This is a genomic window from Promicromonospora sp. NPDC090134 (assembly GCF_044746965.1).
GTDB lineage: Bacteria > Actinomycetota > Actinomycetes > Actinomycetales > Cellulomonadaceae > Promicromonospora.
The window spans coordinates 521,308-578,978 of sequence record NZ_JBIVCZ010000003.1; the positions used below are offsets into that span (position 1 = coordinate 521,308).

The 57,671-nt window shown below is 73.0% G+C and carries 50 protein-coding genes (2 of these 50 only partly in view); 12 read left to right on the plus strand and 38 right to left on the minus strand.

Features of this window, described 5'->3' with window-relative positions:
• From ACIPN7_RS12115 to ACIPN7_RS12130, 4 genes are all read right to left on the minus strand, one after another.
• Positions 1-269: the 5' end (the start) of a ParA family protein gene (locus tag ACIPN7_RS12115; protein WP_400541982.1), read on the minus strand. 628 nt of this gene lie to the left of the window's left edge; 269 of the gene's 897 nt are visible here — the first part of the coding sequence; the start codon lies at positions 267-269; its stop codon lies beyond the left edge, outside the window.
• A gap of 110 nt (positions 270-379) precedes the next feature.
• Positions 380-1,273, minus strand: coding sequence for a site-specific tyrosine recombinase XerD (gene xerD, locus ACIPN7_RS12120; RefSeq protein WP_400541985.1), 894 nt, complete (start codon positions 1,271-1,273; stop codon positions 380-382).
• A 214-nt stretch (positions 1,274-1,487) separates the two neighbouring features.
• Entirely contained in the window at positions 1,488-2,273 is a 786-nt protein-coding gene (locus tag ACIPN7_RS12125; RefSeq protein ID WP_400541987.1) for an HpcH/HpaI aldolase/citrate lyase family protein, read from the minus strand.
• 253 nt (positions 2,274-2,526) lie between these two features.
• Positions 2,527-3,504, minus strand: coding sequence for a heme o synthase (locus tag ACIPN7_RS12130; protein WP_400541832.1), 978 nt, complete (start codon positions 3,502-3,504; stop codon positions 2,527-2,529).
• A gap of 333 nt (positions 3,505-3,837) precedes the next feature.
• Between ACIPN7_RS12130 and tkt the strand changes: the two genes are divergently transcribed.
• Genes tkt through pgl form a run of 5 tightly spaced genes read left to right on the plus strand, consistent with a single transcriptional unit; the run spans position 3,838 to position 10,372 of the window.
• Entirely contained in the window at positions 3,838-5,943 is a 2,106-nt protein-coding gene (gene tkt, locus ACIPN7_RS12135; protein ID WP_400541835.1) for a transketolase, read from the plus strand.
• Positions 5,944-5,983: 40 nt separating this feature from the next.
• The gene (tal, locus tag ACIPN7_RS12140) at positions 5,984-7,123 is read left to right on the plus strand and encodes a transaldolase (protein WP_400541838.1); all 1,140 of its coding nucleotides are present in this window, start codon (positions 5,984-5,986) and stop codon (positions 7,121-7,123) included.
• Complete coding sequence (gene zwf, locus ACIPN7_RS12145; protein WP_400541841.1) at positions 7,120-8,682, plus strand: glucose-6-phosphate dehydrogenase; 1,563 nt, start codon at positions 7,120-7,122, stop codon at positions 8,680-8,682. The genes tal and zwf overlap by 4 nt, the downstream gene beginning before the upstream one ends.
• Positions 8,679-9,608, plus strand: coding sequence for a glucose-6-phosphate dehydrogenase assembly protein OpcA (gene opcA, locus ACIPN7_RS12150; protein WP_400541843.1), 930 nt, complete (start codon positions 8,679-8,681; stop codon positions 9,606-9,608). The genes zwf and opcA overlap by 4 nt, the downstream gene beginning before the upstream one ends.
• Positions 9,608-10,372: a 6-phosphogluconolactonase gene (gene pgl, locus ACIPN7_RS12155; RefSeq protein ID WP_400541846.1), complete on the plus strand. Its 765-nt coding sequence runs from the start codon at positions 9,608-9,610 to the stop codon at positions 10,370-10,372. Before opcA ends, pgl begins: the two co-directional genes overlap by 1 nt.
• Before the next feature lie 95 nt (positions 10,373-10,467).
• Here the strand turns inward: pgl and ACIPN7_RS12160 are convergent, their stop codons facing one another.
• The 27 genes from ACIPN7_RS12160 to ACIPN7_RS12290 form a co-directional block, all read right to left on the minus strand.
• Positions 10,468-10,830, minus strand: coding sequence for an RNA polymerase-binding protein RbpA (locus ACIPN7_RS12160; protein WP_397396271.1), 363 nt, complete (start codon positions 10,828-10,830; stop codon positions 10,468-10,470).
• Positions 10,831-10,884: 54 nt separating this feature from the next.
• Positions 10,885-11,127: a preprotein translocase subunit SecG gene (secG, locus tag ACIPN7_RS12165; RefSeq protein ID WP_020014806.1), complete on the minus strand. Its 243-nt coding sequence runs from the start codon at positions 11,125-11,127 to the stop codon at positions 10,885-10,887.
• 254 nt (positions 11,128-11,381) lie between these two features.
• Positions 11,382-12,152, minus strand: a complete 771-nt coding sequence (gene tpiA / locus ACIPN7_RS12170) for a triose-phosphate isomerase (protein WP_400541990.1) — start codon at positions 12,150-12,152, stop codon at positions 11,382-11,384.
• A 56-nt stretch (positions 12,153-12,208) separates the two neighbouring features.
• Positions 12,209-13,408 (minus strand): phosphoglycerate kinase, encoded by a 1,200-nt coding sequence (locus tag ACIPN7_RS12175; protein ID WP_400541850.1) that lies wholly within the window; start codon positions 13,406-13,408, stop codon positions 12,209-12,211.
• A 126-nt stretch (positions 13,409-13,534) separates the two neighbouring features.
• On the minus strand, positions 13,535-14,539 hold the full coding sequence (gene gap / locus ACIPN7_RS12180) for a type I glyceraldehyde-3-phosphate dehydrogenase (RefSeq protein WP_377236638.1): 1,005 nt from the start codon (positions 14,537-14,539) through the stop codon (positions 13,535-13,537).
• Between the two features lie 256 nt (positions 14,540-14,795).
• A complete protein-coding gene (whiA, locus tag ACIPN7_RS12185; RefSeq protein WP_377228504.1) occupies positions 14,796-15,776 on the minus strand; it encodes a DNA-binding protein WhiA in 981 nt (326 codons plus the stop codon).
• Positions 15,777-15,888: 112 nt separating this feature from the next.
• Entirely contained in the window at positions 15,889-16,776 is an 888-nt protein-coding gene (locus ACIPN7_RS12190; protein ID WP_400541855.1) for a DUF1684 domain-containing protein, read from the minus strand.
• Positions 16,777-16,964: 188 nt separating this feature from the next.
• Complete coding sequence (locus ACIPN7_RS12195; RefSeq protein ID WP_400541858.1) at positions 16,965-18,107, minus strand: LLM class flavin-dependent oxidoreductase; 1,143 nt, start codon at positions 18,105-18,107, stop codon at positions 16,965-16,967.
• Complete coding sequence (locus ACIPN7_RS12200) at positions 18,107-19,228, minus strand: LLM class flavin-dependent oxidoreductase (protein WP_400541861.1); 1,122 nt, start codon at positions 19,226-19,228, stop codon at positions 18,107-18,109. Before ACIPN7_RS12200 ends, ACIPN7_RS12195 begins: the two co-directional genes overlap by 1 nt.
• Before the next feature lie 33 nt (positions 19,229-19,261).
• Positions 19,262-20,506 carry an LLM class flavin-dependent oxidoreductase gene (locus tag ACIPN7_RS12205; RefSeq protein ID WP_400541864.1) on the minus strand — a complete coding sequence of 415 codons (1,245 nt, stop codon included), beginning with the start codon at positions 20,504-20,506 and terminating at the stop codon, positions 19,262-19,264.
• A 5-nt stretch (positions 20,507-20,511) separates the two neighbouring features.
• The gene (locus ACIPN7_RS12210) at positions 20,512-21,525 is read right to left on the minus strand and encodes an ABC transporter substrate-binding protein (protein ID WP_400541867.1); all 1,014 of its coding nucleotides are present in this window, start codon (positions 21,523-21,525) and stop codon (positions 20,512-20,514) included.
• Between the two features lie 53 nt (positions 21,526-21,578).
• Entirely contained in the window at positions 21,579-22,343 is a 765-nt protein-coding gene (locus tag ACIPN7_RS12215; RefSeq protein WP_400541870.1) for an amino acid ABC transporter ATP-binding protein, read from the minus strand.
• The gene (locus tag ACIPN7_RS12220) at positions 22,340-23,440 is read right to left on the minus strand and encodes an amino acid ABC transporter permease (protein ID WP_400541873.1); all 1,101 of its coding nucleotides are present in this window, start codon (positions 23,438-23,440) and stop codon (positions 22,340-22,342) included. The genes ACIPN7_RS12215 and ACIPN7_RS12220 overlap by 4 nt, the downstream gene beginning before the upstream one ends.
• Complete coding sequence (locus ACIPN7_RS12225; RefSeq protein ID WP_400541876.1) at positions 23,422-24,057, minus strand: GNAT family N-acetyltransferase; 636 nt, start codon at positions 24,055-24,057, stop codon at positions 23,422-23,424. The genes ACIPN7_RS12220 and ACIPN7_RS12225 overlap by 19 nt, the downstream gene beginning before the upstream one ends.
• Positions 24,054-24,923 (minus strand): DUF1684 domain-containing protein, encoded by an 870-nt coding sequence (locus ACIPN7_RS12230; protein WP_400541879.1) that lies wholly within the window; start codon positions 24,921-24,923, stop codon positions 24,054-24,056. The genes ACIPN7_RS12225 and ACIPN7_RS12230 overlap by 4 nt, the downstream gene beginning before the upstream one ends.
• Entirely contained in the window at positions 24,920-26,626 is a 1,707-nt protein-coding gene (locus ACIPN7_RS12235) for a dipeptide ABC transporter ATP-binding protein (RefSeq protein ID WP_400541882.1), read from the minus strand. The genes ACIPN7_RS12230 and ACIPN7_RS12235 overlap by 4 nt, the downstream gene beginning before the upstream one ends.
• Positions 26,623-27,423, minus strand: a complete 801-nt coding sequence (locus ACIPN7_RS12240) for an ABC transporter permease (RefSeq protein WP_400541885.1) — start codon at positions 27,421-27,423, stop codon at positions 26,623-26,625. Before ACIPN7_RS12240 ends, ACIPN7_RS12235 begins: the two co-directional genes overlap by 4 nt.
• Complete coding sequence (locus tag ACIPN7_RS12245; protein ID WP_400541888.1) at positions 27,420-28,385, minus strand: ABC transporter permease; 966 nt, start codon at positions 28,383-28,385, stop codon at positions 27,420-27,422. The genes ACIPN7_RS12240 and ACIPN7_RS12245 overlap by 4 nt, the downstream gene beginning before the upstream one ends.
• Entirely contained in the window at positions 28,385-30,022 is a 1,638-nt protein-coding gene (locus tag ACIPN7_RS12250; RefSeq protein ID WP_400541891.1) for an ABC transporter substrate-binding protein, read from the minus strand. Before ACIPN7_RS12250 ends, ACIPN7_RS12245 begins: the two co-directional genes overlap by 1 nt.
• Positions 30,023-30,526: 504 nt before the next feature.
• Entirely contained in the window at positions 30,527-31,537 is a 1,011-nt protein-coding gene (yvcK, locus tag ACIPN7_RS12255; protein WP_400541894.1) for a uridine diphosphate-N-acetylglucosamine-binding protein YvcK, read from the minus strand.
• Positions 31,534-32,472 (minus strand): RNase adapter RapZ, encoded by a 939-nt coding sequence (rapZ, locus tag ACIPN7_RS12260; RefSeq protein WP_397396304.1) that lies wholly within the window; start codon positions 32,470-32,472, stop codon positions 31,534-31,536. Before rapZ ends, yvcK begins: the two co-directional genes overlap by 4 nt.
• Before the next feature lie 27 nt (positions 32,473-32,499).
• Entirely contained in the window at positions 32,500-34,500 is a 2,001-nt protein-coding gene (uvrC, locus tag ACIPN7_RS12265) for an excinuclease ABC subunit UvrC (RefSeq protein ID WP_400541898.1), read from the minus strand.
• A 49-nt stretch (positions 34,501-34,549) separates the two neighbouring features.
• Positions 34,550-35,035, minus strand: coding sequence for an OsmC family protein (locus tag ACIPN7_RS12270; protein ID WP_400541901.1), 486 nt, complete (start codon positions 35,033-35,035; stop codon positions 34,550-34,552).
• A gap of 63 nt (positions 35,036-35,098) precedes the next feature.
• Positions 35,099-35,398, minus strand: coding sequence for a hypothetical protein (locus tag ACIPN7_RS12275; RefSeq protein ID WP_400541904.1), 300 nt, complete (start codon positions 35,396-35,398; stop codon positions 35,099-35,101).
• Between the two features lie 29 nt (positions 35,399-35,427).
• Positions 35,428-36,525: a C2 family cysteine protease gene (locus tag ACIPN7_RS12280; RefSeq protein WP_400541907.1), complete on the minus strand. Its 1,098-nt coding sequence runs from the start codon at positions 36,523-36,525 to the stop codon at positions 35,428-35,430.
• Between the two features lie 189 nt (positions 36,526-36,714).
• Positions 36,715-39,672, minus strand: coding sequence for an excinuclease ABC subunit UvrA (uvrA, locus tag ACIPN7_RS12285; protein ID WP_400541910.1), 2,958 nt, complete (start codon positions 39,670-39,672; stop codon positions 36,715-36,717).
• A gap of 81 nt (positions 39,673-39,753) precedes the next feature.
• Complete coding sequence (locus ACIPN7_RS12290) at positions 39,754-42,549, minus strand: tetratricopeptide repeat protein (RefSeq protein WP_400541913.1); 2,796 nt, start codon at positions 42,547-42,549, stop codon at positions 39,754-39,756.
• 204 nt (positions 42,550-42,753) lie between these two features.
• Here ACIPN7_RS12290 and ACIPN7_RS12295 point away from each other — a divergent pair, with 204 nt between their 5' ends.
• Positions 42,754-42,990, plus strand: a complete 237-nt coding sequence (locus ACIPN7_RS12295) for a hypothetical protein (RefSeq protein ID WP_020014780.1) — start codon at positions 42,754-42,756, stop codon at positions 42,988-42,990.
• A 72-nt stretch (positions 42,991-43,062) separates the two neighbouring features.
• Here ACIPN7_RS12295 and sthA read toward each other — a convergent pair whose 3' ends face one another.
• Positions 43,063-44,481: a Si-specific NAD(P)(+) transhydrogenase gene (gene sthA, locus ACIPN7_RS12300; protein ID WP_400541917.1), complete on the minus strand. Its 1,419-nt coding sequence runs from the start codon at positions 44,479-44,481 to the stop codon at positions 43,063-43,065.
• A gap of 88 nt (positions 44,482-44,569) precedes the next feature.
• On the opposite strand from sthA, the gene ACIPN7_RS12305 reads away from it, so the two are divergent.
• Both ACIPN7_RS12305 and ACIPN7_RS12310 read left to right on the plus strand, forming a co-directional pair.
• Positions 44,570-44,851 (plus strand): YciI family protein, encoded by a 282-nt coding sequence (locus ACIPN7_RS12305; RefSeq protein ID WP_400541920.1) that lies wholly within the window; start codon positions 44,570-44,572, stop codon positions 44,849-44,851.
• Positions 44,852-44,988: 137 nt separating this feature from the next.
• Complete coding sequence (locus ACIPN7_RS12310; protein ID WP_400541923.1) at positions 44,989-45,858, plus strand: hypothetical protein; 870 nt, start codon at positions 44,989-44,991, stop codon at positions 45,856-45,858.
• 91 nt (positions 45,859-45,949) lie between these two features.
• Here ACIPN7_RS12310 and ACIPN7_RS12315 read toward each other — a convergent pair whose 3' ends face one another.
• From ACIPN7_RS12315 to coaE, 5 genes are all read right to left on the minus strand, one after another.
• The gene (locus ACIPN7_RS12315) at positions 45,950-46,978 is read right to left on the minus strand and encodes a TerC family protein (RefSeq protein WP_400541926.1); all 1,029 of its coding nucleotides are present in this window, start codon (positions 46,976-46,978) and stop codon (positions 45,950-45,952) included.
• Between the two features lie 256 nt (positions 46,979-47,234).
• Complete coding sequence (locus ACIPN7_RS12320; protein ID WP_400541929.1) at positions 47,235-48,206, minus strand: NAD(P)-dependent alcohol dehydrogenase; 972 nt, start codon at positions 48,204-48,206, stop codon at positions 47,235-47,237.
• A gap of 106 nt (positions 48,207-48,312) precedes the next feature.
• Positions 48,313-50,424 (minus strand): excinuclease ABC subunit UvrB, encoded by a 2,112-nt coding sequence (uvrB, locus tag ACIPN7_RS12325; RefSeq protein ID WP_400541932.1) that lies wholly within the window; start codon positions 50,422-50,424, stop codon positions 48,313-48,315.
• Positions 50,425-50,461: 37 nt separating this feature from the next.
• Complete coding sequence (gene pcp / locus ACIPN7_RS12330) at positions 50,462-51,148, minus strand: pyroglutamyl-peptidase I (RefSeq protein WP_400541935.1); 687 nt, start codon at positions 51,146-51,148, stop codon at positions 50,462-50,464.
• Between the two features lie 27 nt (positions 51,149-51,175).
• Positions 51,176-51,805 (minus strand): dephospho-CoA kinase, encoded by a 630-nt coding sequence (coaE, locus tag ACIPN7_RS12335; RefSeq protein WP_400541938.1) that lies wholly within the window; start codon positions 51,803-51,805, stop codon positions 51,176-51,178.
• 221 nt (positions 51,806-52,026) lie between these two features.
• Between coaE and ACIPN7_RS12340 the strand changes: the two genes are divergently transcribed.
• Together ACIPN7_RS12340 and ACIPN7_RS12345 are read left to right on the plus strand one after the other, a co-directional pair.
• Positions 52,027-52,950, plus strand: coding sequence for an alpha/beta fold hydrolase (locus tag ACIPN7_RS12340; RefSeq protein WP_400541941.1), 924 nt, complete (start codon positions 52,027-52,029; stop codon positions 52,948-52,950).
• A 145-nt stretch (positions 52,951-53,095) separates the two neighbouring features.
• On the plus strand, positions 53,096-54,079 hold the full coding sequence (locus tag ACIPN7_RS12345) for an alpha/beta hydrolase (protein ID WP_400541944.1): 984 nt from the start codon (positions 53,096-53,098) through the stop codon (positions 54,077-54,079).
• A 71-nt stretch (positions 54,080-54,150) separates the two neighbouring features.
• On the opposite strand, the gene ACIPN7_RS12350 is transcribed toward ACIPN7_RS12345, so the two are convergent.
• A complete protein-coding gene (locus ACIPN7_RS12350; protein ID WP_400541946.1) occupies positions 54,151-55,383 on the minus strand; it encodes a cytochrome P450 in 1,233 nt (410 codons plus the stop codon).
• Between the two features lie 218 nt (positions 55,384-55,601).
• Here ACIPN7_RS12350 and ACIPN7_RS12355 point away from each other — a divergent pair, with 218 nt between their 5' ends.
• Together ACIPN7_RS12355 and ACIPN7_RS12360 are read left to right on the plus strand one after the other, a co-directional pair.
• Entirely contained in the window at positions 55,602-57,491 is a 1,890-nt protein-coding gene (locus ACIPN7_RS12355) for an ABC transporter ATP-binding protein (protein ID WP_400541993.1), read from the plus strand.
• Between the two features lie 74 nt (positions 57,492-57,565).
• A protein-coding gene (locus ACIPN7_RS12360) for a cation diffusion facilitator family transporter (protein ID WP_400541949.1) crosses the window boundary here: on the plus strand, positions 57,566-57,671 show its 5' end (the start). 818 nt of this gene lie beyond the right edge of the window; only the first 106 of its 924 coding nucleotides appear in the window; the start codon lies at positions 57,566-57,568; its stop codon lies beyond the right edge, outside the window.

Sequence of the window (57,671 nt, forward strand, 5' to 3'; positions counted from 1 at the left end):
ATGCCCACCGACGCGGCACCCTGCGGGTCGAAGTCGACCAGCAGCACCTTGCGGCCGTACTCGGCCAGGCACGCGCCGAGGTTGATCGTGGTCGTGGTCTTGCCCACGCCGCCCTTCTGGTTGCACATCGCGATGATGCGCGCCGGGCCGTGGCTCGCCAGGGGCGCCGGCACGGGCAGGTCGGGCATGACCCGCCCCACGACGTCGCGCACGATCTCCGAGTCGTTGGGTGCGCCGACGACCGTTTTGCCGAGAAGAATGTCGGTCATCGTGCTCGCTCCCTCCGGGCTGGGTGCCTCGCTCACGCCCGCCACGCTATACCAGAGTGTGGGCACTGCCCGGTCGGAGCCCCGGCGTGGCGTGGTTCGGTGCCGGGCGGTCAGCGGGCCCGCGGGTGCGCGGCGGCGTAGACCTCGCGCAGGGCGTCGGGCGTGACCATCGTGTAGATCTGCGTGGTGGTGACCGACGCGTGCCCGAGCAGCTCCTGGACCACGCGCACGTCGGCCCCGCCGGACAGCAGGTGGGTCGCGAACGAGTGGCGCAGGGTGTGCGGCGAGACGTGCTCCGTGAGCCCGGCCCGGCCGGCCGCGGCCTGGAGCGCGGCCCACGCCGTCTGCCGAGACATCCGCGCGCCGCGCGTGTTGAGGAAGAGGGCGGGGGTGCCGCGCCCCGCGGCGGCCAGCTCGGGACGGGCCCGCACGAGGTACGCCTCCAGGGCGTCGCGCGCGAACGACCCCACGGGCACCACCCGCTCCTTCGAGCCCTTGCCGAGCAGCCGGACGGCGGCGGAGTCCCCCACGCCGTCGACGTCCAGCCCGACGATCTCGGAGATCCGCGCCCCGGTCGCGTACAGCAGCTCCAGCAGGGCCCGGTCGCGAAGGGGCAGCGGCCCGTCGCCCGCGCCGGCGGCGTCGAGCAGCCCGGCGACGTCGTCCACGGACAGGGCGTGCGGCAGCCGCCGCATCTGGGTGGGCGCCCGCACGTCGGCGGACGGATCCTCGACCGCCAGGCCCTCGGCCTGCGCGAACTTGTGCCAGCCGCGTACGGCGGCCAGGGCGCGGGCCGTGGACGACGGCGACAGCGGCCGGCCGCCGTCGGCCCCCTGGCGCACGGCCTCGACGAAGCTCGTGACGTCCAGCTCGGTGACCTCCGCCAGGTCCCTGCCCGCCGCGTCGAGGAACGCCGCGTACCGCACGAGGTCGCGGCGGTAGGCCGCGACGGTGTTGGCCGAGAGGCCCCGCTCCACGCTCAGGTGCGCGAGGTAGTCCCGCAGCGCGCGGTCGAGCCGGCCGCCCTCCGCCGTGGCGGACGGGACGGCCGAGGCGGACGGGGTGGCGGGCTGGTTCTCGCGGGACGGACGGGCCAGTGCGGTGGACACCGGCCCATCATGCCGAGCGTGGCCCGCCCCACGGGCGGGCCACGCCGGGCGGCGGCGACGCGAGGTCGATCCCGCCGGATATATCTGGGGCGATCGATCCCGGTGCCGGTCAGGCTGGGTTGATGCCGAACAGCTCGGCGCGCGAGCGGATCACCTGGGCGCGAGCCAGGCGGGGCTTGTCGCTGCCGTCGCGGATCACGGAGCCGGCGGCCTCGAACTCGGCGAAGAAGTCGACGGCCCAGGCCACGTCGGACGACGTGGGCGCGAAGGACTCGTTGATGACGCCCGACTGCTCGAAGTCCAGGCAGAGCTTCCCGGTCATGCCGAGGCCCACGGCGTCCGCCGACTGCTCGCGCAGCAGCGCGTGCGACGAACCGACCGTGGGGCCGTCCACGGGGCCGGGCAGGCCGCCGATGCGGCTGGCGACCACGAGGCGCGTGCGCGGGTAGGCCATGGCCATGGGCTCGTTGGCGGCGCCGGTGTCGCGGCGGTAGTCGCCGGAGCCGAACGCGAGCCGGAACGCGCCACGAGCCCTCGCGATGTGCACGGCCTCCTCGATGCCGAGGGCCGACTCCACCAGCGGGATCACGGGCACGTCGCCGCCGAGCCGCTGGGCGGTGTCGATGACGTCGTCCGCGCTCTCGGTCTTGGCGAGCATCACGCCGTTGAGGCCCTTCAGGCCGCGCAGGTACGCCACGTCGTCCGCCCAGGACGGCGCCGTGCGGTCGTTGATCCGGACCCAGGCGCAGCCGCCGTTCTTGATCCAGCGGATGACGTTCTCGCGCGCCTCGTCCTTCAGGGAGTCGTCGATCGCGTCCTCGCAGTCGAGGATCACCTGGTCCGCCCGGGAGAGCTGCGCCTTGTCGAAGAGCTCGGTCCGCATCGCGGAGAGCAGGAGCCAGGCGCGCGCGTAGTCGGGGGCGACGCGCGACTTCTCGCGCGCGGCGCGGCGGGGCGCGAGGTCGCTCTCGGGGACGACGGCGGTCGCCGTCGGCAGGCCCGAGGAGTAGCCCGCGGACTGCGCGTCGGGCTGTTCGGCAGGGTCTGTGGTTCGGTCGGCTGGGGTCTCGGTCACGCGCTCAGCCTAGGCGGCGACGTCGGTGCAGGCCGAATCATGACCACCGCTATGCAGAGGTCTGGTCCGGAGCTCAGAAGGGCAGGAAGACGTCCACCGCGACCGCCACGAACAGCAGCGACAGGTACGTGATGGAGCCGTGGAACACCTTCATGGCGCCCAGCTTGCCGCTGGCCTTGCCCTGCGCCCGGCGCAGCATCGCGACCGTGGACCAGAGGAACCAGCCGCCCAGCACGGCGGCCACCACGGTGTACACCCACGACATGCCCGCGAGCGGGGTCAGCGCCAGCGAGCAGGCGATCATCGCGATCGTGTAGCCCACCATCTCGGCCGCGACGCGCTTGTCGTCGCTGACGACCGGGAGCATCGGGACGTTCGCGTTCGCGTAGTCCTTCTTGAACTTGATCGACAGCGGCCAGTAGTGCGGCGGCGTCCAGAAGAAGATGATGCCGAACAGCGCCAGCGCGGCCCAGCTCAGCCCGCCGGTGACCGAGGCCCAGCCGATGAACACCGGCATGCAGCCGGCGATGCCGCCCCACACGATGTTCTGCGGGGTGCGGCGCTTGAGGATCATCGTGTAGCCCACGACGTAGATCGCGATGGCGCCCAGCGTGAGCCACATCGCGGCCCAGTTGATCACCAGCGCGAACCACGTGAGCGAGAGCAGGCCGAGGATCGAGGCGAACACCAGGCCGGCGCGCGGCGTGATCTCCCCCGTGGCCAGCGGACGCTTCTTGGTCCGGTTCATGACCTGGTCGATGTCCCGGTCCCACCACATGTTGAACGCGTTCGCGCTGCCCGCGGCGCCGGCGCCGCCGATCAGGGTGGCGACGATCAGCCAGAAGCTGGGCAGGCCGTCGGCCGCCAGGATCATGGTGGGCACGGTCGTCACGAGCAGCAGCTCGATGACGCGCGGCTTGGTCAGGGCGACGTACGCGCCGGCGCGGCGCATGAACCATCCCCCGGGACGCTGCTCGACGCCGGCCGCGGCCTCGGGGGCGGACGTCTGGGGACGCGCGGTCTGGCCGTTCGTCGGGTGGCTCGTTCTCACGCGCGTCGCAGTTCCGTTCGGGAGAGTCCTGGAGTCGATAACGCACCTGGTAAGCGCTGTTGCCGGTCGGGTGCAGGCCCATGGTACGTCGCGGTGTGACCGGGTCGCGCACCGCGCTCCCGGAGGAGCGTGTGAGATTTGTCCACCGCATCCTGGGACGAACAGTCCGTGGACAGCCCTGCGCAGCGGATTACGCGCGCGTATAGGGTTGTTGACGCCATCGAACGAAGGGCGGCCGGCATCCCGCCGCCGCCGCACGCACGCTGCGCGGCTCTCCAGCGCGTCCGCTCTCCGGACCAGGACGAGGGTCGACGGCGGAGAGAAAGAGGACTCGTGAACGCTTTCGACCCCGTGCTGAAGCCCCTGGAGTGGTCGGAGCTCGACGAGCGAGCGGTCAAGGCCATCAAGGCGCTGGCCGCGGACGCCGTCGAGAAGGTGGGTAACGGACACCCCGGGACCGCGATCTCGCTCGCGCCGGCCGCGTACCTCCTCTTCCAGAAGACCATGCGCCACGACCCGTCCGACCCCGACTGGCAGGGTCGCGACCGGTTCGTGCTGAGCGCCGGCCACTCGTCGCTGACGATCTACCTGCAGCTCTTCCTCGCGGGCTACGGCCTCGAGATGGACGACCTCGCCGCGCTGCGCACCTGGGGCTCCAAGACCCCGGGCCACCCGGAGCTCGGGCACACCGCGGGTGTCGAGATCACGACCGGCCCGCTGGGCCAGGGCCTCGCCTCCGCCGTCGGCATGGCGTTCGCCTCCCGCCGCGAGCGGGGCCTGCTCGACCCGGCCGCCGCCCCCGGCGAGTCGCCGTTCGACCACCACGTGTACGTCATCGCGTCCGACGGCGACCTGCAGGAGGGCGTGACCTCCGAGGCCTCGTCCCTCGCGGGCCACCAGCAGCTCGGCAACCTCATCCTGATCTGGGACGACAACAAGATCTCGATCGAGGACGACACCAACATCGCGTTCACCGAGGACGTGCTGAAGCGCTACGAGGCCTACGGCTGGCACACCCAGCGCGTGGACTGGACCTCGGGCGGCGAGGGCTACGCGGAGGACACCGACGCGCTGGCCGCCGCCATCGACGCCGCCAAGGCCGAGACCGGCAAGCCGTCGATCATCGCGCTGCGCACCATCATCGGCTGGCCGTCGCCCACCAAGCAGAACACGGGCGGCATCCACGGCTCGGCCATGGGCGCCGACGAGGTCAAGGGCCTCAAGTCCGCGCTCGGCCTGGACCCCGAGGCCACGTTCACGATCGACGACGAGGTGCTGGCCTACACGCGCTCCGTCGGCGAGCGCCAGGCCACCGAGCGCCAGGCCTGGGAGACGGCCTTCGCCGCCTGGTCCGAGGCGAACCCGCAGCAGGCCGCGCTCCTGGAGCGCCTGCGCTCGAACGAGCTGCCCGAGGACTGGGCCGACTCCCTGCCGGAGTTCGAGGCGAGCGAGAAGGGCGTCGCGACCCGTGCGGCGTCGGGCAAGGTCCTGACCTCGCTCAAGGACGTGCTGCCCGAGCTGTGGGGCGGCTCGGCCGACCTCGCCGGCTCGAACAACACCACGATGGACGGCGTGCCGTCGTTCGTGCCGACCGAGCACGCGACCAAGAAGTTCCCGGGCGACCCCTACGGCCGCACCCTGCACTTCGGCATCCGTGAGCACGCCATGGGCTCGATCCTGAACGGCATCGTGCTGCACGGCCTGACGCGCCCCTACGGCGGCACGTTCCTGCAGTTCGCCGACTACATGCGTGCCTCGGTGCGCCTGGCGGCGCTCATGAGCATCCCGACCACGTTCGTGTGGACGCACGACTCGATCGGCCTCGGCGAGGACGGTCCGACCCACCAGCCGGTGGAGCACCTCGCGGCGCTGCGGGCCATCCCGAACCTCGACGTCGTCCGCCCGGCCGACGCGAACGAGACCGCCTGGGCCTGGCGCGGCATCCTGGAGAACACGAAGAACCCGGCCGGCCTCGTGCTGACCCGGCAGAACGTGCCCACCTACCCGCGCGGCACCGACGGCTTCGCCGGCGCCGAGGGCACCCTCAAGGGCGGCTACGTGCTCCTGGACACCGAGGGCACGCCCGACGTCGTCCTCGTGGGCACCGGCTCCGAGGTGCAGCTCGCCGTCGAGGCGCGCGAGATCCTCGCGGCCGACGGCGTGCAGGCCCGCGTGGTCTCCATGCCCTCGCGCGAATGGTTCGACAAGCAGGACGAGGCCTACCGCGAGTCGGTCATCCCGTCCGGTGTGAAGGCCCGCGTGTCGGTCGAGGCGGGCGTGGCGCAGGGCTGGCGCGAGGTGGTCGGCGACGCCGGCCGCATCGTCTCGCTCGAGCACTACGGCGCGTCGGCGGACTACAAGACGCTCTACGCCGAGTACGGCATCACCTCCGAGGCGGTCGCCCAGGCCGCCAAGGAGTCGATCGAGGCGGCGTCCTGAACCGCGTCGGAACACCTGGACACGAGAGAGGAAGGGCACGATGACTGACAGCACCAGCGAGAACGTCAGCCCCACCGAGCGGCTGTCCGAGGCGGGTGTCGCCATCTGGCTCGACGACCTGTCCCGTGAGCGCCTGCGCACCGGCAACCTCGCCGAGCTCATGACCAGCAGGAACGTCGTGGGCGTGACCACCAACCCGACGATCTTCGCGGCGGCGCTCGCGCACGGCGACGCCTACGCGGAGACGCTGGCCGAGCTGGCCGGGTCGGACGTGGAGTCGGCCGTGGAGCGCATCACCACGGACGACGTGCGGGACGCGGCGGACCTGCTGCGCCCCGTCTACGACGCCACCGCCGCCGTGGACGGCCGGGTGTCCATCGAGGTGGACCCGCGGCTGGCCCGCGACACGGCGGCGACGGAGACCACGGCCGTCCGGCTGTGGGAGACCGTCGCGCGGCCGAACGTGATGATCAAGATCCCCGCCACCGTCGAGGGCCTGCCGGCCATCACGTCGACCCTGGCGAAGGGCATCAGCGTCAACGTGACGCTGATCTTCTCGATCGAGCGGTACCGGGCGGTCATGGACGCGTTCCTGGCCGGTCTGGAGCAGGCGAGGGCGGCCGGCCACGACCTGTCCGTGATCGGCTCGGTCGCGTCGTTCTTCGTGTCCCGGGTGGACGCCGAGGTCGACAAGCGGCTGAACGCCGTCGGTACGGACGAGGCGCTCGCGCTGCGCGGCCAGGCCGCCATCGCGAACGCCCGCCTGGCCTTCGCCGCCTACGAGGAGGTCTTCTCCGGTGAGCGCTGGGCCGCCCTGGCGGCGGCGGGCGCGCAGCCGCAGCGGCCCCTGTGGGCGTCGACCGGCGTCAAGGACCCCGCCTACCGCGACACGATGTACGTCGACGAGCTGGTCGTCGCGGGCGTCGTCAACACGATTCCGGAGAAGACGCTCGACGCCTTCGCCGACCACGGCATCGTGCTGGCCGACACCGTGACCGGTTCGGGCGAGCAGGCGGCCGCGACCATCGCGGCCGTCGAGGCGCAGGGCATCTCGATGGACGAGGTGACCGCACAGCTGGAGGACGAGGGCGTGACGAAGTTCGAGGTCAGCTGGGACGAGCTCCTGACGACCACCAAGACCGGCCTCGACGGCGCCGGTGCAGGAGGCGGCGAGCGGTGAGGCCGGCCAAGATCGCGCAGGGGGTCAACCCCCTGCGCGACCCACTCGATCTACGGCTGCCCCGCATCGCGGGGCCCAGCGGGCTCGTGATCTTCGGTGTGACGGGTGACCTGGCACGCAAGAAGCTCATGCCCGCCGTCTACGACCTCGCCAACCGCGGCCTCCTGCCGCCGGGCTTCGCCCTGACGGGCTTCGCGCGGCGCGACTGGGAGGACCAGGACTTCGCGCAGGTGGTGCACGACGCCGTCAAGGAGCACGCGCGTACCCCCTTCCGGGAGGCCACGTGGCGCCAGCTCGCCGAGGGCATCCGGTTCGTGCAGGGCTCGTTCGACGACGACGCGGCGTTCGAACGCCTGCGGGAGACCGTCGAGACGCTCGACAAGGAGCGCGGCACGGGCGGCAACCACGCGTTCTACCTGTCGGTGCCGCCGGCGGCGTTCCCCGTGGTGTGCCAGCAGCTCTCGAAGCACGGGCTGTCCCGTCCCGACGACGACGCGGACGGCGACGGCGTGCACGCCTGGCGCCGCGTGGTCATCGAGAAGCCGTTCGGGCACGACCTGGCCAGCGCCAAGGAGCTCGACGCCGTGGTGTCGGAGGTCTTCGACCCGGAGTCGGTGTTCCGCATCGACCACTACCTGGGCAAGGAGACGGTCCAGAACCTGCTGGCGCTGCGCTTCGCGAACACCATGTTCGAGCCCCTGTGGAACTCGAACTACGTGGACCACGTGCAGATCACCATGGCCGAGGACATCGGCATCGGTGGCCGCGCCGGGTACTACGACGGGATCGGCGCCGCGCGCGACGTCATCCAGAACCACCTGATCCAGCTCCTGGCGCTGGTGGCCATGGAGGAGCCCCGCAACTTCGACGCCGCCGAGCTGCGCGCCGAGAAGATCAAGGTGCTCTCGTCGGTGCGCCTGCCGCACGACCTCGGCAAGCACACCGCCCGCGGCCAGTACGAGGCCGGCTGGCAGGGCGGCGAGGAGGTGCCGGGCTTCCTGGAGGAGGACGGCATCGCGAAGGACTCCGCCACGGAGACCTTCGCCGCGATCCGGGTGGACGTCGACAACCGCCGCTGGGCGGGCGTCCCGTTCTACCTGCGGCACGGCAAGCGCCTGGGCCGCCGCGTCACCGAGGTGGCCGTGGTCTTCAAGAAGGCCCCGCACCTCCCGTTCGAGACGTCGCTGACGTCCGAGCTCGGCAACAACGCCCTGGTGATCCGCGTGCAGCCCGACGAGGGTGTGACCATGCGGTTCGGCGCCAAGGTGCCGGGCACGGCCATGCAGGTGCGCGACGTGACGATGGACTTCGGGTACGGGCACTCGTTCACCGAGTCCTCCCCCGAGGCCTACGAGCGGCTCATCCTCGACGTGCTGCTCGGCGACCCGCCGCTGTTCCCGACGCGTGAGGAGGTCGAGCTCTCCTGGAAGATCCTCGACCCGATCACGTCCTACTGGGCACGCAAGGGCCAGCCGGAGCCGTACGCGTCCGGCACCTGGGGTCCGCCGTCGGCCGACGCCATGATGGAGCGCGACGGCAGGACCTGGAGGCGACCGTGATCATCGACATGCCGGACACGACGACCAACGACGTCAACAAGCGCCTGGTGCGCCTGCGCGACGAGGGCGGTGCGGTGGCCCTGGGCCGCGTGCTCACCCTCGTGGTGCTGGCCGACGAGCGCGACGTCGAGGAGTCGGTCGAGGCCGCCAACGACGCGAGCCGTGAGCACCCGTGCCGGGTCATCGTGGTCGCCCCGGCGACGCGCGGTGCGGACGCCCGGCTCGACGCGCAGATCCGGGTGGGCGGTGACGCCGGCGCCTCCGAGGTGGTGGTGCTGCGCGCCTTCGGCCCGCTCCTGGAGCGGACCGACACGCTGGTGATGCCGCTCCTGCTGCCCGACGCGCCGATCGTGGCCTGGTGGCCCCGTGAGGCGCCCGCGGTGCCGTCGCAGGACCCGGTGGGCGCCATGGCGACCCGCCGGATCATCGACAGCACCACGGCCAAGGACCCGGAGGACATGCTCGGCAACCTCGCCGGGACGTACGCCCCCGGGGACACCGACCTCGCGTGGGCACGCGTCACCCTGTGGCGGGCGCTCATCGCGGCCGCCGTGGAGCAGCCGCCCTTCGAGCCCGTGCTGTCCGTGACGGTCGAGGGGCAGAAGCGGCACACGTCGCTCGACCTGCTCGCGGCCTGGCTCGGCGCCCGGCTGAACGTCCCGGCCGAGGTGGTGCGCACCGCCAGCGACGACGCGATCACGCGTGTGGTGCTGGAGCGCAAGAGCGGCCCCATCGTGCTCGACCGCCCGGACGGCCGCACCGTCACGATCACGCAGCCGGGCAAGCCCGCACGCCGGATCGCGCTGCCGATCCGTGCGCTCAACGAGGCCCTGATCGAGGAGCTGCGCCGGCTCGACCCGGACGAGGTCTTCGAGGAGGTCCTCACGCGGGGTCTGGGTCACGTCACCACCCGGACGGCGGCCTGATGACCGAGGCGTCCGGGGTGCGGCTCGTCGTGGTGCACCCCGACAAGGAGGTGCTCGCGCAGGCGACCGCCGCGCGCCTGCTGACGCGCGTCCTGGACGTGCAGTCGGTCCGCTCCCCCGTCCATGTCGTCCTCACGGGCGGCACGGTCGGCATCGCGTCGCTCGCGGCCCTGGCCGCGAGCCCGCTGGTGCCGGCGATCGACTGGTCGGGCGTGCACCTGTGGTGGGGCGACGAGCGGTTCCTGCCGGACGGCGACCCGGACCGCAACGAGACACAGGCCCGGGAGGCCCTGCTCGACGACCTGGTCGCCGAGCACGGGCTCCCCGAGGCCAACGTCCACCCGATGCCGGGGCCGACGTCGGTCGCCACGCCCGAGGAGGGCGCGGCGGCCTACGCGGCGCTGCTCGCCGAGCACGCGGCCGGCGAGGCGGGCGGCGTCCCGGCGTTCGACGTGCTGCTGCTCGGCATGGGCCCGGACGGGCACGTCGCGTCCCTGTTCCCCGGCCACGAGGGACTGACCGCCCAGGGCACGACGACGGGCGTGCACGGCTCGCCCAAGCCTCCGCCGGAGCGGGTCTCGCTGACGTTCGACGCGATCCGGTCCGCCCGCGAGGTGTGGGTCGTGGCGGCGGGCGCCGAGAAGGCGGACCGCGTGGCGGCGGCCCTGGCCGGCGACCCGGCCACGGAGGTGCCCGCCGCGGGCGCCGTCGGGCAGGCACGGACGCTGTGGCTGCTGGACCTGGAGTCCGCGGGCGCGAAGTAGAACCCTGGCGAAACAGAACTGGGCGGGGCACCTGATCAGGTGCCCCGCCCAGTTCTGTTTCGCCAGGGTTCTACTTCGCCGGCTTGAAAAAACTCTTAGCCTGCTACGCGGCCACCACGGCGGACCCGCAGTGCCTCCAGCGCCTCCTCCAGGAGGGCCGCGCCGTCCTCGTCGGACCTGCGTTCCTTCACATAGGCGAGGTGCGTCTTGTACGGCTCGTTCCGCACCGGAGCCGGCGGGTTCACCGGGTCCATCCCCGCGGGGAAGCCGCACCGTGGGCAGTCCCACTGCGTGGGCGCCTCGACGTCCTCGCCCACCGAGAAGCTCGGTGCCGTCTCGTGCCCGTTGGCACACCAGTAAGAAACTCGGATACGCGGGGCGGTGTCGCCCCGCTCCGTCTCCCCGAGGGGGCCGGCGCCTACCCGGCTCCCCCGAATCGCATGACCGCCTGATGCCACGTCTGTCGTCCCCTCTGTGTGTGGCCGTCAGCTGCTAGGCGCTTGGCGACCGGGTCAGCTGACCTTCTGGATGAGTCCGAGCAGGACGATCACCACGGCCCACACGAGGGCGAAGGCGATTGTGATGCGATTGAGGTTCCGCTCGGCCACGCCGGACGAACCGGCGCCCATCGAGATACCGCCACCGAACATGTCGGACAGACCGCCACCCTTGCCCTTGTGGAGCAGGATGAGCATGGTGAGAAAGCCACTGGTCAGGACCAGCAGGACTTCCAGGATGATGCGGAGCGCGTCCACGGTTCACGTCCTCGGTTGTAGATGTGCCAGGGCGATCCCCGGCGGCGGATTCGGTCAAGAATAAGCGAGACGTACCTCACATTGCGAACCCCCTGATCAGGCCTGGGAAAGCCCCGGAAAGGGAGTCGCACCTGGAACGTCACGCCCGTGTGAGGGTACCTCAGGCAGGTTGCGGGAAACGTTCGTCCCGCCCTACGTGTCAGACCCACAGGTCACCCGGGTGACCTGTGGGTCTGACACACGGACGGGCCCCGTTACGCGACGACGTGGGACTGGTAGCGGGCGATCTTCGCGAACTCCTCGGGGTCGAGGCTCGCACCGCCCACCAGTGCGCCGTCGACGTCGGGCTGCGCCATGATCTGCGCGACGTTGCCCGACTTCACGGAGCCGCCGTACAGGACGCGGACGCCGTCGGCGACACCCGCGTCGCACAGCTCGCCCAGCACCCGGCGGATCGCACCGCAGACCTCCTGCGCGTCCTCGGGGGTGGCGACCTCGCCGGTGCCGATGGCCCAGACGGGCTCGTAGGCGATGACGACCTTCGCGACCTGCTCGGCCGGCACGTCGGCCAGGGCGGCCTCGACCTGCGCGAGGGTGTAAGAGACCTGGTTGCCGGCCTTGCGGACCTCCAGGCCCTCACCGACGCACAGGATCGGGGTCAGGCCGTGCGCGAACGCGGCACGCACCTTGTCGTTCACGACGTCGTCGGACTCCGCGTGGTACTCGCGGCGCTCCGAGTGGCCGATCACCACGTAGGTGCAGCCCAGCTTCTTCAGCATCGTGCCGGAGATCTCGCCCGTGTAGGCGCCGGACTCGTGCTTGGAGATGTCCTGGGCGCCGTAGACGATCTCCAGCTTGTCGGCGTCGACGAGCGTCTGCACCGAGCGCAGGTCGGTGAACGGCGGGACGACCGCCACCTCGACCGCCGCGTAGTCGTGCTTGGCGTCCTTCAGGGTCCAGGAGAGCTTCTGGACCGTGCTGATCGCCTGCTGGTGATCCAGGTTCATCTTCCAGTTGCCCGCCATCAGCGGCGTGCGGGTGGTAGCCACGTGCTTCTTCTTTCTCTCAGAGGTACGTCAGGTCAGTCGGCGAGGACGGTCAGGCCGGGGAGCTCCTTGCCCTCCAGCAGCTCCAGGCTCGCGCCGCCACCGGTCGAGATGTGGCTGAACCCGGCCTCGTCGAAGCCCAGCACGCGCACCGCGGCCGCGGAGTCGCCGCCGCCCACGATGGAGAACCCGCTGGCGGCCGTCGCGTCGATGATGCCCTGCGCCACGGCCTTGGTGCCGTCCGCGAACGCCTCGAACTCGAACACGCCCATCGGACCGTTCCACGCGATGGTCCTCGCGTCGGCCAGCTTGCCGGCGAACAGCTTGCCCGACTCCGGGCCGATGTCCAGGCCCATGGTGCCGTCCGGGATCGCGTCGGCCGCGACCACCTGGTGCGGCGCGTCCGCGGCGAACGAGTCCGCCGCGACGATGTCCACCGGCAGCACGATCTCGACGCCGTTGGCCTCCGCCGTGGCGAGGTAGCCCTTGACGGTCTCGATCTGGTCGGCCTCCAGCAGGCTGTTGCCCACCGACTGGCCCTTGGCCGCCAGGAACGTGAAGACCATGCCGCCGCCGATGAGCAGGCGGTCCGCCTTGGTCAGCAGGTTCGCGATGACGCCCAGCTTGTCCGACACCTTGGAGCCACCGAGCACCACGGCGTACGGGCGCTCCGGGTCGCCGGTCGCCTTGGACAGCGACTCGACCTCGTTCAGCACCAGGTCACCGGCCGCGGCGGGCAGCACCTGCGCGACGTCGTACACCGAGGCCTGCTTGCGGTGCACCACGCCGAAGCCGTCCGAGACGAACGCGTCCGCGAGCTGCGCGAGCTCACCGGCGAGCTCGGCGCGCTCGGCGTCGACCTTCGAGGTCTCGCGCGCGTCGAACCGCACGTTCTCCAGGAGGGCGACCTGGCCGTCGGCCAGCGCCTCGACCGTGGCCTTCGCCGACTCGCCCACGAGGTCCTGCGCGAGCGCGACGTCCTGGCCCAGCAGCTCGCCCAGGCGGGCGGCGACGGGCGCCAGGGAGTACTGCGGGTCCGGCGTGCCCTTGGGGCGGCCCAGGTGGGCCAGGACGACGACGCGCGCACCGGCGTCGGTCAGCCGCGTCAGCGTCGGCAGGGCGGCACGGATGCGGCCGTCGTCGGTGATCTTCGTGCCGTCGAGCGGCACGTTGAAGTCGGAGCGGACCAGGACGCGCTTGCCGCGCAGGTCGCCGAGGGAGTCGATGGTCTTCATGAGCACTCCAGGTCGGGGACCGGCCGCCAGGAGGCCGGTCAGGGTTTCCGTCACATGACGACGTCCGCGTGCGCCGGCTGGCCGATGCGCACGCGGACGTCGGAGTTCACGCTGGTGAGAAAGCGGTCAGAGCTTCTCGCCGACGAACACGGTGAGCGAGACGAGGCTGTTCGAGTAGCCCCACTCGTTGTCGTACCAGGAGACGACCTTGACCTGGTTGCCGATCACCTTGGTGAGCTTCGAGTCGTAGATGCTCTGGTGCGGGTTGGTCACGATGTCCGAGGACACGATCTCGTCGTCCACGTACTCCAGGATGCCCTTGAGCGGGCCCTCGGCGGCGGCCTTGACCGCGGCGTTGACCTCCTCGACGGTGACGTCGCGGGGCGCCTCGAACGTGAGGTCCGTGGCCGAGCCGGTGATGACCGGCACGCGCAGCGCGTAGCCGTCCAGCTTGCCCTTGAGCTCCGGCAGCACCAGGGCGACGGCCTTGGCGGCACCCGTGGTGGTCGGCACGATGTTCTGCGCGGCGGCGCGGGCGCGGCGGAGGTCGCTGTGCGGGCCGTCCTGCAGGTTCTGGTCACCCGTGTAGGCGTGGATCGTGGTCATGAGGCCACGCTCGATGCCGATCGAGTCGTTCAGGGCCTTCGCCAGCGGGGCGAGGCAGTTCGTGGTGCACGACGCGTTCGAGATGATGTGGTGCGCCGCGGCGTCGTACTGCTCGTGGTTGACACCCATCACGAAGGTCGCGTCCTCGTTCTTGGCCGGGGCCGAGATGATGACCTTCTTGGCGCCGGCGTCGATGTGCGCCTTCGCCTTGGTGGCGTCCGTGAAGAAGCCCGTGGACTCGATGACGATGTCCGCACCCAGCTCGCCCCAGGGGAGGTCGGCGGGGTTGCGCTCGGCGAGCGCACGGATCTTCTTGCCGTCCACGATGATGTTGTCGTCGTCGAAGTCGACCGACTTGCCGAAGCGGCCGAGCGTCGTGTCGTACTTGAGCAGGTGCGCGAGCGTCTTGTTGTCGGTGAGGTCGTTCACGCCCACGACCTCGATGTCCGCACCCGACTCCACGAGAGCCCGGTAGAAGTTCCTGCCGATACGGCCGAAGCCGTTGATGCCGACGCGGATGGTCACAATGCCCTCCTCAGGGGCGCCGGCCGTCCCGGCGCACACGTTTCCTTGGATCTGACGCCACTGCCGTCGATGCCCGACAGTCAGTGCGTTGCCAGGGTGTTTCCGGGCGCCGCAACCCCGCGACGACCCGAAGGGGAAACGCGATGGTCACGGCGTCGTCACCTGACGATTTCGAGCCTATACCCGAACCGTGCCGAACCGTGACCCGAGCCGGACAGCCTGGAACTCCCGGTTCTGTCCTTTCCCACAAAACAGGTCACAGATCGAGCAGGTCCGCCGACAGCCCCGCCTCGGTGTCCGGGATACCCAGCTCCAGGGCGCGCTTGTCCGCCGTCGACAGCAGCCGGCGGATCCGACCCGCCACCGCGTCCTTGGACAGCTGCGGCTCGGCCAGCCGACCCAGCTCCTCCAGCGACGCCTGCTTGTGCGCCAGACGCAGCTCACCGGCCTGCCGCAGGTGCTCCGGCAGCTCGTCACCCAGGATCTCGAACGCCCGCTGCACACGCGCCCCCGCGGCCACCGCCGCCCGGGCGGACCGGCGCAGGTTCGCGTCGTCGAAGTTCGCCAGCCGGTTCGCCGTGCCGCGCACCTCGCGGCGCTCGCGGCGCTCCTCCCAGACCTTGAGCGTCTCGGGCGCGCCGATCCGCTCCAGCATCCGGCCGATGGAGTCGCCGTCGCGGATCACGACGCGGTCGATGCCGCGCACCTCGCGGGACTTGGCCGCCACGCCCAGGCGGCGGGCCGCGCCGACGAGCGCGAGCGCGGCCTCCGGACCGGGGCTGGTCACCTCGAGCGCCATGGACCGGCCGGGCTCGGTGAGCGAGCCGTGCGCCAGGAACGCGCCGCGCCACACGGCCTCGGCCTCCGGGACGCCGGCGGACACGACCTCGGGCGCCAGGCCGCGCACGGGGCGGCCGCGGGCGTCGAGCAGGCCGGTCTGGCGGGCGAGCGACTCGCCCTCGCGCACCACGCGCACCACGAAACGCGAGCTCTTCCGCAGGCCGCCGGCCTGCACCACGATGAGCTCGCTCGTGTGCCCGTAGAGGTCATGGATGGCGTGCCGCAGCCGGGTCGCCGCCGCCTCGGTGTCGAGCTCCGCCTCGATCACGACCCGCCCGGAGATGATGTGGAGCCCGCCCGAGAACCGCAGCGTCGCGGAGACCTCTGCCTTACGGCACGACGTCTTCGCCACCCGCACCCGCGCGAGCTCCTCCTTGACCTGTCCCGTGAGCGCCATGGCGTCATCCTGCCATGGTCATGTGCGCGGTAACCCGGTGGAATCGCGGAAACTCGGGCGAAATGTCCCGGCGTGTCGCCTCATCGGTCGATCCGCTTGCAGCGAATCGACCTCATCGCGGCGCCTTCTCCCCCGCGGTGACGGCGAACGGCAGGTGGTTGCCCGCCAGCGGCGCGGCGCCCGTGCCGAAGTCCGTGAAGGCGTGCGGCAGGTTCACCGCCCGGTTCAGGTCCAGGCGCAGCGTGCCCGACGGCGCCGCGGCCGGCTCGTCCAGCGCCGTCCCGCCGGTCGTCGTGACCTCGAGCGCCCGCCACGGGGCGACACCGTCGGCCTCGTCGCTGAACACGACGGTGGGCGACGCGAGGGTGCCGGTCAGGGCGAGCGTGGCCGACCGGCCGCCGTGCACGACGTCGACCTCGCCGAGCACCTCGACGTGGTGCACCAGTCCGGGACGGGCCGCCCCGACCGTGACCGGCTCGGGCTCGTCGTACCAGCGCACGGGCACGTCGAGCACCCAGGCGGGGTCGTAGTCGAACGCGGGGACGCCCGCGAAGGCGGCGCGCGTGGCGGCCTGCGGGTCGCGCAGCCGCACGCCGTACCGGCCGGTGCGGACGATCACCTCGACGGCGACCTCGAGCGTGCCGTCCGACCCGGCGGAGGCGGCGCGCCCCTCGGGCAGGAAGGTACCCACGACGCGGCCGCGCCCCTCGCCGACGCCGATCACCGTGGGGCCGTCGGGCTCGACGTCCTCACCCACCAGCACCGCGGCCTCCCCCGGGACGGGCTGCGTGCGCAGCACGCCGTCGGCGACCCACCACTCGCCGGGCAGGCCCGGAAGGCGCGACGGTGTCGCCGTGGGCCACAGCAGCGCCGTCGGGCTCAGCCAGCCGTGCGGCTCGCGCAGCTCACGCTCCCGGTCCGCACGCCAGGCGGCGTGCTCACGAACGGCCTCCTCGGCGACGTTCGTACCGGACGTGGCGGCCTGCAGAGCCTCGGTCATGTCATGTCCTCCCGGTCGGGGTGCCGGCGTACGCCGGCGAGGGCCCCTACCGCACAAGACGAACAGGAGGCCGCACTGGTTGTCCCGCACCGCGGGTGAATCCGCGGCGCGCGATGTCCGACCGACCCGATAGACATCAGATCGGTCGGAGATCCCGAGCACGAAATTACGTCGCTCCTCCAGGAGTGTCAACGAAGCACACCGCGCCCGCCACCGGCCAGTACGTCCGGCGCGGCCGACGCCGTGAAGCCGGCCGCGCGCCGTTCGTCGCGCGGGCCCCACAGGTCGGTGGTCACCTCCGCCCGGACCAGCGGGGCCACCTCGGCGGCGAACCGGCGCAGCACGTCCTCCTGCCGGGCCGGCTCCAGCAGGTGGTTCACGGACACGGACTGCAGCACGTGCCCGAACGAGCCGTGGTAGTCCAGGATCTTCTCGGCCACCCGCTCGGGCGAGCCCACCAGCGCGGGCCCGCGCTCGACGGCGTCCTGCAGCGTGCGGAAGCTGGTCACCTTGCCGACCGCGCCCGGCGCGTGCCTGCGCGCGTCCTGCTGGCGCACCTGGCCCTCGTAGACGGGCCGGTACTGCTCCACGGCCTCCTCGGTGGTGTCCGCCAGGAACAGCCCGCCCGAGCCGGCGCCGACGAACCCGTACGCCGGGTCGTGCCCCGCGGCCGCGTACCGCTCGCGGTACCGGTCGATGAGCACCGCGTAGTTCTCGCGGGGCTGCAGCGCGTTCGCGCTGACGATCGGGTCGCCGTGCTCGGCCGCCAGGTCAACGGCGAGCTGCGACGTCGCCGAGCCGTGCCAGATGCGGAACGGCCCCGCGAACGGCCGCGGCAGCGTGGTCGCGTGCTCCAGCCGATGCCGGTGCCTGCCCTCCCACGTGACGTCCTCGGTGGACAGCAGCAGCCGCAGCAGCTCGTAGTTCTCCCGCAGGTACTCGTACTGCTTGGCGAGGTCCAGGCCGAGCAGCGGGTACTGGAGGTCCTCGTTGCCCTTGCCGATGACGATCTCCAGCCGGCCGCGGCTGAGCTGGTCGACCGTCGAGAGGTCCTCGGCGAGCCGGATCGGGTCGTGCAGGGACAGGACCGTGACGCCCGTGGACAGCAGGATGCGGGAGGTGCGGGCAGCGATGGCGCCGAGCAGCACCGTCGGGGCCGAGGACAGCACCGGTCCCGCGTGCCGCTCCCCCACCGCGAAGGAGTCGAACCCGAGCTCCTCGGCGAGCACCGCGGTGTCCACGATCCGGTTCAGCCGGTCGGCGGGCGGCACCTCCCGGCCCGTCACGGGGTGCGGCGGGTTGAACCCGATGTCCAGGACCTGGAAGCGCATCAGGCAGCCGTGCTCTCGGCGGCCGCGGCCGCCCGGTCGCGCTCGGCCACTCCCTCCTGGACCAGCGGGATGACGTACCGGCCGAAGTCGATCGCGTCGTCCAGCAGGTCGTAGCCGCGGGCCGAGACGACCCGCACACCCAGGTCGTAGTACGCCAGCAGTGCCTCGGCCACCTGCTCGGGCGTGCCGACCAGCGCGTTGGAGTTCCCGGCGCCGCCGGTCGCCTTCGCGGTGGCGGTCCACAGCGCGGTGTCGAACCGCTCGCCCTGTGCGGCGATCTCCAGCAGTCGCCGGGAGCCCGCGTTCTCCGGCTTGTCGATGGGGTGCCGCCGGCTCAGCACGCCGCCCTGGGCGGCCTTGCGCGCCTCGATGCGGTCCAGCACGCGGTGCGCCTTCTCCCAGGCCAGCTCCTCGGTGGGCGCGATGATCGGCCGGAAGGCGGCGTGGATGCGCGGCGGCGTGGCCCGCCCCGCCGCCGCGGCCTCGGCGTGCACCCGGGCGATCTGCTCGGCGGTGCGGTCCAGCGGCTCGCCCCACACCGCGTAGATGTCGGCCTCGGCGGCGCCCACCGGGTAGGCGGCCTCGGACGAGCCGCCGAACGAGATGGTGGGCACGTGGCCCTCGACCGGCTTGATGTCCAGCACGAAGTCGTCGAGGTCGTAGAACTCGCCGTGGTGGTCGAACGGCTCGGCGCTGGTCCACGCCCGCTTCACGATCTGGATGTACTCGCGGGTGCGGGCGTACCGCTGGTCCTTGGTGAGGGTGTCGCCCTCGCGGCCCTGCTCGTGGTCGTTGCCGCCCGAGATGAAGTGCACGGACAGCCGCCCGCCCGAGAGCTGGTCCAGGGTCGCGAACGTCTTTGCCGCGTACGTCGGGTAGGAGACGTTCGGCCGGTGCGCCAGCAGCAGCTCGATGTCCGGCACGTGCGCCGCGACGTGCGCGGCGAGCGCCGCCGGCTCGGGGCCGGAGGAACCGTAGGCGAACAGGATGCGGGTCCAGCCGTTGTCCGCGTGGGCGCGGGCGAGGCGGACCAGGTACCCGGGGTCGAAGGGCTGGGTGGTGCGGGCGGTGGTCTCGGAGGCGTCGCTGGTCGCGGCGATGCCGAGGAACTCGACGGGCATGGGGGTTCTCCTTCGTTCGGTGGGGGTACGGCGTCAGACGCCGCTGGCCACGCGTCCGGTGTCGGGGGCGGCGGCCCGGTCGGCGCTACCCCAGGCGTGGGCCAGCAGCTCGAAGGAGCGGCGCGTCTCGGCGGGGTCGTGGGTGGCGGTGGTCACCAGCAGCTCGTCGGCGCCCGTGACGCGCACGAGCGTCTCCAGGCGTTCGACGACGGTCTCGGGGTCGCCCACGATCCGCGTGTCGACCCGGTCGGCCACGAGGGCGCGCTCGGCGTCGGGCCGGTCGGTCCAGGCGGTGGCGGCGGACGGCGACGGGTAGGCGATGGCGCCGCGCTCGCCGCGGCGGATGGACAGCACCCAGTCGGCGAACGGCTCGGCGAGCACGCGCGCGCGGTCCAGGGTCTGCGCCACGAGCACGTCGGCCGACACCATGACGTACGGCTGCTCCAGCACTCCGGGCCGGAACGCCTCCCGGTAGGCCGCGACGGTGTCCAGCACCGTGGCGGGGCTGACGTGGAAGTTGGCCGCGAGCGGCAGACCGAGCTCGCCCGCCACCCGCGCGCTCTCGCCCCTGCTGGACGCGAGGAGCCAGAGGTCGAACTGCGCCCCCTCGACCGGCGGGCTCGTGTACGCGCCACCGTTCCGGTCCCGGTAGGTGCCGCGTCGCACGTCGAGCACGAGCTCGACCTCCTCGCGGAAGTCGGCGGGCTTGCGCTGCACGCCGATCACCTCCTGCTGGGCGAGGATCCGCTCGCGCAGCGCGGGGTCGTTGAACCCGTTCGGCGGCGCGGGCGGCACGTAGAGGCCGTCCACGAGCCGCGGGACGGCGGGGGCGGGCGGCCGGGGCGGCGGGACGGCGTCGGCCACCTTCCCGCCGTCCGACGGCGCGCCACCGCCCGGGCGCGCCGACGGCGGCACCGTGAACGAACGGCCCAGTCCCAGGTCGACCCGCCCGGGGTGCAGGGCCGCGATGGTGCCGAACTGCTCGGCGGCGATCAGGGGCGACGTCGTGGACAGCAGCACCGCCCCGGAGCCGACGCGGATCCGCGAGGTGCGGGCCGCGACGGCGGCCGCGAGGACCGCTGGCGACGCCGAGGCGACGCCCGGCGCGAGGTGGTGCTCGGCGTACCAGACGCGCCGGTAGCCCAGGGTGTCGAGGTCGGTCGCGAGCGCCACGGACCGCTGGATCGCCTCGACGCCCGTGGAGCCGTCGGCGACGAGGGCGAGGTCCAGCACGGACAGGGGCACCCGGGTGGTGCGGTCGGTGGTCGGTTCGGTCATGCGGCTCACTCCTCGGTCTTGGGCAGGCCGGGCGGGTTGGTCTCGGCGCGGTCCACGGCCTCGACCTCGAGGCCCCAGCGCTCCAGCACCTGCTGGTAGGACCCGTCCTCGATGGCGTGGTTCAGGGCGGCGGTGATCGCCTCGGCGGCGCCTGCGCCCTTCTTGGTGGCGACGGCGATCTGGGCCGTGTCGGGCCAGCCGCCGTTCAGGGTGCCGACCACCTTGAAGTCCTGCGGGGAGACCCCGGCCTGGTAGGCGAGCACGGCGTTGGGCCCGACGTAGGCCTCGACGCGGCCCGACTGGAGGGCGAGCAGCACGTCGGAGAGCTGCTCGTAGTACTCGGGACCCTGGATGGGTTCCAGGCCGTCGGCCTGGTTGAGGCGGTCCCACTCGAGCAGGATCTTCTCCTGGTTGGTCCCGGAGCCGACGCCGACGACCTTGCCCGCGATGTCCTCGCGCTTCTCGATCGTCAGGTCGGAGTCGGCGGCCGTGAGCCAGCCGAGCTCGTCGACGCGGTAGCTGGAGAAGTCGATGGTCTCCTTGCGCTCCTCGGTCACGGTGATGTTGGAGATGACGGCGTCGACGTCGCCCGACTGGAGGGCGAGCGGCCAGTCGGCCCAGGCCTTCACCTCGAGCTGCACGTCCTTGCCGAGGGCGTCGGCGACGAGCTGCGCGATGTCGGTCTCGTGGCCGATCGGCGTCTTGTCGTCGTCGGCGAGGAAGACCAGGGGCGGGGAGCCGCTGGCGCTGACGGCGACGGTGATCTCGTCCTTGCCGGCCCACTCGTCGGGCAGCAGCGCGACAGCCTCGGCGGACTCGGTGGTGCGGACCCGGTCCTGGTCGGGGCTGGTGCTGACCTGCAGGCCGGCCGACTCGGGCGCGTTCCCGGCGAGGCCGGCGGCCTCCTCGGTGTCGGGGCGCTCGGTGCTGGCGGCCGAGCAGGCGGCGGTGAGGGCGAGCAGCGGTACGGCGGCCAGGGCGAGCAGGCGGGTGCGGACGGCTCGTCGGGAGACGGTCACGGTGGTTCCTCTCGGGGAAGCTTTCGGGGCGGGGGTCGGGATCGGGCGCGGGGTCACAGGACCTTCTCCAGGAAGGCCCTGGTCCGGTCGCTGGTGGGGTGGTCGAGCACGTCGGCGGGCGGTCCCTGCTCGACCACGACGCCGTCGTCCATGAAGACGACGGCGTCCGCGATCTCGCGGGCGAAGCCCACCTCGTGGGTGACGACGACGAGCGTGGTGCCGGTGCCGGCGAGCTCCTTGATCACGCCGAGCACCTCGCCGACGAGCTCGGGGTCCAGGGCCGACGTCGGCTCGTCGAAGAGCACGACCGCGGGCCGCAGGGCCAGGGCGCGGGCGATGGCCACCCGCTGCTGCTGGCCGCCGGAGAGCTGCCGGGGCCGGGCGTCGGCCCGGTCGGCGAGCCCGACGCGGGCCAGCAGCTCGCGCGCCTCCGCCTCGGCCTCGGCGCGCGGCCGGCCCTGGGCGTGGATCGGCGCCTCGACGACGTTCTCCAGCACCGTGAGGTGCGGGAACAGGTTGAAGTTCTGGAACACGAACCCGATCCGGGTGCGCCGGCGCAGGATCTCGCGCTCGGTGAGCTCCCGGAGGGTGTTGCCGTGCCGGGCGTACCCGATGAGCTCGCCGTCCAGGGACACGAACCCGCGGTCCACCTTCTCCAGGTGGTTGATGGCGCGCAGCAGGGTCGACTTGCCCGACCCGGACGGGCCGATGATTGCGGCGACCTCGCCCGGCCGGACGGTCAGGTCCACGCCGCGCAGGGCCTCCAGCAGGCCGTACGACTTGTGCACGCCCCGGATCTCCAGCAGCCCGCCGGTCATGCGGCACCTTCCTTCGGTCCGCGCGGCGCGACCCGGCGCCCCACCCGGACGCGCGCCGCGAAGGCGGGCGGGACACCGTCGGGCACGGGGGCGCCGGTCAGGCGCGACCAGCCGACCTGGACCTCCCACCGCACCCGCTGGACGGGCGTGGGCGGCAGGGTGCGCAGGGCGCCCTTGGCGTAGTGCCGCTCCACGTAGTACTGGACGACCGTGATGAGCGTGGTCAGGGCGAGGTACCAGATCGCGGCGACGATGAGCAGCGGCACCACGCGGCCGTTGCGGCCGTAGATGACGCTCACGATGTAGAACAGCTCGCCGTACGCGAGCACGTACACGATCGAGGTGCCCTTGAGCAGGCCGATCACCTCGTTCACCGCGGTGGGCACGATGGACCGCATCGCCTGCGGCAGGATGATCCGCCGCACCTGGCGGTGGCGCGGGATGCCCAGGGACGCCGCGGCCTCGTGCTGGCCCTGGTCGACGCCGAGGATGCCGGCCCGCACGATCTCCGCGCTGTAGGCGGCCTGCGACAGCCCGAGGCCCAGGATCGCGGCCCAGAACTTGTCGATCAGGTCGAGCGTGTCGAAGAACAGGAACTCCGGCCCGAACGGGATGCCGAGGCTCAGCACCGGGTAGAGATAGGCCAGGTTGTACCAGAGCAGGAGCTGCAGCAGCAGCGGCACCGACCGGAACACCCACGTGTAGGCCCACGAGACGGCCTGCAGCAGCGGCGAGCGCGACAGCCGCATCAGGGCCAGCACCGTGCCGAGCGCGAAGCCCACGACCGACGCCGTCACCGTGAGCCGGATCGTGGCCCACGCCCCCTCCAGGATCGACGGCCACGTGAGGTAGCGGGCCACGACGTCCCACTCCCAGCGGTCGTTGGTGACCAGGGAGGAGATCACCATGGCCAGCAGCACGCCGACCACGGCGGTCGCGACCCAGCGGCCCGGGTGCCGGGCCGCGACCACGCGCAGGTCCTCGTCGGCCGGGCCCGCCTGCGCCGGCCCGTCCCCGCCCGGCGGCAGGCCGGGCGGCGGGTACAGGAGGCGGGACTCGCCCTCGGCCAGGTCGGCGGTCATGGTGTGGTCAGCCATTTCTCGAAGGGGAGCGGGCTGAACGGCTGCTCGCCTGCCGGGTCGGCCGGCTCGCCCGCGGCGGCCGCCGTGAGCGGCGTGTAGCCCGTGGCGCGGTAGAGCCCCGCCGCCTCCGGCTGCCGCGGGCCCGTGGTCAGGTAGAGCCGCGGGTAGCCCAGGTCGCGGGCCCGCGCCTCCAGCTCGGCCAGCACGCGCCGGGCCAGGCCGCGGCGCCGGTGGGCGTCGTGGGTCCAGATGCGCTTCAGCTCGGCCGTGGGGACGGCCGGGACGCCGTCCGCGTCCCGGGCGTCGGCGCGCGCCAGGCGCGCGGGCTGCCCCAGCTCGGGCTCCAGCCGACGGCGGAACGCGCCACCCGCGACCGGCTCGCCGCGTTCCAGGAGCAGCACGAGGGCGCCCACGGGCGGGGCGAACTCCTCGGCCGCGTAGTGCGCCATCTCGGCCCGGTGCTGCTCCTCGGTCAGCAGGTCGTGGTAGCGGGCGCGGTACTCGACCGACAGACCCGCCAGCAGCGGTTCGACCAGCGGGTCAGACAGGCGCACGTCGCGGACCTCCAGCCCGCTCGGTGCGTCCGGGGCGGTGGACGACGCCGGGTGCGGCCCAGCGGAGAGGGCGGTCATCGGGGTGCCTTCTCTCCGGCGGTGACCGCGAACGGCAGGTGGTTGCCCGCCAGCGGGGCGGGGCACGTGCCGAAAGGCGTGAACGCGTACGGCAGGTTCACCGCCCGGTTCAGGTCCAGGCGCAGGGTGCCGGGGGCCGGGACGCCGGCGTCGTCCGCCGGCGTCCCTGGCACCAGCACGGGGACCGGGATCCGCAGGACCCGCCACGGCGCGACCTCGTCGGACTCGTCGGTGAACAGCAGGGCCGGCTCGGTGCTGCTGCCCGTCAGCGCCAGCGTCGTCACGGTGCCGGCGTGGGCGACGTCCACCTCGCCGAACACCTCGACGTGGTGCACCAGGCGGGGCTGCGCCGCGCCCACGGTCACCGCGTCGGGCTCGTCGTACCAGCGCACGGGCACGTCCAGCACCCAGGCCGGGTCGTGGTCGAACGCGGGGACGCCGTCGAACCTCGTGCGGGTGGCCGCCTCCGGGTCCCGCGGCCGCACCCCGTACCGGCCGGTGCGCAGCACCACCTCGACCGCCACCTCCCGCTCGGCGCCCGCCGCCCGGCCCTGCGGCAGGAACGTGCCCAGGATCCGGCTGCGGCCCTCGCCCACGACGATCGACGTCGGCCCGTCGGGCTCGACGCGCTCCCCCACCAGCGTGGCCGTGTCGCCGGACGCCGGGCGGGTGAACAGCGTCCGGTCGTCGACCCACCACTCCCCCGGCAGCCCCGGCAGGCGCGACGGCGTGGCCGTGGGCCACAGCAGCGCCGCCGGGCTCAGCCAGCCGTGGGGCGTGCGCAGCTCGCGCTCGCGGGCGGCCCGCCACGCCGCGTGCTCGCGAGCGGCGGCGTCGGCGTCGGGCGGGCTCAGTACCTCGGTCATGTCAGGTCCTTCCGGTCGGGGTGCTGTGCGGCGGTGCGGGCACCGGGGATCGCCGCGATCAGCTCGGCGGTGTACGGGTGGGCGGGGTGGTCGAACACGCGGCCGACGGGTCCGGTCTCCACGAGCCGCCCGCCGCTCAGGACGCCGACGTGATCGGCGACCTGCCGCACCACCCCCAGGTCGTGCGAGATGAACAGGTAGGTCAGGCCCCGCTCCGCGCGCAGCCGCGCCAGCAGCTCCAGCACGCGGGCCTGCACGGAGACGTCGAGCGCGGAGGTGGGCTCGTCCAGCACGAGCAGCTCCGGGTCGAGCGCCAGCGCCCGCGCGATGGCCACCCGCTGGCGCTGCCCGCCCGACAGCTCGGCCGGCCGGCGTCGGGCCAGGTCCGGCGAGAGGTGCACCTGCCGCAGGAGCTGCGCCACCCGCTCCCGCCGCTCGGCGCGGTCCCCGACGCGGTGGGCCCGCAGCGGCTCCTCCACGACGGCGGCGACCGTGAAGCGGGGGTCCAGCGACGAGTACGGGTCCTGGTGCACGAGCTGGGTGCGACGGCGGGTCGCCCGGTCGGCGCCGACGGGCGCGCCGTCCAGCTCGACCGCGCCGCCGTCGGGCCGCTCCAGGCCGAGCACCAGGCGCGCGGTGGTCGACTTGCCCGACCCCGACTCCCCCACCAACGCGAACGCGGAGCCGCGCGGGACGGCGAAGGAGACGTCGTCGACGGCGCGCAGCCGCTCGCGGCGACCGAGGCGGAACTCCTTGACGAGCCCACGGACCTCCAGCAGGGCGGGCCGGGGCTCGGGGTCCGGGCCGGTGGGTGTGGCGGTGGTGGCGACGGCGGCTGCGCTTGGCACATTATTTCTGCCGGGCACCGCCGCGACGAGCTCCCGCGTGTACGGGTGCTCGGGCGCGCCCAGCACCCGGGCGGCGGGCCCCTCCTCGACCACCACGCCGTCCTTGAGCACGACCACGCGGTCGGCCCGGTCGGCGGCGACGGCAAGATCGTGCGTGATGAGCAGCACCGCGGTGCCCGCCCGGCCGGTGAGGTCGGCGAGCAGGTCGAGCACCCGCCGCTGCACCGTCACGTCCAGGGCGGAGGTCGGCTCGTCCGCGATGACCAGCTCCGGCTCGCACGCCATGGCGATGCCGACGAGCACCCGCTGCCGCATGCCGCCGGAGAGCTGGTGCGGGTACTGCCGGGCCCGCTCCCGCGGCCGGTCCAGCCCCACCTCACCGAGGATCTCGACGGCCCGCTCGCGGGCGGCCCGGCGCGGCGTCCCGTGCACCACGAGCGCCTCGGCGACCTGCTCCCCCACCCGGACCACGGGGTCGAGCGCGGTACCCGGGTCCTGCGGCACGAACCCGACGCGCACGCCGCGCACCCGCCGCCACGCGTCGGGGAGCAGGCCGGTCAGCGGCGTGGACCGCGGCCCGGCGCCGAGCGTCACCTCCCCCGCGGTGACCCGGCCGCCGTCGGGCAGCAGGCCGATCAGGGCGTGCGCCGTGGTGGACTTGCCGCTCCCTGACTCCCCGACCAGCGCGACCACCTCGCCCGGCCGCACGTCCAGGTCCACGCCGTGCACCACCTCGGCCTCGCCGTAGGCGACGCGCAGGCCACGTACGCGCAGCGGGCCGCCCGACGGCGCGGCGTCGCCCGCGGCGGTCGCCGGAGTGGGGGTGCCCGTGCCGGGCCGCGTCGTCAGCGTCATCGGTCCGTCCTCGTCTCGCGGGTGAGCGCCCGGCCGAGCACGCCGACGGCGAGCACGAACAGGGCGATGACCAGGCCCGGCAGCGTCGAGTACCACCAGGCGACGGCCAGGTAGTCGCGCCCCTCGGCCACCAGGGAGCCCCACTCGGGCGTGGGCGGCGTGGCGCCGTACCCGAGGAAGCTCAGGGCGGAGACCGCCAGGATCACCGCGCCGAGCTCGACCGCCGCGAGCGCCAGCACGGGGCCGGCCGCGTTGGGCAGCACGTGCCGCAGCAGGACGGCGCCCCGGCCGGCGCCGGCCAGTCGCGCGGCCTCGACGTAGGTGGCGTGCCGCACGCGCAGCACCTGGCTGCGCATGACGCGGGCGAACGTGGCCACGGAGGCGACGCCCACCGCGATCGCTACCTTGACGGTGCCGAAGCCGAGCGCCGTCACGACGGCGAGCGACAGCAGGAGGCCAGGGATGGCGAGCAGCACGTCGGTGGCGCGCATGAGCGCGTCGTCGACCGGGCCGCCGAGGAACCCGGCGAGCAGCCCGACGCCGGACCCGGCCACCAGGGCGACGCCGATCGCGAGCAGCGCCGCCCGCACGGACAGGCTGGTGCCGTGCACGGTGCGGGAGAACAGGTCGCGGCCGAGGTGGTCGGTGCCGAACCAGTGGGCGGCGCCGGGCGCCTGGAGCTTGTCGGCGGGGACGCCGGTGATCGGGTCCTGGCCCGTGAACAGGCCGGGGACGAGCGCCCAGGCCAGGACGAGGGCCACGATCGCGAGCGCCAGCAGGGCGTGGGGCCGGGTCATCGCGCACCTCCCCCGGTGCGGCCGTGGGCGCCGGCGAGCGCCCGCGGGTCGAGCAGGGGGTGGACGAGGTCGACCAGGAGGCTGGTCAGGACGAACACCGCGGCGGCGACGACCACGAGCCCCTGGACCACGGGGATGTCCTGGGTGGTCACGGCGGTCTCGACGAGCCGGCCGAAGCCCTGGCGGGAGAAGACCGTCTCGACCACGACCGTGCCGCCGAGGAGGTTGCCCACGAGCACGCCGAGCACGGTGACGGTCGGCAGGGACCCGTTGCGCACGACGTGCGCGCCGAGCACCCGGGCCCGCCCGGAACCCTTGGCGAACGCGGTCTCGACGTAGGGCGCGCGCCGGGCCTCGCGCAGGCCCTGGGAGAGCACCTGCGCGACGACGGCGGCGAGCCCGGTCGCGAGCGTGACCGCGGGCAGCACCAGGGAGGCGAACCCCTCGTTGCCGACCGCCGGGAAGACGAACCAGGTGAACGAGAACAGGTGGAGCAGCACGAGGCCGACCCAGAACCCGGGCACCGCGACGCCGAGCGGCGGCAGGGCGAGCAGCAGGTCACGCAGCCACGCGGCCCGGGTCCAGGACGCGAGCAGGGCGATCCCCACCCCGGCGACCAGGGCGAGCGCGAGCGCGAGGCCGGCGAGCTTGGCCGTCTCGGGGAACGCGTCCGCGATGAGGCCGGTCACGGGGGCGCCGCTGCTGATGGACGTGCCGAGGTCGCCCGTCAGCGTGCGGCCGAGCAGCGTCACGTACTGCTGGAGCGGGCCCTGGTCGAACCCGTAGCGCTCGCGCAGCTCGGCGACCCGCGCCGGGTCCACGCGCTCACCCCCGGCGCCCTGGTCGAGCATGATCGCGACCGGGTCGCTGGGCAGCAGGTACAGGATCAGGTAGGAGACGGTGAACGCCGCCCACAGGACCGCGACGGCGCCGGCGAGGCGGCGCAGCACGTAGGCGGGCATCACTCCTGCTCGATCCAGGCGTCGTGGAACAGCAGCCGGGACGAGGCGTCGAAGGTGACGCCGTGCACGTCGCCGCGCACCCCGATCGACTGGGACAGCTCGAACAGCGGCACGGCGAGGCCCTCGTCGAGGATCGCCTCCTGCGCCTCGGCGGCGATCGCGTCGCGGGCGGCCGGGTCGGCCTCGCCGAGCTGCTCGTCGAGGAGCGGGTCCACGACGTCGTCGGGCTCGCGCAGGCTGAGGTTGCGCTGCGCCGTGGAGAACTGGGTGCGCAGGATGTCGGCGTCGGCCCGGGTGACGTTGTAGTAGTAGAAGTCGTAGTCGCCGGAGTCCTGGGCGACGGTCTGCTCGGGGGCCGTGAGCTGGCGGAGCGTGAGGTCCACGCCGACGGCGCGCAGCTGCTGGGCCACCAGCTCCAGCACCGGCCCGCTGCCGGTGAACACCGGGGTGTAGGTCACCTCGATCTCCAGCGGCGCACCGTCCTTGACGCGGATGCCGTCCGGGCCGAGGGCCCACCCGGCGTCGTCAAGGATGCGGCCTGCCTCCTCGGGGTCGAAGGCGAGCCGGTCGGACAGGTCGGCGTAGCCGGGCGTGGTGGACGCGAGGATGCCCGTGGCCGGCTCGAACGCGTCGGACAGCACCGTGTCGACCAGCTCCTGGCGGTCGATCGCCAGCAGGAGGGCGCGCCGCACCTCGACGTCGTCCAGGGGCGCGCGGGTCAGGTTGGGCTGCAGCACGAACGGCACACCCGGGTTGGCGCGGGTCAGCACCGCGCCGCCCGAGCCCTCGACCTGCGGCACGTCCTGCGGCAGCACGTCGCCCACGGCGTCGAACTGGTCGGACGCGAGCCCGCCGGCCCGCACCCCGGACTCCGGGACCACCGAGAACTCGATGCGCTCCAGGTAGGCGTCGCCGTCGTGCTCGGCCGACGCGGGGGCCCAGTCGTAGCCCTCGCGGCGCGTGACGACGGCGCCCTGGTCCTGGGTGTAGCTCTCCAGGACGAACGGCCCCGAGCCGACGACGTCGCCCTGGAGCCGCTCGGCCGGGTCCACCTCCGCCGTCTCCGCGGCCAGGATCGCGAGTGACACCGTCGAGGTGGCCTGCAGGAACTGCGCGTTGGGCGCGTCGAAGACGACGGTCGCGGTGTGCTCGTCGGGCACCTCGGTCTGCTCGTAGCCCGCGAGGTAGCTCGCCGCGAGCGGTGCGCTCGCCCCGAGGTCGCCCGCGACGGCGTCGAAGCTGGCCCGGACGTCGGCGGAGTCCAGCGCGCTGCCGTCGGAGAACGTCACGCCGTCGCGCAGGTGGAACGTGAAGCGGGTCAGGTCGTCGCTGACGTCCCAGCTCTCCGCGAGCCACGGCTGGATCTCACCGGTCTCGGGGTCCTGGTCGGTGAGCGAGTCGGCGAGCTGCCGCGCCACGTAGATGCTGACGTTCGAGCCGACCTGCTGCGGGTCCACGCCCTGCGGCGCGGCCCCGAGCGCGAACCGGAGCGTGCCGCCCGGCGTCGGCTCGGCGGGGGCGCTGCCCGCGGCGGTGTCGGGTCCGGCGCAGCCCGTCAGGGCGAGCGCGGCGGCCAGGGCCGTGGCGACGGCGGCGACTGCCGTGGGCGGTGTGCGGCGGGGGTGGTTCGGGACCATGGGGGTTCCTCTCGGGGCACGGCGAGGCGGACCTGCGCGAGGGTGCACGAAGGTCCGTCACCGGAGGTGACGCGGGGGGCGAGGTGTGGGGGCGGAGGCGCGGGACGTCGGCCCGGGCGGGTACGACGAGGAACGGGTACGACGGGGCAGGGCCGCGACGGGGCCGTTCAGCGGGGGCGCCGCGAGGCGCTACCCGGGGTGTTGCGCGGTGCTACCGGGAGTGTTGCGCGGTGCTACCGGGGGCCGTCAGCGGCCGGCGGACAACACTCCTGGGCACGACACATGGGGCGGGCGTGCGCGGACCGCACCGTGCCGTACATCGCTCGTGCCATGTCGGTCTCCCTCCGGTTCGAATTCCCTATCAGACTGATAGGGATTCGGTATGCGGGGAAGTTACGGCCGCCCACGGGGCATGTCAACGGTGTCCACGAAGGGTCTCGCATCGCGGACGGGGCCGGCTCGCCGTTCTGCCCACCGACGTCCGGCCCCGCATCGAACCGCAGGTCAGACGTCGCCGTAGACGCCCTCGAACACGTCCCGGTACGCGGCGGCCAGGCGCAGCCCGTCGTGCCGGGCGGTGTCGTCGCCGCGGCGCACCTGCCGCATGATCACGCGCGCGCCCATCGACGCGGCTGCGGCCTCCAGGGCCGCGACGTCCTCGACGGCGGACGGGTCGGCGAGCACCGCGTCGATCCGCAGGCCGGGCGCGTGCTTGTGCAGGGCCTCCAGGTGGTCGACGGCGGTCAGGCCGGCCGTCTCGCCGTTCTCCGCGGACAGGTTGAGCGTGACGCACCGGCGCGCCTTGGTGACGTGCAGGGCGTCCGCGAGGGCGGGCACCAGCAGGTGGACCAGCACGGAGGAGTACCAGGACCCGGGGCCGAGGACCACCCAGTCGGCGTCGAGCACCGCCTGGACGGCCTCCGGGGACGCCGGCGGGTCCGCGGGCAGCAGCCGCAGCTGCTCGATCCGACCCTCCGTCACGGCGACCCGGCTCTGCCCGATCACGGTCTCCAGGGGCGCCTCCGGCTCGCCGCGCGCCGCGGTGTGCCGCACGTCGGCCTCGACCACGAGCGGCACCGACGCCATCGGCAGCACGCGCCCGCGGGCGCCGAGCAGGCGGCCCACCCAGTCCAGCCCCTCGACCGGGTCCCCGAGCAGCTCCCACAGCGCCACGATGAGCAGGTTGCCCATGGCGTGGTTGTCCAGCTCGCCCGACGACGAGAACCGGTGCTGCAGCATGGCGCTCCAGGTCCGGCCCCACTCCGAGTCGTCGCACAGGGCCGCGAGCGCCATCCGCAGGTCGCCGGGAGGCAGCACGTCGAGCTCCTCGCGGAGCCGGCCGGACGAGCCGCCGTCGTCGGCCACCGTCACGACGGCCGTGAGGCGGTCGGACATGAGGCGCAGCGCGGACAGGCTGGCGGACAGGCCGTGGCCGCCGCCGAGGGCGACGACCGACGGGTTCTTGCTCCACTCCGGGGCGGGGACGTCGGGCACCCCCGGCGCGTGCGGGATCATTCGCGGCCCAGATCGCGCGCCGAGACGGAGACGAGCTGCCCGCGGGCGCGCAGCCGCTCGGCGATGGCGTCGGACATGGCGACGGACCGGTGCTTTCCGCCCGTGCATCCCACGGCGATGGTCACGTAACGCTTCTCCTCGTTGAGATAGCCGGCGAGCACCGGTGCCAGCGCCTCGACGTACCGGTCCGCGAACTCGACGGCGCCCGGGCGGGCGAGCACGTAGTCGCGTACCGGCTGGTCACGCCCGGTCAGGTGCCGCAGCTCGGTGATCCAGTACGGGTTGGCCAGGAACCGTACGTCCACCACGTGGTCCGCGTCCAGAGGGATGCCGTACTTGAACCCGAACGAGATCACGTTGATGCGCAGCTGCTCGGTCGCGTCGTGCGCGAGCCAGGCCCGGATCTCCCGCGCGAGGTCGTGCACGGACAGGTCGGAGGTGTCGATCCGCAGGTCGGCGCGCTCGGCCAGGGTCGCCACGACGGAGCGCTCCTCGGCGATGCCGTCGAGGATCCGGCCGTCGCCCTGCAGCGGGTGCGGGCGGCGCACCTGCTCGAAGCGGCGCACCAGCACCTCGTCGCTCGCGTCCAGGAACAGGATGCGGTAGGCCACCTTGGCCTCCGTCATGTGCACGAGCACCTTGTCCAGCTCCGAGAAGAACTGGCGGCCGCGCACGTCCACGACGACGGCTACGCGCTCGATGCTGGACCCCTTGGCCATGAGGTCGACCAGGGGTACGAGCATCATGGGCGGCAGGTTGTCGACCACGTACCAGTCGAGGTCCTCCAGCACGGCGGCGGCCCGGGACCGGCCGGCGCCGGACATCCCGGTGATCACCAGGACCTGCGGGTCGCTGCGCTCGGGGGTGTGCGTGGCGGCCTCGACCGCGGCGATTCCCTCGGGGGCCGTGGTGGGGGACGGCTCGGTGTTGCTCATGGCACCTAGCATGCCAGCGTCAGGCCTTCAACGCGGCAATGTCTGCAGGGCCACGACCACAGCCTTCGCCGTCGTGGCGCCCATGCCCCGCACGCTGGCGATCTCCTCGACGCTCGCCGCCTTGAGGCGCTTGAGCGACCCGAAGTGGGTGAGCAGCACCTTCTTGCGGGCCGGCCCGAGCCCCGGGACGTCGTCGAGCACGGAGGCGGTCATGCCCTTGCTGCGCCGGCGGCGGTGCTGCGTGATCGCGAACCGGTGCGCCTCGTCGCGGACGCGCTGCAGCAGGTACAGGCCCTCGCTGGAGCGCTGCAGGATGACCGGGTACTCCTCGCCGGGCAGCCACACCTCCTCCAGTCGCTTGGCCAGCCCGCACAGCGCGACGTCGGTGATGCCGAGCTCGTCCATCGCCTTCTTGGCGGCGGCGACCTGGGGCGGCCCGCCGTCGACCACCACGAGGCTCGGCGGGTAGGCGAACCGGGTCTTCTCCTCCGGGGCGTCGGCGGCGACCTCGCCGCCGGGCAGCGCCCCGGGCAGGGCGCCGGCGGGGTCGTCGCCCTCGGGGTCCTCGCCCGCGGAGATCTCGACGTCGTTGGCCTTGAGCCGGTCGGTCAGGTACCGCTTGAAGCGGCGCGTGATGACCTCGTGCATGGCCTGCGTGTCGTCGCGGGCGCCGTCGCCGTCCGACCCGCGGATGCTGAACGAGCGGTACTCGCTCTTGCGGGGCAGACCGTCCTCGAACACCACCATGGACGCGGACTGGTAGGTGCCCTGGGTGTGCGAGATGTCGTAGCACTCGATGCGCAGGGGTGCCGACTCCAGGTCGAGCGCCTCCTGGATCTCGCGCAGCGCCTGGCTGCGGGTCGTGAGGTCGCCCGCGCGGCGGGTGCGGTGCAGCATCAGTGCGTGCTCGGCGTTCTTGCGGACGGTCTCCGCGAGCTCCTTCTTGTCGCCGCGCTGCGGCACGCGCACGTCCACGCGGGAGCCACGCAGGCCCGTGAGCCAGGCACCCACCTGGTCCAGGTCGGGGGGCAGCACCGGCACGAGCACCTCGCGGGGCACGGCGTCGCGGGCCTCGGGGCCGCTCAGCTCCTGGTCGGAGCCGTACACCTGCTGCAGCAGGTGCTCCACGAGCTCGCCGTCGCTGATGTCCTCGACCTTCTCGACCACCCAGCCGCGCTGGCCGCGGATACGGCCGCCGCGCACGTGGAAGACCTGGACTGCGGCCTCCAGCTCGTCGCCCACCAGCGCGAACACGTCGGCGTCCGTGGCGTCGCCCAGCACCACCGCGTTCTTCTCGGTGGCGCGGCGCAGCGCCTCGATGTCGTCGCGCAGGCGGGCGGCCTGCTCGTACTCCATCTCGGCGGCCGCCTCCTGCATGCGCTTGGTCAGCCGGCGCTCGAACTTGGCGGTGTCGCCCGCCATGAAGTCGCAGAAGTCCAGGACCAGCGCGCGGTGGTCGTCCACGCTGATGCGGCCCACGCACGGCGCCGAGCACTTGTCGATGTACCCGAGCAGGCACGGGCGGCCGGACTGGCCCGCGCGCTTGTAGACGCCGGCCGAGCAGGTGCGGATCGGGAACACCCGCAGCAGCAGGTCGAGGGTCTCCCGGATGGCCCAGGCGTGCCCGTACGGCCCGAAGTACCGGGTGCCCTTGCGCTTGGCCCCGCGCATGACCTGGGCGCGCGGCACCTCCTCGCCCAGGGTCACCGCGAGGTACGGGTACGACTTGTCGTCGCGGTACTTCACGTTGAACCGCGGGTCGTACTGCTGGATCCAGGTGAACTCCAGGGCGAGCGCCTCGACCTCGGTGCCCACCACCGTCCACTCGACCGACGCCGCGGTGGTCACCATCCGCTGCGTGCGCTCGTGCAGGTGCGCCACGTCCTGGAAGTAGTTCGCCAGGCGCTGGCGCAGGTTCTTCGCCTTGCCCACGTAGATGACCCGGCCGTGCTCGTCGCGGAACCGGTAGACACCGGGCGACGTCGGGATCTCTCCCGCCTTGGGTCGATAGGTTGCTGGATCCGCCATGGCACCAACCTAAGCGGTGCCACTGACAACGGGGGACGGCGACCCGAGGTCAGGCGGGGACGGCGAGCGGCACCGGCGCGACGAGCACCGGGAAGTTGACCGAGCGCGCGATGAAGCACATCGCGTGCGCCTTGTGGTGCAGGGCGGCCACGTGATCGTCCGTGGCGAGCTCGCCCGCGTCCGCCACCACCCGCGGGTGCAACGTCACGTCCGTGAACGCGCCCTCACCCCGCGACTCGACGCGCATGGTGCCCGTCGCCGCGTCCGAGTACTCCCGCACGACCAGCCCCGACTCGGCCGCCAGGTGCAGGAACCAGAGCATGTGGCACTGGCTCAGGCTGACGACGAACAGCTCCTCGGGGTTGTACCGGCCCGGGTCGCCCCGGAACGCCGGGTCCGCCGAACCCAGGAGGGGCGGCTTGTGGGCCAGGTCGATCTCGTGGTCGCGCGAGTACGCGGTGTACGACGACGTACCCGTGTCCCCCGCGCCCGTCCACCGCACCGTCACGGCGTAGTCATGCGTGGCTCCGCTCATGCTGCTCACCCTAGCGGGGCGGGGTGACGAGGGCCACGCCTCGTGGGCCGCCGGACAGGCCGGTCAGGTGCCCGGGACCTGGCGGACCGTGACCGCGCTCTGCTCCTTCGGCGTGCGCCCGCCCTCGACCCCGACGAGCTCCAGCGTGCCCTCGCCGAACAGGTCCACGCGGTCGCCGACCACGGCGTCGACCGTGGCCCGCCGCCCGTCGTCGGAGCGCACGAGGAGCCGCGCCGTCGGCACGCCGTCGCGCGGCCCGGCGATCATCACGCCGACGCGCGTGGCGCCGAACCGCGCCTGCGCGCTCTGTCTCACCCGGACGACCGGACCCGCGCCCGGGCCCGTCCCCGTGTCGTCGGCCACGGCAGCCCCTCTCCCTCGTTCGACGGCGGTCACTTCATCGACCCGCCGTAGGTCACGGAGTCGAAGTTCTCATAGAACTCGTCCGCGGACATGGTGATGGTCCCGGGCTTGGTGTTCCCGTCCGAGCCCGTGCCGCCGTTCGGGCCCCAGGGGTTGACCAGCGTGATCGTCTTGCCGTCGGCCGAGACGCCGTCCACCACGTAGACGTGGTTGTTGACGACCTCCTTGTCCGGCGGCGGGTCGCCGAACCAGCCGCCGCCGTCCGGGCTGGCGGCCACGACCGGCTCGCCGTTGCCCAGCCGGTCGCGGATCGACTCCAGGCTGGGCGGGTCCTCCCACGGCAGCACCGGGTCGAGCGTCTCGGTGGACGTGTCCTTGCCCGTCATCATCTCCAGCGCCCTGGAGGCGCTGTCGTACTCGATGTCGTCGTACTGGCCGCCCAGGTGCTGGACGGCGGCCTTCTCGTAGATGGAGATCCACGACGGGTCGCCGCTCGGGTCCCCGGCCGCGTTCTCGTACACCTGCGAGTCCACGGTGACCTTGACCGGCTCGCCGTCCTCGTAGAACGTCACGGTGTAGGTGCCGTCGTCGTTGCGCTTGATGTGCTCGCGGACCCAGTCCGGGTCCCGCTCGGCGATGGCGCCCGCCGAGGCGAGGAACCAGCAGTCCGCGAGGCTGCCCTGCTCGATCTGGCTCGCGTCGATCGCCTTGTCGTCGAGCGGCACGTTGCCGGCGTCCTCCAGCTTGCCGAGGCCGCCCGCCGCCTTGTCCTTGTCCCCCTGGCCGCCGGACGAGCTCTGGTCCGTGCCCTCCGGCCCGCCTCGGCCCGGGCCGGTGACGCCGCCGACGGCGCCGTCGTACGTCTCGCTCGTCCGCTCCTGGGCGTCCGCGTTCGCGATGACGCGGCGCCCCACCTCCGCGAGGCCGAGCGCGACCGCGCGCAGGGCCGCGGAGTGCGTCGTGTGCCACTCGTCGAGGAAGCCCTCGTGGTCGGGCCCGGACCACGCCGTGGTGGAGACCACCTGGTTGATCTGGCCGACGGCGGTCTCGAGCACGTCGCTCTGCGCGACCATGGTGTTTCCGAGCGTCCGCAGCGCGCTGATGTCCGCGCCGTACATCTCCGACATACCAGGCCCCCTCGTCGTCGAGATCACTGTAGAGCACCGCAACGCGGCGCCGCCACGATACGACCCGGGTACCTCTCCCCATCACGTCCCGGGGACGCCCGCACGCCGGAGGCACCAGCACGCCGGAGGCCGGGACGGACCCGCTCAGGGTCCGTCCCGGCCTCCGGTGGGAAGCGGACTCCGGTCCGCTCAGCCCGCGACGGCAGCCTTGCGCCGAGTGCGGCTCGCCGCGGACCCGTTCGCCTTGGCCCCCTTGGCCTTGGCGGTCTTCGGCTCCCCGTTGGTCGGCGCGGCGTCCACGGGCGCGTGGCCGTCGAGGATCTCGGCGAGGTACGTCCCGGTGTGGCTCTCCGGAACCTCCGCCACGACCTCGGGCGTGCCCTGCGCCACGACCATGCCGCCGCCGCTGCCACCCTCCGGGCCCATGTCGATGACCCAGTCGGCGCTCTTGATGACGTCCAGGTTGTGCTCGATCACGATGACCGTGTTGCCCTTGTCCGCCAGCGACTGCAGCACGCCGAGCAGCCGGCGCACGTCCTCGAAGTGCAGGCCCGTGGTCGGCTCGTCCAGCACGTAGGCCGAGCGGCCCGACGACCGCTTCTGCAGCTCCGCCGCCAGCTTGACGCGCTGCGCCTCGCCGCCCGACAGCGTGGGGGCGGGCTGCCCGAGCCGCACGTACCCGAGGCCGACGTCGACCAGCGTGGACAGGTGCCGCGAGATCGCCGGGAACGCCTTGAAGAACTCCGCGGCCTCCTCGATCGGCATGTCGAGCACGTCGGCCACCGTCTTGCCCTTGAAGTGCACCTCGAGGGTCTCGCGGTTGTACCGGGCACCGTGGCAGACCTCGCACGGCACGTAGACGTCCGGCAGGAAGTTCATCTCGATCTTGATGGTGCCGTCGCCCGCGCACGCCTCGCAGCGCCCGCCCTTGACGTTGAACGAGAAGCGGCCCGGCCCGTAGCCGCGCACCTTGGCCTCCTCGGTCTCCGCGAAGATCTTGCGGATCCGGTCCCACACGCCCGTGTAGGTGGCGGGGTTGGACCGCGGCGTGCGGCCGATCGGCCCCTGGTCCACGTGGACCACCTTGTCGAGCTGGTCCAGGCCCGTCACGCGCTTGTGCCGGCCGGCCACCCGGCGGGCGCCGTTGAGCTGGTTGGCCATGACCGTGTAGAGGATCGAGTTCACGAGCGTCGACTTGCCCGAGCCCGAGACGCCCGACACCACGGTCAGCACGCCGAGCGGGAAGGACACGTCGACGTCGCGCAGGTTGTTCTCGTGCGCGCCCACCACCGTGACCTGCCGGTCGGCGTCGACGGGCCGGCGCTGCGCCGGGAGCGGGATCGACCGCCGCCCGGCGAGGTACGCGCCCGTGAGCGACTCCTGCTGCTCCAGCAGCCCGGCGTAGTCGCCCGAGTGGATGACGACGCCGCCGTGCTCGCCCGCGCCCGGGCCGATGTCGACGATCCAGTCGGCCGCGCGGATCGTGTCCTCGTCGTGCTCGACGACGATCAGCGTGTTGCCCAGGTCCCGCAGCCGGGTGAGCGTGTCGATGAGCCGCCGGTTGTCCCGCTGGTGCAGGCCGATCGACGGCTCGTCCAGCACGTAGAGCACGCCGACCAGGCCGGAGCCGATCTGGGTCGCGAGCCGGATGCGCTGCGCCTCGCCGCCCGACAGCGTGCCCGCGGGCCGCTCCAGCGTCAGGTAGTGCAGCCCGACGTCGAGCAGGAAGCCCAGGCGGGCGTGGATCTCCTTGAGGACCTCCGTCGCGATCTGCGCCTCGCGGACGCCGAGCTCGATGCCCTTGAGGAACTCGGCGGCCTCCCCCACGGGCAGGCGGCAGACGTCGGCGATGGACAGGCCGTCCACCTTGACCGCGAGCACCTCGGGCTTGAGCCGCGCGCCGCCGCAGGTCGGGCACGGGACCTCGCGCATGTAGGCCTCGTACTTCTCCTTCGACCAGTCCGAGTCGGTCTCGCGGTGGCGCCGCTCCAGGAACGTCACCGCGCCCTCGAAGCCGGTCGAGTACTGCCGCTCGCGGCCCCACCGGTTCTTGTACTTGACGTGCACCTTGTGGTCGCGACCGTGCAGGATCGCCTCCCGCGCCCGGGCCGGCAGCGCGCGCCACGGCACGTCCATGGAGAACTTCATCTCCTCGGCCAGCGCGGAGAGCACCCGCTCGAAGTACTCCGACGACGTCTGCGCCCACGGGGCGACGGCGCCGCCGCGCAGCGTCTGCTCGTCGTCCGGCACGATGAGGTCCGGGTCGACCTCCAGGCGGAAGCCGATGCCGGTGCACTCGGGGCACGCGCCGTAGGGCGCGTTGAACGAGAAGGTGCGCGGCTCGATCTCGTCGAGCGCCAGGGGGTGCTCGTTGGGGCACGCCCGCTTCTCGGAGAACTTGCGCGTCCGCGTCGTGTCGTCGATGTCGGCGTCGACCAGCTCGATCATCACCAGGCCGTTCGCCAGGGCGAGCGCGGTCTCCACCGAGTCGGTGAGCCGGCGCTGCACGCCCTCGCGCGCCACGAGCCGGTCCACGACCACCTCGATGTCGTGCTTCAGCTTCTTCTCGAGCGTGGGCGGGTCGGTGAGCTGGACCACCTCGCCGTCGACGCGGGCGCGGGAGAAGCCCTTGGCCTGCAGCTCCTTGAACAGGTCCGCGTACTCGCCCTTGCGGCCGCGCACGACGGGCGCCAGCACCTGGTACCGGGTGTTCTCCGGCAGCTCCAGGATCTGGTCCACGATCTGCTGCGGCGTCTGCGACTGCACCTTCTCGCCGCACACCGGGCAGAACTGCGTGCCCGCACGCGCGTAGAGCAGGCGCAGGTAGTCGTAGACCTCGGTGATCGTGCCGACGGTGGACCGCGGGTTGCGGTTGGTGGACTTCTGGTCGATCGACACCGCGGGCGACAGACCCTCGATGAAGTCGACGTCGGGCTTGTCCATCTGGCCCAGGAACTGCCGCGCGTAGGCGGACAGGGACTCGACGTACCGGCGCTGACCCTCGGCGAAGATCGTGTCGAACGCGAGCGACGACTTGCCCGAGCCCGACAGCCCCGTGAACACGATGAGCCGGTCCCTGGGAAGGTCCAGATCGACGTTCTTGAGGTTGTGCTCACGGGCACCGGAGACGACGAGACGATTGCTCACAGAGGCATCCTAGGGCGGACCACTGACATTCGCACGGGTGTTCTACGGATCGGGCTGGGAGACTCGTCACATCCGCACGGTTCAGCGGATCGCGCGCCCGTCGACGGCGCCGGACCGGCGCACGCGAGCCTGCAGGTCCAGCGCCCGCAGGAGGTCCTGCTCGTGGGCGTAGGAGCCGTCGACGAGCCGGCGGCGGACGGTGACGACTTCCTGCGCGTACTCGGCCGCCGTGTCGGACATCCCGAGGTCGACGTGCACCGCGACGAGATTGGTCAGCGCGGCCGCCAGGCCCGGCAGGTGCACCTCAGGGCTCCGCCCGGCGAGCTCCTGGCGCAGGCGCACGGCCTCCGTCGTCGGCTCCACGCCCTCCTGGGCGCGGCCCGCGTCGAGGAGCGCGCCGCCGAGGTTGAGCAGGGCGTCGGCCAGCGGCGGCTCGAACCGGCCGGGGTCCTCCTCGGCCAGCCGCCGCAGCAGCCCCACCGCCTCCTGGGTGGGCGCCACGGCGTCGGCCGGCCGGCCGAGCTCGGCGTAGAGCACGCCCAGGTTGGAGAGCGAGTGCGCCAGGTGGTCCTCGCCGGGCTGGCCGTCCTTGGCCAGGGCACGCCGGATCGCGACCGCCTCCCGCTCGAGCGGCAGGGCCTCGTCCGGCTCGCCCGCCCGGGAGTGCGTGACCGCGAGGTTGGACAGGGACGCCGCCAGCATCCGCCGGTACCGCGCCGGGTGCTCCCGGGCCAGCCGGCGGCGCAGCAGCACCGCCTCCCGCTCCAGCGAGATCGCCTCGTCGAGGTCACCGAGCCGGGAGCGCACCGCGCCGAGCGACGCGAGGCTGTAGGCGAGCGTCCAGGTGTGCGTGGCCGCGTTCTCGCGGACCAGCTCGCGCCGCACGGCGACGGCCTCGCCGAGCGGTTCGACCGCCTCGCGGTCCCGGCCCAGCGCGGCGTAGGTGTTGGCCAGGTTCGTCAGCGCGAACCCGAGCTCGTTGCGGTGCCGCTTCGGTGCCTGCCGCACCATCTCACGGCTCAGCGCCACCGCCTCCCGCGCGAACGGCAGGGCCTCCTGCGGGCGGCTCTCGGTGAGCACCACCGAGCGGTTGGACAGCGCCGTGGTCAGGAACACCGACCACTGCCGCGGGTCGCGCGCCACCAGGTTCCGCAGGATCGGGAGCAGCTCGGCGAAGGCCTCGTCCTCCGCCTGGGGCGCGCCGGCGTCGTTGAGCACCACGCCTAGGCTGATCAGGACGCGTGCCAGCTCGGCCTCGCACCAGGCCCGGTCGCGCTCGGGGGCCGCCCGGCACAGCTCGACCGCCTCCCGGTGTGCGGCCAGCGACTCCCGGCTGAGCCCGGACCGCCAGCGCGCGCTGCCCAGGGCGTTGATCGCCGAGACCAGCGCGGTGCGGTAGCGGTCCGGGTCGCCGGCGGCTATCTTCCGCCAGGCCTCGACCGCCGAGTCCAGGACCTCCAGCGACTCCGTCAGCCGCGCCACGTCCCGCAGCGCGGTCCCGAGGTCGACCAGCGCCTCCGCGCGGCCCACCGCGTCCTTCGCGACCGCGACGGCCCGCTCGCCCCGGTACACGTCGTCGGGCGAGGCGTCGACGACCGACCGCTGCTTGAGCAGGAACGCGGTCCGCAACGCGCGCGGGTCGTCGCCGTAGGAGTCGGCGGCCCGGCGCAGGAGCTCTCCCGCCAGCGCGGTCGCCTCCGGCGACTCGGACAGCTCGACCTCCAGCCGCCGGGCGACCCGCACCACCCGCAGGGCCGCCTTGCGGGACAGCCCCCACGTGCACGACCCGACCAGGGAGACCGACCGGCCGAGCCGGTCGGTGACCAGCAGGTCGCCGAGGCGGTCGGGCCCGGCGGCGCTCGGTCCGAGCTCCGCGGTGACGGCCGGCAGCCCGAGCAGCCAGCGCGCGCCCGCGCGCGCCGGCAGGCCCGGCACCACGCGGCGCAGCACGTCGCGCGCCCCCGCGGTGTCGTCGGCCCCGAGCAGACAGGCCGCCGCGACGACGTCCTGGACCTCGTCGAGGCTCAGCTCCAGCCCGGCCTCCCGGGCCGACGCGGCCCACGAGACGGCGGCCACGTCCAGGAGCCCCCGCAACGGGTTCGGCTCGTGGGCCGGGACCGGCACGCCGGCCACGGTGAGGGCGGCGAGCGCCGCGGCCGCGTGCAGGTCGACCACCCGGGTGCCGTGGTCCGGCTCGTCCGCGGACAGGTCGCCGAGCGCGGGGGCCGCCACGCCGAGGTGCACGGCGAACGCGGCCACCGCGGCCTCCAGAACCACGACATCCGTCAGGTCGGGCGCGAGCGAGACGTCCAGGGCCGTCTGCGTGGCGTCGCCCGCTCCGAGCTGCGTCCACAGCACCGAGCCCCAGCGCAGGCGGCGCAGCCACTCCCCCGCGACCCGCGCGAGCATCAGCACCCGGGTGCGGCCGCGGGCAGGGCGGGCCAGGGCGTCGAGCATCGCGCCGAGGCCGCGCCGCGCCGCCGCGTCGTCGACCACGAACAGCACGTCGCCCACGGGGCGGGCGCGGACCGTGGCGGCCTCCTTGCCGCGCGGCACCCGGACGACGGTCCAGCCGGACCCGCCCAGCCGCTCACCGAGCTCGCCCGCGAGCCGCGTCTTGCCGAAGCCGGCGGGGGCGACGACCAGGCGCAGGCTGACCGGCACGTCCGCCTCGGCCCAGGAGCGGAGCTCGCCGAGCTCCCGCTCGCGGCCCAGGAACGGGACGACGGCGCGGGCCGGGTCGAGCAGCACGGTCGGCCACCGGGCGTCGTCGTGCGCGACGTCCTCGGCCGCAGCCGGGAGCGGGCCGCGGCCCACCGCCGTACGGGCGGTCCGGACCGCGGCAGCCAGCCTGGTCGAGACATCCGGGACCACCACGAGGACCAAGTCAACCGGACGAACGTCCAACACTCAAGAGGTAGCTGACGACTCATTCACCCCGGTAACAAAGCGAGTTCCGACAGATCGGCGCCACTCAGACAATGCGGGCAAAAGTTGCATACCGCCTTCGATCGCGACATCCTTCCCTCGGCCGGGTGAGAATCCGGCCGATCCACGACCGCACGGACGAAAGGCAGGCACGTGAGCCTGAACCTGAACAAGCTCGTCGACAAGGCCTACAAGGACCAGAGCATCGCCGCGATCCTCGCGGCGCCGCCGTCGGCGCTGCTGGGCCTCACGCCCAAGCACGACGAGATGCTCGCCGAGCTCAAGATCAAGACGGTCGCGGACCTGGGCAACTGGCAGCACGCCGTGCACGCCCAGGCGCTCGTGACCCTCGCGGACGCCGAGGTGCCCGCGATCGCCGGCGACAAGTAGCACCGCCGCACCGGTCACGCGCGAGGGCGCCCGTCCACCCCACGGTGGGCGGGCGCCCTCGCGCATCGGGCCTCAGAGCCCGAACCGCTCCACGTCCCGCATCTTGTTGGTCACGTCGAGCGCCGCGACCTTGTAGGCCTCGGCGAGCGTCGGGTAGTTGAAGACCGTGTCGACCAGATGGTCCACGGTGCCGCCCGTGGTCATGATCGCCTGCCCGATGTGGATGATCTCCGTGGCGCCCGTCCCGAACACGTGCACCCCCAGCACCTTGCGGTCCTCGGTGGAGACGAGCAGCTTGAGCATCCCGTAGGAGTCGCCCACGATCTGCCCGCGCGCGAGCTCGCGGTAGCGCGCGACGCCCACCTCGTAGGGCACGCCTGCGGTGGTGAGCTGGTCCTCGGTGTCCCCGCAGTAGGAGATCTCCGGGATCGTGTAGATCCCGATGGGCTGCAGCTCCAGCACGGACGAGACCGGCTCGCCGAACGCGTGGTACGCCGCCAGGCGCCCCTGCTCCTGCGAGGTCGCCGCGAGCGCCGGGAAGCCGATGACGTCGCCGACGGCGTAGATGTGCTCGACGTCGGTGCGGAACTGCTTGTCGACCTGCAGCCGGCCACGCTTGTCCGCCTCGAGCCCGGCGGCCGCGAGGTCGAGCCCGTCGGTGGAGCCCTGCCGGCCGGCGGAGTACAGGACGCAGTCGGCGGGGATCCGCTTGCCGGAGGCCAGGGCGGTGACGGTCCCCTCCGCGCCGGCGGTGACGGACGCGACGGTCTCCCCCAGCCGGAACGTGACCGACAGGTCGCGGAGCTGGAACTTGAGGGCCTCGACCACCTCGGAGTCGCAGAAGTCGAGGATCCGGTCGCGCGCCTCGACGACCGTGACGCGCGTGCCGAGCGCGGCGAAGAGGGAGGCGTACTCGATGCCGATCACGCCGGCGCCGACCACGACCATGGTCCGGGGCACCTGGCTGACGTCGAGGATGCCGTCGGAGTCGACGACGCGGACGCCGTCGAACGCGATGTTGGCGGGCCGCGCGGGCGCGGTGCCGACCGCGATGACCACCTTGTCGGCGGTCAGCCGGCGCACGACGTCGCCCTCGGCGTCGGTCACCTCGAGGTCGTGCGGGCCGGTGAACCGGGCGCTGCCCACGACGGTCTCGACGTCGTTGCGGGCGAGCTGGTTGCGCACCACCTCGGTCTCGCGGCCGATGACGTGCTGCAGGCGGGCGAGCAGGTCCGGGACGGTGATGTGCTCCTTGAGCCGGTAGCTGGAGCCGTAGACGTCGCGCATCTGCAGACCCGTCAGGTACAGCACCGCCTCGCGCAGGGTCTTGGACGGGATGGTGCCGGTGTGCAGGCTCACCCCGCCGACCTGGTCGCGCCGTTCGACCACCGCCACGCGCCTGCCGAGCTTGGCGGCGCCGATCGCGGCCTTCTGGCCACCGGGGCCGGAGCCGATCACGACGAGGTCGAAGTGGTTCTCACGTGCGTCCATGCTCAGAGTGTGGGGCGCGCGCGGGTGCAGGGCGAGCGTCTTCATCAAGAATTAACCGGCTGACCCGGGCGGATGGCAGGCTGCCCCCATGAGCATCTTCGCCGTCAGCTACACCTACACCGACGACGTCGCGACCCGCGACGAGGTCCGCCCCGACCACCGGGCCTTCCTGAGCGCCCTCAACGCGGACGGCGTCGTGCGTGCCTCGGGCCCGGTCGACGGCGGGGTCGGTGCCCTGCTGATCCTCGAGGCGGAGTCGGCCGACGCGGCGCTGGCGGTCCTGGACGAGGACCCGTTCGCGCTGCGCGGGCTGGTCGCCGAGCGCGGCGTGCGGCAGTGGGACGTGGTGATCGGCGGGCTCGCCGGATAGCACTCGCCAAATTCACCCCATACCCATCCATACAGAGGTTTTTACTTAATAGTCACGTTTCGAGCATGGCGTGGCACGCTTCGTGGTGCACATGATGCCTGTTCGAACACTGCTGACTAGGTTCGGGGAGGCACTGCATGACCTCTGTCGACGGTACACCGGTGGGATACGGCCAGATCGGCCCGCGCATCTGCGTGACGCCGCCCTACTACGCACTCAGCGAGCTGACCAGCCCGGAACCCGGGCTCACCAGCGCACGGGTCCCGGTCCAGTCACCGACGGGACGGCAGGCCACGCCCGTCAACATCGCGGAGGCCGGCCGGCACCTCGCCATCCTCGGCCTGTGCGCGGCGGCCACGACCAACCCGAGCTCCAGGCGGCACTACTACCTCGCGCACCGCGGCGTCGGCCGGATGTATCCGGCCACCGCCGGCCCCCTGACCGCGCTCACCGGGACCGCGAGCGCGCAGATGACGGGCCGGCACCGCGCGGAGGCCCGGACCGAGCTGCGCGACGCCCACGGCAACCTCGTGGCGCAGATGGACGTCGAGTACCTCGTCATGTCCGTACCGGTCTTCCGCCGCATGATGGGCCCGGCCCGGGCTCCTGACGCGGCGGAGCCGGCCAACCCGTACGCCCTGCCCGCCCCGCTCGTCGACATCGCCACCGACGCCCGGAACGCCGCGGCCAAGCTGGCGGTCGAGGCGTCGATGTGCCGGGGACACTTCGACAGCTATCCGGCGCTGCCCGTGTCGGTGGCCGGCTACGCCGCGTTCGCGCTCTTCGACCACGTGCTGGAGGCCGCGGCAGGCCCCGACTCCCGCTGGCTGCCGGGGCTCTTCCGCCTGCGGGCGGACAACCTGGCCGCGGCCGGCGAGCTCTGCACCGTGGACGTCGAGCCCTCGGCCCCGGCCGAGCCCGCCGTCCACGGCCAGGCGTTCACCGGGACCATCCGGTCCGGGGACCGGGAGATCTTCTCGATCGACGTCGACTACACGGTGGTCTGACCGGCCCGACAGCACGCAGGCCGGCGGCCGCGCCCCTCAGGGGGACGCGGCCGCCGGCCTGCTGCGCCACTGCCCGGACCCGCTCAGCGGGTCACTTCGTGGCGTCCTCCGGCTCGGGTGCCGGCTGGGCCGCCTCGATCCGCGCGTCGTGCGCGGACTTGATCAGGCTCGCCACGGTACCGACCGTGAGGGAGACCACGATCACCGCGAGCGACAGCCAGATCGGGATCTCGGGCGCCCAGTGGAAGCCCTCGCCGCCGTTGATCCAGGACAGCGAGTTCGTGTGCAGCGCCTCGAGGATCAGCTTGATGCCGATGAAGCCGAGGACGGCCGAGAGCGCGTACGGCAGGTACACCAGCCGGTCGAGCAGGCCGCCCAGCAGGAAGTAGAGCTGGCGCAGCCCCATCAGCGCGAACAGGTTGGTGGCGAACACGATGAACGGGTCCTTCGTGATGCCGAAGATCGCCGGGATCGAGTCGACCGCGAACAGGACGTCCGTCGAGCCGATCGCCAGGAAGACGATGATCAGCGGCGTGAACAGGCGCCGGCCGTCGACCGTGGTGGTCAGCTTCCCGTCGTTGTACTGGTGGTGCAGCGGCAGGACCCGGCGCATCATCCGGATGAGCGCGTTCTCCTTGTAGTCGTCGTGCTCGTCCTCCTTCTCGGGGATCGCCTGCTGGATCGCCGTGTAGATGAGGAAGGCGCCGAAGAGGTAGAAGAGCCAGGTGAACTGCTCGATCAGGGCCGCACCGGCGAGGATGAACGCGGCGCGGAAGACGAGCGCCATGATGATGCCCACCATGAGCACCTTCTGCTGCTGGTCACGCGGCACCGCGAACCGGGCCATGATGATGACGAACACGAAGAGGTTGTCGACGCTCAGGGAGTACTCCGTGAGCCAGCCGGCGTAGAACTCCGCCGCCGGGGTGACGCCGCCGACGACCCAGACGATGACGCCGTACACCACGGCGAGGGCCACGTAGAAGCACACCCAGACGGCGCTCTCCTTCATGGTCGGGACGTGCGGTCGGCGCCCGACGATGAGGAGGTCGGCGACCAGCAGCAGGACCATCGCGCCGAGCGAGATCAGTTCGAAGGTCACGGGCAGTTCGTGGACCATTGTTTCCTTCCGGAACAGGGAGGAACGCGCGATCGCATCGAGCCTCCGGTGAGCACAACAGGGCACCGGAGGTCTTCCTCGCCCGCCCGTGCACCAGCGTGGCCGAGACCACGCACCGGTGCACCACGAGCCGGCCAGGCCGAGCTGGCGTCATCGGCAGCTGTGATGACGACCGGGCCGTTCTGAGGTACTCCCCTCCAACGGAGGGAAGCATACGGGACGTCAGGTTTGTTCCCGCACGTGATCTACGGCACGTTCAGCGGAGCGTGACCACCAGCTTGCCGCGCGCGTGCCCGTGCCCGGCCACCTGCCGGATGGCGGTGACGGCGCGCTCCAGCGGGTAGGTGGCGCTCACGATGGGCAGCAGCACGCCGTCGGCGACCATGCCGTCCAGCACGGCCAGGTCCTCGCCGCTCGTGGTCGCCGTGACGTTCACGATCCGGTACGGCCGGAACCGCGACAGGAGCGGCGCCACCGCCAGCTCGGGCAGGGGGCCGAGCAGGCCCTCCCGGCTCCCGTCGTTGGCCAGGAGCAGCCCGCCCGGCACGAGCACGCGGCCGAGCGCCCGCAGCGGGTACCGGCCCGCGTTGGTGAGGACGACGTCGAAGCGCGGCTCGCCCGCCGTCACGTCGTCCTGCGTGTAGTCGACGACCTCGGACGCACCGAGCTCGCGCACCATCGCGGCGTTGCGCGGGCCGCACACCCCGGTCACGTGGGCGCCCCAGGCCGCCGCGATCTGCACCGCGAAGTGCCCGATGCCGCCGCCCGCGCCCGTGATCGCGATGCTCTGCCCGGCCGTGAGCTCGGCGGCGCGCAGGAACTGCAGGGCGGTGACGGCGGCCATGGGCATCGCCGCCGCCTCGACGTGGGCGAGGTCGACCGGCCGGCGCGCGATGCTGCCGACGTCCGCGAGCGCCAGCTCCGCGAATGTGCCGCTCGTCCCGAAGCCGAACACCTCGTCGCCCGGCCCGAACGCGGTGACGCCGGGACCGGCCTCGACCACGACGCCCGAGAGGTCCGCGCCTCGCACCGGGGGCCGCGGGCCGGTCAGACCGCCGAGCGCCGGGCGGGCGATCAGCGGCTGCCCCGCGGCGTAGTGCCAGTCGTAGGGGTTGACGCCAGCCGCGTGCACCTGGACGAGCACCTGGCCCTCGCCGGGCACCGGGTCGGGGACGTCGCGGACCGCGAGGGCGTCCCAGCCATACCTGTCCTGCGTCAGTGCCCGCATCCGGTCCCGCCACTTCTCCCGACGTGCGCTGCCACCCTGCGCGTTCAGGTTCCTCCGGGCCGCGTGAGCGGGTCAAGGATGAACTACTCACGAGGCCCGGAGAGCCTCAGGCCGTCGCGGCCTGCATCTGCCGCAGCTCCTTCTTGAGCCCCGAGATCTCGTCGCGCAGGCGCGCGGCGACCTCGAACTGCAGCTCCGCGGCCGCAGCGTGCATCTGGTCGGCGAGCTCCTGGATGAGCTCGGCCAGCTCGCTCGCGGCGGCGCCCGCCAGCCGGTTGCCCGACGTCGCGGCCTCCTTGGGCGTGCCCGGCACCGCGGCCCGGCCCTCGCCCTTCGACCTGCGGCTGTTGCGGTACCCGCCGGCCAGCAGCTCGGCCGTGTCGAGGTCCTCGCGCGCGAGCATGTCGGTCACGTCGGCGATCTTCTTGCGGAGCGGCTGGGGGTCCAGGCCCCGCTCGGTGTTGTACGCGATCTGCTTCTCGCGGCGCCGGTTGGTCTCGTCCAGCGCCATCTGCATGGCCGGCGTGATCTTGTCCGCGTACATGTGCACCTGGCCGGACACGTTACGTGCCGCACGGCCGATCGTCTGGATCAGCGACCGCCCGGACCGCAGGAAGCCCTCCTTGTCGGCGTCGAGGATCGCGACCAGCGACACCTCGGGCAGGTCGAGGCCCTCGCGCAGCAGGTTGATGCCCACGAGCACGTCGTACTCGCCGAGCCGCAGCTCGCGCAGCAGCTCGACGCGGCGCAGCGTGTCCACGTCGGAGTGCAGGTACCGCACCCGGACGTTGCGCTCCAGGAAGTAGTCCGTCAGGTCCTCGGCCATCTTCTTGGTCAGCGTGGTCACGAGGACACGCTCGTCGCGGTCCACGCGGTCGCGGATCTCGCCCAGCAGGTCGTCGATCTGGCCGGTCGTCGGCTTGACGACCACCTCGGGGTCGATCAGCCCGGTGGGACGGATGACCTGCTCGACGACGCCGTCCGACAGCGAACGCTCGTAGTCGCCGGGCGTGGCCGAGAGGTACACGGTCTGGCCGATGCGCTCGGTGAACTCCTCCCACTTCAGGGGGCGGTTGTCCATCGCGCTCGGCAGGCGGAAGCCGTGGTCGACGAGCGCGCGCTTGCGGGACGCGTCGCCCTCGAACATCGCCCCGATCTGCGGCACCGTCTGGTGCGACTCGTCGATGACGAGCAGGAAGTCCTCGGGGAAGTAGTCGAGCAGCGTGTTGGGCGCGGTGCCCGGCTCGCGGCCGTCGATGTGCATCGAGTAGTTCTCGATGCCGGCGCAGGTGCCGATCGAGCGCATCATCTCGATGTCGTAGGTGGTGCGCATGCGCAGCCGCTGCGCCTCCAGCAGCTTGCCCTGCTTCTCCAGCTCGGCCAGCCGCTCCTCGAGCTCCTTCTCGATGCCGCCGATGGCGCGCTCCATGCGCTCCGGGCCCGCCACGTAGTGCGTGGCGGGGAACACGTAGATCGACTCCTCGTTGCGCACCACGTCGCCCGTCAGCGGGTGCAGCGTCTGGATCGACTCGATCTCGTCGCCGAACATCTCGATCCGGATCGCGAGCTCCTCGTACACCGGGATGATCTCCACGGTGTCGCCGCGCACCCGGAACGTGCCGCGCGTGAACGACATGTCGTTGCGCGTGTACTGCATGGTGACGAACTGGCGCAGCAGGTCGTCGCGGTCCACGACGTCCCCGACGTCGAGCCGGACCATGCGGTCCACGTACTCCTGCGGCGTGCCCAGACCGTAGATGCAGGACACCGAGGCGACCACGACGACGTCGCGCCGCGTGAGCAGCGACGAGGTGGCCGAGTGCCGAAGGCGCTCCACCTCGTCGTTGATCGACGAGTCCTTCTCGATGTAGGTGTCCGTCTGCGCGATGTACGCCTCGGGCTGGTAGTAGTCGTAGTACGAGACGAAGTACTCGACCGCGTTGTTGGGCAGCAGCTCGCGGAACTCCGTGGCGAGCTGCGCGGCGAGCGTCTTGTTCGGCGCCATGACCAGGGTGGGGCGCTGGAGCTTCTCCACCAGCCAGGCCGTGGTCGCGGACTTGCCCGTACCCGTGGCGCCGAGCAGCACCACGTCCTTCTCGCCCGCCTGGACGCGTTCGGTGAGCTGGGCGATGGCCGTCGGCTGGTCGCCGGCGGGCTGGTACTCGGAGATGACCTCGAACGGGGCCACCGTGCGCTGCAGGTCGGTCACGGGTCGCATGCCACTACCGTACGGCGGACCACTGACACTCAGGTCCTCAGTGCAGCGTCCCCGCCGCCACGGCGGGTTCCACGACCTCGCCGCGGGCCGCCGCGAGCGCCGTGCGCACCACGATCTCCAGGGCGCGGGCGAGCTCGCCGACCGGGAGGTGCGCCTCGCCGCCGTCCACGAGGGCGGACGCCGACGCCTCGGCGCCGACCTCCTCCGTGGTGCGCGGCACGTGGACGAAGCCCGAGAGCACCTCGGGGCGCTCGGCCAGCGCGTGCTGCAGGGCGTAGAAGGTGGCGTTGCAGACGTAGGTCCCGGCGCTGTAGGTGACCCCGGCCGGGATGCCCGCCTCGCGCACGGCGGCGACGGCCGCCTTGGCGGGCAGCGTGGTGAACCGGGCGGCGGGGCCGCCCGCGACCACGGGGGCGTCGACCGGCTGGGCGCCGCCGTTGTCGGGGATGCGCGCGTCCATCAGGTTGATCGCCACGCGCTCGACCCGCACCTCGGTGACCCCGCCGGCCAGGCCGACCGCCACGACGACGTCGGGAGCGTGGTCGTCCAGCAGGCGCAGCAGCGCACCGTCCGCGCCCCGCACCTCGTCGAACTCGACCGGCAGGACGGCGGTGACCAGCTCCTCCGGACCCGTCCAGCGCGCGGCGAGCGCGGTGACCGCCTCCGCGGACGCGTTGACGGCGTCTCCGCCGAACGGCTCGAACCCCGTGACCAGGACCTTCATGGTGCTCCTCCCCCGGGCCGGGCCGGTTCACACGGAGTCTGCCTCCGCCTCCTGCGCGACCTCTCCGGCCACGCGCTGCCACAGGATATCCACCTGAGCGCGTAGTTCGTCCTCGCTGCCGGAACCGTCGAGGGTGACGTCCGCCGCCGCGAGCCGCTCGTCGTCGGTGGCCTGCGCCGCGATGCGGGCGCGCGCGGCGTCCTCGGTCAGCCCGCGCCCCGCCACGAGGCGGCCGACCCGCTGCTCGGCGGGCGTGTGCACCACCACGAGCAGGTGGAAGTGGCTCGCCTGCCCGGTCTCCACGAGCAGGGGGATGTCGTGCACGACGACGGCGGCCGGGTCCGCGGCAGCCGCCATCGCCTCCCGTTCCGCCGACAGCCGGCGCACCTCGGGGTGCACGATGTCGTTGAGGCGGCTGCGGGCCGCGGCGTCGGCGAAGACCAGCGCGCCGAGCCCTGGCCGGTCGAGGCTGCCGTCCGCCGTCAGGACGACGTCGCCGAACGCCTCGACGATCTCGGCCAGGCCTACCGACCCGGGCGCCACCGCCTCGCGTGCCAGCACGTCGTGGTCGATCACGACGGCGCCGAGCTCGGCCAGTCGTACCGACGCGACCGACTTGCCGGCCGCGATCCCTCCGGTCAGTCCGATGCGGAACATGTGGTCCTCAGGGCCCGGGAGCATGGAAGTCGTGCGGCGCCGGGCGCCGCAGCACGTCAAGGCTACCTCCGGCCCGACCTCCTCACCGAGGCGCGGCAGGACGGCGGCGGCGCCGGCCGGCGGGCGGGTGCAGCCGCCCGCGCCGTGTCACGAAACCTGGGTCGTGCCGGTCGGTTCGGCATGAGCGCGCCGCACCGCGGCGCGAGACGAGAGGAACTCCGATGACCCCGATCAAGCATGCTCTCACCGACGTCCTCGACATCGCGTACGTGGAGGACGGGCCGGCCACCGGCCCGGCAGTGGTGCTGCTCCACGGCTACCCCTACGACGTCCACAGCTACGTCGACGTCGCGCCCCGGCTGGCAGCACTCGGCTACCGAGTGGTGGTGCCGTATCTCCGCGGCCACGGGCCGACGCGGTTCCGCGACGACTGGACGGCGCGCTCCGGCCAGCAGGCGGCGCTCGGCGCGGACGTCCTCGGCCTCCTCGACGCCCTCGACATCCCCGAGGCCGTGCTCGCCGGCTACGACTGGGGCGGCCGCGCCGCCTGCGTCGTCGCGGCCCTGCGGCCCGAGCGGGTGAGCGGGCTCGTCAGCGTCAACGGCTACCTCATCCAGGACATCGCAGCGGCGGGACAGCCCATCCGTCCCGACCTGGAGGCTGGCTTCTGGTACTTCTACTACTTCCTCAGCGAGCGCGGGCGGGCCGGCCTGACGGCGAACCGGCGCGAGATCGCCGAGGTGATCTGGCGCCGCAACTCACCGGCCTGGGACTTCGACCAGGAGACGCTCGACCGTGCGGCGGCGGCGTTCGACAACCCCGACTACGTCGACGTCGTGCTGCACTCGTACCGGCACCGGCTGGGGGAGGCCGCCGGCGCACCCGAGTACGACGCCTTCGAGTACGCCCTCGCGCCGCTGCCTCCGATCGGGGTCCCCACGGTGACCCTGGCCGGCCTCGCCGACGGCAACTTCCCGGTGACCGACGGCATCCCCGACGGCGGCCGCTTCACGGGGCCCCGCCTGCACCGGCGGGTACCGGACGCCGGACACAACCTCCCGCAGGAGGCGCCGGACGCGTTCGTCCAGGCGGTGGTCGACGTGACCCGGCTGGCGGCCGGTCGTGACCATGGACGCCGGGTGTGACACGCCGGGTGTGACATGCGCCGCGACCGGCGCTCCCGCACCGGGGATGCCGGTGCGCGATGGGAACATGACCCTGCGGGACCACAGCAGCAGAGCGACCAGGAGGTACGGACGTGCGCAAGGCCGGCAAGACAGCGGTGGCACCGTGAACCGCGGCACGCCGGGGCGGCAGGACGGGACGGGCGTCGGAGCCGGCCGCCCCGCATGGCTCACCTGGACCGTCCGCGCGGTCGCGGCCGCCGGGATCGTCGTCGTGGCGTGGGCCTGCCTGACGGCGTGGGGCGCGGTGGTGCACGGGCACCCCCTGTACGCGGTGCTGCTGGGCCTGACCGTCCTGGGGTGCGCGCTGGTGCTGTGGCGCAGCCTGCGCCCGCGGCCGGCCCGCCGCGGCCGGCGACTGGTGCTGGACCTGGTGCTGGTCGTGGCCGGCATCGTGTGGGTCGCCGCCATGGCCTGGTTGCGCCCGTTCACCGCCGTCGAGCCGGCGCTGGCCGCGATGGTCTCGGACGAGACCGTCACCGTCACCGAGTCCACCACGAGCGTCACGCTCACCCCGGCCCGCGGTGCGGACGGGACCGCAGTCTTCTTCCGCCCCGGCGCCAAGGTCGAGGCCCGGGCCTACGCCGCGGTGCTGCGCCCGCTCGCCGAGGCGGGGCACACCGTGGTGATCGCCAAGCAGCCGCTCGCCGTCGCCTTCCTCGCCGGCGGCGCGTTCGACGCGGCCCGGGAGCGGCTCCCGCAGGCCGACGGGTGGGTCGTGGGCGGGCACTCGCTCGGCGGTGTCGTCGCGTCGTCGGACGCCGCCGCCGCGGAGGCCGACGACGTAGCGCCCGCCGTCGGCCTGCTCCTGTACGCCTCCTACCCGGCCGAGGACCTCAGCGGGCTCACGGTCGCGGTCGAGTCGGTCTCCGCCTCGCAGGACGGTCTCGCCACCCCGGCCAAGATCGAGGCCTCGCGCGCGGTCCTGCCCGCCGACGCGACGTTCACCGCGGTGGACGGCGCGGTCCACGCCTTCTTCGGCGACTACGGCCCGCAGCCGGGCGACGGGACCCCGACGATCACCCATGACGCCGCCCGGTCCCTGATCTCGTCCGTGAGCACGCAGTTCGTGGACTCGCTGAGCGAGTAGCACGGCCACGGACGACAGCGGGCCGGCCAGGGCAGCACACCCCGGCCGGCCCGCGACGACCGGGCTGCGGCTCAGACCCGGGCCGGCGTCCGCGCGGGCTTGCGCTCGGGCGTGAACGCGACCGGCAGCACCGCCGGGTAGCGCGACCACGGCGACGGAGCCCACGTGACCTGCGGGTCGGTGAGCCGCAGGTCCAGGCGCTCCATCAGGCTCTCGACGGCGATCTTCACCACGAGCCGCCCCGGACGGCGGGCGGGGCACGCGTGCGGCCCGACGCCGAACGACAGGTGCGACCGGTTGCCGGCCTCGAACAGGTCGTCCTCGGTGCGTACCCGCGGGTCGTTGTTCGCGGCGGCCAGGCCCATCACGATCGCGTCGCCGGCCCGGATCTGCGCCCGGCCCAGCGTGCAGTCGGTGACGGCGTAGCGGGCCGGCAGGTTGGCGACGGGCGGCTCGCCCCACAGCGTCTCGTCCATCGCGTCGTCCAGCCCGCGGCGCACACCCGTGACGCGGCCCGTGTACCGCGGGTCGGTCAGCATGCGGCGCAGCGTGGCCGCGATCCAGGTCACCAGCATCTCGTTGGCCGCACAGATCGCCACCACCATCGAGTGCACGATCTCGGTGTCGTCCTCGAAGTTGGGGTGCGCGACGAACTTGGCGGTCAGGTTGGGCCCGGGGTTCTGCCGGGTGGCCTGCACGTGGTCCAGCACGATCTGGTCCATCGTGGTCAGCGCCGCCACCGCGTCGCCGCCGTGCCCGAACACGCCGTGCGCGCAGCGCAGTAGGGCGATCCCCTGCGGCTCGCTGAAGCCGAACATGCCCGAGACGGCCAGGAACGACACCGCGGCCGCGTACTCGCCGATGAGGTCCGCGTCCCCCCGCTCCGCGAAGGAGTCGATGAGCCGGCCGCAGACGCCGCGCACCATGGCCGCGGTCTGCGCCTCGTCGATGGAGGCGAACGCCTCGTCCACCGGCAGCCGCAGCCGCCGGTGCTCCGCGCCGTCGGCGTAGTACAGCGCGCGCCGTCCGGCCGGGGAGAGGATCGCGTGCAGCGAGGAGTTCAGCGGCAGCCGCTCGCCCCAGTGCCGCGGGTCCCTGGCGAAGACACTCTCCGTACGCATCACCTCCATGACCTCGGCGTGCCCGAGCACGAGCCAGCCGGGGACACCCGGCTCCAGGTCCACGGGGGCCACGGGGCCCCACTGGTCCTGCAGCTCGCGCAGTGCCGCCGTCATGTCCTCGGCACCGGTCAGCTCCACCAGCGCCAGCCGGCCCCCGCTGCTCTGCGGCTCGAGCTCAGACATGGCACTCCACCCGTCGATATTCATGGACTCATCCATCGATTCATGGGGCGACCTGCGTAGACGCCCGATCGAGGGTTTCTATCACGGCCGACCAGGAACGCGTAACACGCATGTGGTCCGGATCACCCCCGGGGGCTCGCTACCGTCGGAACGGCTGTGCGCGCGAGACCTCCGTGGCCGCCGCCCGCCCGTCCGCGTGGGACGATTCGACGGTGAGCATGCATGGAGGCGGCGGGAGCATGGGCGGAGGCCGCTCGATGCGCTCGTTCACGCAGGACGAGTCCGTCACCCGGCAGCGCCTCGGCTGGGCCACCCTGCGCCGCATCGTCTCGTTCGCGCGGCCCTACCGGGGCCGGCTCACCCTGTTCGTGCTGATCCTGGCCCTGGAGGCCGCCGCGGGGGCGGCCACGCCGCTGCTGTTCCAGCGGCTCATCGACCACGGGATCACGGCCGGCGACACCCGCCTGGTCGTGCTGCTGGCGGCCGCCGCCGGCGTGCTCGCGATCCTGGCCGCCGGGCTGTCCGTGGCGGACCGGCTCGTCTCGTCCCAGGTGGGCGAGGGCCTCATCCTCGACCTGCGGGTGGCGGTGTTCGACCACGTCCAGCGCATGCCGCTCGCGTTCTTCTCCCGGGCCCGCACCGGGGCGCTCGTGCAGCGGCTCAACGGCGACGTGCTGGGCGCCCAGCGCGCCTTCACCTCGACCCTGCAGACCGTCGTGTCCAACACGCTGACCATCGCGTTCACGCTCGCGGCGATGTTCACCATGTCGTGGGAGCTCACCCTCGGGGCGCTCGTGCTGGTGCCGGCCTTCGTGTTCCCGGCCCGCTGGTTCGGCCGGCGGCTCGCCGGCCTGACCCGCCGCGGCATGGAGGTCGACGCCGACCTGGGCCAGGTCATGAACGAGCGGTTCAACGTGGCCGGCGCGCACCTCGTCAAGGTCTTCGGCGACCCGGACGCCGAGTCCGAGCGGTTCGCCGGACCCGCCCGCGAGCGCCGCGACCTCGGCGTGCGCACGGCGCTGTTCGGCACGTGGTTCCGGGTGGGCCTGTCCACCATCGCGTCCCTGGCGGTGGCGGGCGTCTACGGGTTCGGCGGCCTCCAGGCCATCGCGGGCGAGCTCACCGTCGGCACCGTCGTGGCGCTGGCCACGTACCTGACGCGCCTGTACGGGCCGCTGACGGCGATGGCGAACGTCCAGGTGGACGTGATGACGGCGCTCGTCTCGTTCGAACGCGTGCTGGAGGTCCTGGACCTGGAACCCTCGGTGGCCGAGCGGCCGGACGCCGCCGACCTGCGGGCCGCCGTCGCGGCCCGGGGCGCGTCGCTCTCGCTGACGGGCGTGACGTTCCGGTACCCGCGGGCCGAGGACGTGTCGCTCGCGTCCCTGGAGTCGGTGGCCGGGCCGCGCAAGGACCCGACGACGGACACGCTGCGCGACGTCTCGTTCGAGGTGCCCGCCGGGTCGATGGTCGCGCTGGTGGGCCCGTCGGGGGCCGGCAAGACGACGGTCTCGCAGCTCGTCAGCCGCATGTACGACCCGACGGCGGGGACCGTCCGCATCGCCGGGGAGGACCTGCGGGACGTGACGTTCGCGTCGCTGCGGGCCACCGTCGGCGTCGTCTCGCAGGACGCGCACCTGTTCCACGACACCGTCGCGGCGAACCTGCGGTTCGTCCGCGCGGAGGCCACCGACGCCGACCTGGAGCGGGTGCTGCGCCAGGCGCGCATCTGGGACCTGGTGGACCGGCTGCCGGAGGGCCTGGAGACCGTCGTGGGCGACCGCGGGTACCGGCTGTCGGGCGGCGAGCGGCAGCGCCTGGCGATCGCGCGGCTGCTGCTGCGGGCGCCCGACATCGTGGTGCTCGACGAGGCCACGGCGCACCTCGACTCCGAGTCCGAGGCGGCCGTGCAGGTGGCGCTCGACCAGGCGCTGGCCGGGCGGACGTCGCTGGTCATCGCGCACCGCCTGTCCACGGTGCGCGCCGCGGACCGCATCGTCGTGCTCGACGACGGGGGCGTGGCCCAGTCCGGCACGCACGCCGAGCTCCTCGCCTCGGGCGGGCTCTACGCCGACCTGTACCGGACGCAGTTCGCCGAGGCCTCCTGAGCGCTGCGGTCCGGCCCTTCCGGGCCGGGACGTACCGCTCCCGGGCCGGGCGCACCGCACCCGCGGCTGGGAGGATGGACCGTGTGGACACGCACCACCACCAGCACCTGCCCGACGGCGGCCGCGGCCGCCTGACCGCCGCGTTCGGCATCACGGCGGCGGTCCTGGTCGCGCAGGTCG

Excerpts from the sequence above, each read along its gene's own strand:
- tal (WP_400541838.1), top strand. The coding sequence starts at position 5,984 with ATGACTGACAGCACCAGCGAGAACGTCAGCCCCACCGAGCGGCTGTCC.
- pgl (WP_400541846.1), top strand. The coding sequence starts at position 9,608 with ATGACCGAGGCGTCCGGGGTGCGGCTCGTCGTGGTGCACCCCGACAAG.
- tpiA (WP_400541990.1), bottom strand. The coding sequence starts at position 12,152 with ATGGCGGGCAACTGGAAGATGAACCTGGATCACCAGCAGGCGATCAGC.
- ACIPN7_RS12175 (WP_400541850.1), bottom strand. The coding sequence starts at position 13,408 with ATGAAGACCATCGACTCCCTCGGCGACCTGCGCGGCAAGCGCGTCCTG.
- whiA (WP_377228504.1), bottom strand. The coding sequence starts at position 15,776 with ATGGCGCTCACGGGACAGGTCAAGGAGGAGCTCGCGCGGGTGCGGGTG.
- ACIPN7_RS12190 (WP_400541855.1), bottom strand. The coding sequence starts at position 16,776 with ATGACCGAGGCTCTGCAGGCCGCCACGTCCGGTACGAACGTCGCCGAG.
- ACIPN7_RS12195 (WP_400541858.1), bottom strand. The coding sequence starts at position 18,107 with ATGCGCTTCCAGGTCCTGGACATCGGGTTCAACCCGCCGCACCCCGTG.
- ACIPN7_RS12200 (WP_400541861.1), bottom strand. The coding sequence starts at position 19,228 with ATGCCCGTCGAGTTCCTCGGCATCGCCGCGACCAGCGACGCCTCCGAG.
- ACIPN7_RS12205 (WP_400541864.1), bottom strand. The coding sequence starts at position 20,506 with ATGACCGAACCGACCACCGACCGCACCACCCGGGTGCCCCTGTCCGTG.
- ACIPN7_RS12215 (WP_400541870.1), bottom strand. The coding sequence starts at position 22,343 with ATGACCGGCGGGCTGCTGGAGATCCGGGGCGTGCACAAGTCGTACGGC.
- ACIPN7_RS12220 (WP_400541873.1), bottom strand. The coding sequence starts at position 23,440 with ATGGCTGACCACACCATGACCGCCGACCTGGCCGAGGGCGAGTCCCGC.
- ACIPN7_RS12225 (WP_400541876.1), bottom strand. The coding sequence starts at position 24,057 with ATGACCGCCCTCTCCGCTGGGCCGCACCCGGCGTCGTCCACCGCCCCG.
- ACIPN7_RS12230 (WP_400541879.1), bottom strand. The coding sequence starts at position 24,923 with ATGACCGAGGTACTGAGCCCGCCCGACGCCGACGCCGCCGCTCGCGAG.
- ACIPN7_RS12235 (WP_400541882.1), bottom strand. The coding sequence starts at position 26,626 with ATGACGCTGACGACGCGGCCCGGCACGGGCACCCCCACTCCGGCGACC.
- ACIPN7_RS12240 (WP_400541885.1), bottom strand. The coding sequence starts at position 27,423 with ATGACCCGGCCCCACGCCCTGCTGGCGCTCGCGATCGTGGCCCTCGTC.
- ACIPN7_RS12245 (WP_400541888.1), bottom strand. The coding sequence starts at position 28,385 with ATGCCCGCCTACGTGCTGCGCCGCCTCGCCGGCGCCGTCGCGGTCCTG.
- ACIPN7_RS12250 (WP_400541891.1), bottom strand. The coding sequence starts at position 30,022 with ATGGTCCCGAACCACCCCCGCCGCACACCGCCCACGGCAGTCGCCGCC.
- yvcK (WP_400541894.1), bottom strand. The coding sequence starts at position 31,537 with ATGATCCCGCACGCGCCGGGGGTGCCCGACGTCCCCGCCCCGGAGTGG.
- rapZ (WP_397396304.1), bottom strand. The coding sequence starts at position 32,472 with ATGAGCAACACCGAGCCGTCCCCCACCACGGCCCCCGAGGGAATCGCC.
- uvrC (WP_400541898.1), bottom strand. The coding sequence starts at position 34,500 with ATGGCGGATCCAGCAACCTATCGACCCAAGGCGGGAGAGATCCCGACG.
- ACIPN7_RS12270 (WP_400541901.1), bottom strand. The coding sequence starts at position 35,035 with ATGAGCGGAGCCACGCATGACTACGCCGTGACGGTGCGGTGGACGGGC.
- ACIPN7_RS12280 (WP_400541907.1), bottom strand. The coding sequence starts at position 36,525 with ATGTCGGAGATGTACGGCGCGGACATCAGCGCGCTGCGGACGCTCGGA.
- sthA (WP_400541917.1), bottom strand. The coding sequence starts at position 44,481 with ATGGACGCACGTGAGAACCACTTCGACCTCGTCGTGATCGGCTCCGGC.
- ACIPN7_RS12305 (WP_400541920.1), top strand. The coding sequence starts at position 44,570 with ATGAGCATCTTCGCCGTCAGCTACACCTACACCGACGACGTCGCGACC.
- ACIPN7_RS12310 (WP_400541923.1), top strand. The coding sequence starts at position 44,989 with ATGACCTCTGTCGACGGTACACCGGTGGGATACGGCCAGATCGGCCCG.
- ACIPN7_RS12315 (WP_400541926.1), bottom strand. The coding sequence starts at position 46,978 with ATGGTCCACGAACTGCCCGTGACCTTCGAACTGATCTCGCTCGGCGCG.
- ACIPN7_RS12320 (WP_400541929.1), bottom strand. The coding sequence starts at position 48,206 with ATGCGGGCACTGACGCAGGACAGGTATGGCTGGGACGCCCTCGCGGTC.
- uvrB (WP_400541932.1), bottom strand. The coding sequence starts at position 50,424 with ATGCGACCCGTGACCGACCTGCAGCGCACGGTGGCCCCGTTCGAGGTC.
- pcp (WP_400541935.1), bottom strand. The coding sequence starts at position 51,148 with ATGAAGGTCCTGGTCACGGGGTTCGAGCCGTTCGGCGGAGACGCCGTC.
- coaE (WP_400541938.1), bottom strand. The coding sequence starts at position 51,805 with ATGTTCCGCATCGGACTGACCGGAGGGATCGCGGCCGGCAAGTCGGTC.
- ACIPN7_RS12340 (WP_400541941.1), top strand. The coding sequence starts at position 52,027 with ATGACCCCGATCAAGCATGCTCTCACCGACGTCCTCGACATCGCGTAC.
- ACIPN7_RS12350 (WP_400541946.1), bottom strand. The coding sequence starts at position 55,383 with ATGTCTGAGCTCGAGCCGCAGAGCAGCGGGGGCCGGCTGGCGCTGGTG.
- ACIPN7_RS12355 (WP_400541993.1), top strand. The coding sequence starts at position 55,602 with ATGCATGGAGGCGGCGGGAGCATGGGCGGAGGCCGCTCGATGCGCTCG.